The sequence below is a fragment of the Planctomyces sp. SH-PL14 genome (genome assembly GCF_001610835.1).
GTDB lineage: Bacteria > Planctomycetota > Planctomycetia > Planctomycetales > Planctomycetaceae > Planctomyces_A.
Map to the genome: position 1 here is coordinate 5,789,472 of NZ_CP011270.1, position 57,671 is coordinate 5,847,142.

The window sequence follows — 57,671 nt, forward strand, 5'->3', positions numbered from 1 at the left end:
CGACACGACGCGGATCCGGCACGGCTCGCTCGTCTCGATCGTCAGCATCTCTTCCCGCAGGCGAACCGCATCGAAGCGGACCTTCCCCTCCAGGACACAGTAGAACCGTCCGTCCCGATACGCCTTCAGGCACGCATGCGGCAACTCGGCCGCGGGGACATTGGGATCGATCAGCAGGACGTTGTAGCCCAGGAACCCCGGATCGGTGCTCTGCACATGATCCGAGACGGAGAATCCATAACACCGCCGGCCGGTGGCGAGCACCTGGTCCCACATCTCCAGGGCCCAGCCTTTGCCATTGAGCTGCTCGCAGGTGTGGTTCCAGATCTCGAGACCAAGGACCCGCGGGTCATGGTCCAGCATCGCCAGGACGCTCTCGAGCTTCTGACCGCTCCAGACCGGATGGTTGATCGTGATCCCGCCGCCGTCCGGATAGACCAGCCGGCCAAGGATCCGGTCGAACGCTTCCTTCCAGGGAATGCCGAGTCCAAGGAGATAACCGTGGTCCGCCAGCTTGTGCTTGCTGCGGACGTCAAAGTTGCCGCTGGCGAAGGTCGATCCGACGCTGTTGAAGTGACCGGACTGATCGGTCGTCGAATGATGCTCCGCGTTCGGGCAGATGATCACGTCGTCGGGAATCGCGTGAAAGATCGGCCCTCCCACCTGGAACGGCATCTTCTCCCGCAGCTCCGGCGGCAGCGTCTCCGCCCAGCCGGTCGACGGATCGGCGAGGATCTCGTTCCAGCGGAACGTCTCCTCGACATACCCTTTCCCCTTGATCGTGCAGAAGGGCTGCTCGACGAAGAACTGCCGCTCCCGCTCCTCGCGGGTGCACGGGGCGGAGGGGTAATAGTTCGAGATCGCCAGGTGCCGCATCCCCCGGCGGTACATGATCTCCAGCTCCCGCTGCGAACGGCAGTGGATGTGGGTCCCCGAGCCGACGTGCTTCGCCGCCGACCAGTCGAGGCCCTGATAGGGATCGGCAACCGCCTCCCGCGGCCCCGGCTCCGATCCGGACCAGCCGGTGCCGGCCGTCAGCAGCTGCGTCGCGCCGAGTGCCAGGACTTCCAGGGCCTGCCGCCTGCCGAACGCGCTCTCCTGACGACCAGACATACTTTGTTCCTGAGACCAGTCGCTGCCGGCATCCACCGAAGACGGACGACGCACACATCACTCGCAGCGGCTAAGAACGAACTGGAGGGAACATAAGGGGCCGATATGAAGAACGATCGAAGGAACGGCGAAACATTTCAGAGGGTCGATGGAATGTCGCTGATCGTGGCGGAGATTAAGCAACCCGGTCGACTAACTATGATGAGATCGACGTCGCGCTCATAGAAATACATATCGTTGTGGCGAGTGATGATGAATTTCGATCTCAGGACCGCGTCGCCCCTCATCGTGTCTTGAGAAATGGCCGCGTCGCAGTCATCGGCCTCGGACACCGCCGCAGGCAATTCGGGGCAAGGCGAGATGGAATGTCTGTCTCTCGCCGGGGTCCGCAAGTCAGAGGACCACGTCGCCGTTCGGGGATGATAAAGAGGAGTGCCAACTCCGCAGGAGAGCGGAGAGGGTGACGTGCCTGTTGCTGTATAACAACAGGCACGAAAGAGTTCGTCGTCCATCCCGACTTCTTTGCCGAACAAGTAATAAGAGAATCGAATCGGTCGGCGAAGTATAGAGTCGCCGCGCACAATCTAAGCGGGGTTAAAGAAGGAACGTGCAAGTGTGAAATCCGCGATCGAGGCCGGTGACCTGACGCAGCCTCGTCGTCGATTCGCGCGCGACCGCCGCCCCGCCACGACATCCACCCTCGACCCCGTTGCGGTCAGCTCTTCAGGTCGAACTGAATCGCCGAGTTGCCGTCCTTCGAGATCTCGACCTTCAGGCCCGACTGCCCCGGATTTCCGTACTTCTCCGGAATCAGCGACTTCTGAAGCACCGGCCGTCCGTTCGCGTCCTCGCCCGTCGCGGAGTTGTCCATCTTCATGATGGTCACCGAGTAAGCCCCCGGCACCGCACCCCCCTCCGGCGGGAAGGCCTTCAGCTCGAACTTCCCCTCGGCGTCCGTCAGGGCCGACGCGCCGATCCCATCCTTCTCGCCCGGCTGAATCACCACGATCGCCCCCGCGAGCGGCTGGTCCTTGTAGGTCACTACCCCCTTCGCCGGGACCGTCGCCGGCCGGTTCGACTTCCATTGAGTGTCGCCACCCCCGCAACCGGAAACGATCGCGACAGCGGCCAGCGAGAGGAACAGGGAAACGCGCTTCATGGAATGACTCTGCCGATCCGGCCGTGCTGAAGAACCAAGAGACCTGCTGTCCGCACCGACCCCGTCCCGCCTCCCGGCATCATCAATCGCCGGAGAGGACCGCCCAACGGAAACGGCGGAAACAGCACCACGCTCAACGCCGCGGCCCGCTCTCACGAGCCGGTCGCGGCGTCACACCAGAGAGATTGCCCCGCCTTAGAAGTCGGTGACCAGCTCGTTCCCGCCGCGGGTGCCGAGCGCACCCCAGATGCCGTACGGGCTGCGGGACTGTCCGCCGACGGCCGGGAGGATCGCGGCCTGGTTGCCGGTGTCAATGTTTTCGCTGACGAACCGGACCGCACCGTCCGCCATCACGACGCCGACCCCGCCCACGTGGCGGCTCTCCGCGCTGTAGAGGCCGTCGCAGTACGAGCTCGTCGAGGCGCCGGAGTAGCAGCTCCCGGCGTTCGGCGGAGAGGCGGTCGAGAAGGCCGAGTACGAGCCGACGCCGTCCGCCCAGCGATAGGCCCGGGCCGGTTCGCCGGTCCAGGCTCCGCTCGGGTAGGTCTTGAGGCTGGCGTTCCACAGCGCGGCACACGCGGCCGGGCTGGCGCTCGCTCCCGAGAGGGCGGTCTGGGCGATCATGCCGCGGCCGTTGGCGGCGTCCGCCCCGACGATCTCCGACATGGCGATCGTGTTGCTCGTGCCGTCCGTGTTTTCCGCGATGCTGTAGCAGGTCATGGCGGCAAACAGGCCGCGGCTCTGGGCGACGATCGGATAGGTCGGCCGCGCGCAGCCGTTGCCGGCGTGGCTGTCGCCGGCACAGAACACGTAGTTCTTCTTGCCGCGGCTGTTGCCGGCGTTGTTCGGATCGGTCTGCCCGGCGTCGCTGGGGCACACAAGCACCGGGATCACGCGGGTCCAGGGGAGGTTGTTGTTGTACGGGGGATTGTCGCCGGTGAGGGCGTCAATCTCCTGGTAGACCGCGGTCTGGTCGATGAACGGCAGAAGGAACGCGACGCCGCTGAGGCGGGTCCGCTGTCCGCCGCTGCTGAGGTTGCCCCGTCCGCCGCCGAAGGGGGGGAAGCGGCTGTGGTTGTCGTGGTAGTTGTGGAGGGCGAGTCCGAACTGCTTGAGGTTGTTCTGGCACTGGGACCGCCGCGCGGCCTCGCGGGCCTGCTGAACGGCGGGGAGCAGGATGGCGACAAGGACCGCGATGATGGCGATGACGACCAGCAGTTCAATCAGCGTAAAGCCGCGATGAAGACGATTCGACACGAACAGGACTCCGTGGCCAACGGCGGGATTCGCGACGGATGGATCCGGACCGCGAGTGGTTCCGTGGGGCGAGTTCTTTGCCAGAGGCAGGTGGGGGAGAGCCGCACCGGTCCTTCCGGATGGGAGGGGGACCTGGCGGCACCGGTGTATGTCGCGGGGACGCGCACGGCGTTACATGCAAATTCCCGCATTCACACAAAGTTCACCGTGCGCCCAGCTCCGTTGATGTCAGCGCGTCCACGGCGGCAGTCCTGGCACGGCCAGGGGGCCTGTGTTGTGATTGCTGGCCCCCTGCCCGCCGGCAGCCGTCCCGTCGAGGACCCTCGAACGCAGTCCGCACCCAACCCCTGCAGGACATCCTACTCGTCGTACTTGAGCAGGAACCTGGGGTTGATGACCTTGAAGCTCAGCCGCCCGCCGATCTCCTCGTCGTACTCCTCCGCGAGCGGGCGAAGCACGATCCCCTCCCGCTGAACCTGCGGATGGAGTGTGCTGGTCCCTTCGGACAGGGCAACGAGCTGATCGACGGTGTGATCCAGGACGATCGTCCCGAGCTGAGGGACGGACTCCAGGCCGATCTCGGCCAGCACCGCCACCTTGGCGGGCTGGTCGACCAGCCGGTAGGCGTCGACGTTCAGGACGCTGAACACCCGGAGCGTCACCTCTTTCAGGGCGTACTTGTTCTTCTGGATCCCGGGGCCGATGACCTCCGCCTGAATCGCGAGATCGAAGCCGAGCCGTTCGCGGGCCGTCCGCAGCTTCTCTTCGAGACGCAGGGCCTTGGCGACGCGGGCCAGCACGTTCGACTCGTCGGCCTCGTCCATCCACAGGTTGCGGCTGCAGATGCCGAACTCCCCCTGCCGGAGGAAAGCGGTGAACGAAGATCCGTCCAGCTTCTCCGTCATGTAGAACGTCTTGCCGCGGTTCCGCATGAGGACCGATTCCAGAACCTGGACCCGGGTCTCATCGGTCTTCGGCAGGAATCCCGGGAACGGTCCCTTGATCCTGCCCCCCATGCCGACCGGAAGCGGAGGTTCCCATTTGAGGACTCCGAGGAGGTCGGTGACGTCGGTCCCCTCTTCGATGGGAGCATCGACTGGCAGGATCGAGAGCGGAAAGCAGATCCCTTGCGAGACCTGTCCGCGGAGCCGGACCGTCTTGATGCGGAAGCCGGCGGGAAGCGTCACGGTCCCGCCGGCTTCCGTCTGGGCCGCCTTGTAGCTGTTCCCGCGGAGGAACTCGAATTCCGGCCGCTCGGGCAGGAGCGAGTCGATCTCGCAGTAGACGATCCTGTCGCCGGGCTTGTGTTCCCCCTTCTTGGCGACGACCCACCAGCCGAGGACGCGGATTTTCTCGATGGCGTCGGCGCCCGGAATGGGCTCAACCCCGTTGACGATCTGAATACTGGCCAGCTTTCGCATGATGGCTCCTTTCGTGCGATGGCGGATCGACACCGGTTCCGACGGTTGGGTTCAGGAGCGCCTGCTCCGACGAGCATGTCGCCGTTCCGCGCCTGCAGGTGGCGATATCCTTGAAGCGGCGAACGTCAGCCATGGAGCGTCGTCGTCCAAGCGGCTCGACGGCTTCAGGACAGGAACCACACGATGGAACTCGGGCAGGGTTTCATGCCGCCGGCCGGCCCTCGTCGGGGTGAAGGGAGATGCTGGTGGCAACGCGTCTCAGATCGTCCCGGTCTGGATCTGCTCGGCCCAGTCGGCGACGGCCCGATGAAACTCCTGCGACTCGAAGGACCGTTCAAACGCGGCATCGGCACGCCGACAGAGGGGCCGGATGACCCGGAGCTGTTCGAAGCCCTGGGCCTCCGGACGGTCACGCGGACCGAACGCGATTTCCAACTCCCGAATGCAGGCCTCCAGTTCCGTCGAGAGCGGCGCCAGCCCGCAACGGGTCAGGGCCGTGACGGTGCGGCGCCAGTCCGCGCCGCTGGGATTGCAGTACCAGTGGGCGATGCCGCCGCGCGCCAGCGCTTCCAGGATCTGAAGAGAGGAGAGCTGCAGGAGCCGCTCGTGTTCGTCGTCCGAACTGCTCTCCAGGCGTTCCAGCGCGCGGTCAATCGCTGTCGTGAATCGCTCTTCGTGGTCCACCGTGATCGGTCTCCCGGCTGCGTAAGCGGTTTCCGGCCAAAGGTCAGCAGGGACAGTTTAGGAGACGCTGTGGAGAAGGTCCTTCGTCTTGGGACTTCGCTCTTGTGGGGGTTGGAGCGCGGCCGGCACTCGACCCCGTTCCCAGATCAGTCGGGCGACCATCACGCATCGCGGGCCGGGATGCGATCAGAGCGCGATCGGAGCCCACCCATGGGGCGGAGAATCGACCGCACGGCTCCGGTGAAGGTTCAAAAAATGTCCACAGAGAATCTTCAGGATTCTGATTCGGGCACAGATCTTCATTGTTGTTTCAGTTTTGAGGCGGGTGTAGTTTCCGAGGGAGGAGCTCTGCGGAAGTCGATGGTGACGTTCTGTCCGTCGGCCCCCGCAATCATGTCCGGTCGCACATCAATCTGTTTTCACTGCCTTTTTGTGGAGGGGGTAATGAGGACGTCTGTGAGCCGCCGCGCGCGGGGCTTTACGTTGATTGAGCTTCTGGTGGTGATAGCGATCATCGCAGTGCTGGTGGCGATCCTGCTGCCGGCTGTGCAGCAGGCTCGGGAGGCCGCCCGGGCGAGCCAGTGCCGGAGCAATCTCAAGCAGATCGGCATCGCGCTCCACAATTACGAGTCCACGTTCGGGGTCTTCCCCCCCGGCGCCGTCATCGGGACGGGGGCCAACGGTGCCTCGACGCACACGCAGCTTCTCCCGTACTTCGATCAGGCTGCCGCCTTCCATCTGTTCAACTTCAGCACCGACCTGAACGTGGCCGCGGTCAATCAGCTCCCGCGCGAGCAGAAACAGCCGCTCCTCAACTGCCCCTCGCAGTTCACGAGTCCCGCGTTCCTCCTCCCGGGGACGCAGTGCCCCAACGGCTGCGGAACGACGAACTACGTCCAGAGTCTCGGGAACAACGCCAACTACGCCACCGGGGACGGGCCCTTCGGCCGGAACGTCGGAGCCAAGATTTCGCACTTCACGGACGGCACGAGCAACACGGCCGTCTTCGCGGAGATCGTGCTGGGACCCTCCTCCGGAACGGCCACCGGAGTGATTCCCGCCTCAAATGGAGAGTTCTACCGGGTCGCCACGAATCTCCCGTTCGCGACCTGGGACGCCAGTCCCACCGGCGACACCATTGCCGTCCCCGAGTGCGACAATGCGGCGACGGCGGCGTACCTGTACCGCGGCAAACAGTACTACCGCGGGAACGTCGTCTCGACGTTCTACTCCCACACGCTGACTCCCAACTCTCGCCGCCGCGACTGCATTCGCGGGACCGGCCTCGACCGGGGCCACCTGGCGTCGCGCAGCTATCACCCGGGGGGAAGCCAGTTCCTCCTTGGCGACGGCGCCGTGAAGTTCGCCAGCGAGAACATCGACGAGGCACTCTGGCGGGCGATCGGAAGCAAGGCGGGCGGCGAGCGGGTCGGCGAGTTCTGACCGACCGGCGCGTCGTTCCGACCGGGATCCGGCCCTCCCTCGCAAGGAAGCGCCGTCCTCCGGTGTTCTTGTTCTCTCGAAGGGTGCCGTGTTCTCGAACGGGTGTTCGCGGTCGAACGCCCCTGGCCGAAAGAGGCAGCGACGAAGCTATGGAACGCTGGTCACGTGAGACGCGGGCTCTTGTTGCCGGACTCCTTCTCGCGGCTCCGGCCGCGGGACTGGCCGGTTGCGGCAGTGGCTCCGGGGCGAAGATCGAAAAGGTCGTGCCGGTCTCCGGGACGCTGACCTTCAAGGGGCAGCCGCTGGAACACCATCAGGTGACGCTGCAACCGGAGGACGGCCGGCGAGCCGCGGTGGGGGTCTCGGACGCCAACGGGAAATTCACCCTCGGGACGAACGACGTTGCCGACGGGGCGCCTCCGGGCCGATCCCGCGTCGCGGTGGTCTTCGCGCCGCCGACCGTCGACACGTCGCTGACGGCCGGCGGGGCCGACAACGCCTCCCTGCCGAAGCCAAAGGTCAAGATCCCCGCGAAGTACAACAACGCTCAGACCTCGAAGCTGACGCGAGACATCGCGGAGGCGGGCGAGTCCGATCTGAAAATCGACCTCGAGTGAGGCTCGCGCCGCGGACGCAGGACGGCCGTCGCCCGGCGGGCTACGAGCCGGGCGACAGCTTGGCGTAGCGCTCCCGGAGTCCGCTCTGCTCGCCCGCCGGGGCGAGGGCCAGGACTGTCTTCCAGAGCGTCTCCGCATCGGCCTTGCGGTTGGCCGCCACGTACGCCTCGACCAGGAAGTACCCGAGCCGCCAAGACCGTCCGCCCGACTCGGTCCACATCGCTTCCAGCGTCTGGGTGCCCGCCGCGACGTCCCGGACCGTCTCCTTCTTCGCCGTTGTCTGGAGCCGGGCCAGCCAGACGGTCGCGCACGGGTTCTTCGGCTTCACTTTCAGCGACCGTTCCAGCTCGACCTTGGCCCGCGTCGCGTCGGTCTCCCGTTCGGCATACGACCGGCCCATCACAAAGTTGGTGAACCAGCTCGGCTCCTTGTTGGAGAGCCGAAGCGCCTTGGAGAAGCGGTCCTTGGCCCGCGCGGCGTACTTGCCCCCCATCTTCATGTGGACGAGGGCCAGGACCGCTTCCGATTCCGAAACCGGATCGGTCATCCCGAGCTCCTTCGTCCGGAGATCCTCCGCCTTGTTGGCGTGCGTCTCCGCCTCGGTGATGTCTCCGAGCTCGTAGGCGCACAGCGCCTTCCAGTGGTATCCGCCGGGCCAGAGGAGGTCGGTCTGCTGCCAGTCGTCGACCGCCTCGAAGACCGCTTCGTAGTCGCCGCGGGCGAACTTCTCGGCGGGCTCCCGGAGGTCGGTCCAGCCCTCGCGGACCTCCTCGATGTCGGTCCAGAGCCGGGCCAGCTCCTTGTCGAGCGGGGCGATCTGGTTGTCGAGGGTCTTGAGATCCGCGATCCCGACGTCGATCAGGTCGTTGTTGGCCCGCATCTGAAGCTCCAGGTTCTCGATCTCTCCCTGCACGGCGCGGAGCTGTCGGCGGAGGGGGAACACGTCGTTCCCCTGCGCGTTCTGGAGGTTGTTGTTGACCATCTGCGCGTGCCGGTTGAGCTTCGCGAGGGTGGCGACCATTTCCCGGCCGAGTCCCTGGAGCTTGGTGATTCGGATCGCCAGCGGGTCGCGCTCCAGGGCCAGCGGCCGCCGCTGGGCGTCGACCGAATCCCGCCGGCGATAGACGTCGCGGGCCCGCTGGACGAGGTCGCCGAGCCGGGCCTGCCCCGCGGAAGTCGTATCCCGGTCTTCGCCGCGGCCGGCCGAACCCTCCGCCCGGACTCCGGCCTGTGGCAGGGAGAGAGAGACGCAGGTCATGAGAAGCCATGCGACGGCCAACCGTCGTGGAATGGGCGCAGCGGAAGCCATGGAACCAACCTCGTGAGTCAAGAAATTCCGGCCTGGGCAGAGCCGCCCGAGCAACCCGCGACTTCTTCGAACGCGGAGTGCAAAGGCCCTGAAGGGTCAACCTGGCCAAGGTTGACTGATGTTCAGTCGAGTATGGCTCATGAGTGGACAGGTGTCAACATGGAATTCAAAAGACGTCTCCCTGACGTCGGGCCGGGAGGCCGAGGGTTAAGGAGACTGAGCTCCGCGATGCCTGGCTCCTCTCCCTCTCTTCGATGACTCTCGATCAGACCGCGGTTCCTGGCCGACGGCCAGTCGCTTCGGTCGAGCGTTCCTCACCGAGAGTCCTGAGTCTCGCCGGGGCGGACGGCACCGGGAGCAAGGGCTGCGTCAGTCGCGGGCCACGGCATCGAGCGCTCCGCGGGCGGCGGCAGCGAGAGACTCCGCGTCGCCCGTGATCGGACCGTAGAGGTTCCGGCGGATGGGATCGGCGTGCTCGATGTAGAGCTCGCGGCCGCCCGGAAGGATGTGGGCGTCGAGGGTGGGTGTCAGTTCCACGGTCCGGATGCCGTCGCGGAGGCGGTAGAACTGGCCGACTTCCCCCGGGGCGGGGTCGCGCGGGACGTAGACCGCCGTGACGGAACTCCACTTCCCGGTGACCGGGACGCCCGCGAGCGGGATCCCCGGGATCACGGGGGGGCGTTCGAGGTGGCGACGGTCGCCGTTGCGTTCGACGGAGAGGAGATTGGGAGGGCCGGCCCCGGGGAGCGGAATCTCGATGTCGGCCCGGACCTCCTCACGCACGTCCCCCTCGGTCCGCTCGCGACGGAACGTAAGGACCCGGCTTCCGGTCGCCTCGAGGGCTTCGGCGGCCATGAAGTCCGAGGCCGTGAACGGGGCGACCTGGGGGAACTCGCGGAGGAGTCCTTCGTTGACGGCCGGAAGGGTCTCTTCGATCGCGGCCTTTCCACCGGCCCGGACGAACGAGACGGTCCGGGCGAGGCGATCGACCGCTCCCAGGTAGTTCCGGATCGACTCGTCCGGATGCGACCATCCGCCGGTGCGGCTGAGGTCGACCGATCGTCCCTCCCTGGTGACCTCGATCCGTTCAACTCCCGTTTCCCAGAGGTTGGGGGGCTGGTTGAACGCGTCGCCGGAGATGCTCGCGAGACTGTAGTCCTCCAGCAGGGACAGGATGAACTCTTTCAGCTCGGCTTCGGAGAACTGGAGCGTCGCGTCGCGGTTTCGATAGTCCTTCGGGACTTTCGCTTCACCGGTCGTGGAGATCGTCATCCGGACCTGAGTTTCGGGGCTCCCTTCGCGGACCGAGGGGCGGCGGGTCCATCGCAGGGTGAGGCCGGCGGACTTCAGGTCCTTCGTGATGTGGTCCAGGGACGCTGGCGGCGCGGCCGCGCGAGTTGTCTTGCCCGGCTCCTTGAGGAAGTTGACCGTGATCGTCCGTTCTTCTCCTTCCTGGAGCTGAATCGTCTGTGTCCAGTCCTGGTAATCGCGCAGCGTCAGCTTCAGCAGGAGGTCGGCTCCCGGATGCAGGTTCAGCGTCATGGGGGAGTTGATCGAGACGTAGCCCGAGTGGAACGGCGCGGAGGAGACCAGGGGATCGTTCCTGCGGGCCGGATCGACGAACGTCGGCCAGTAGACCGTGGCCAGCTTTCGCGTCCGATCGTCGACCTCCCGGCCGTCCACGAGGAACTTGAGCGTGAGGCGGGCTTCCTGGACCCGCCGGATGACGAGCGAGTCGTCATCCCCGTCGAGCGAGGGAATGGAGGCGGGTCCCTCGGAACCATCGGGGAGCCGCCGAAAGAGGCGATCGACTCGGGACGGAGGCCCCGACGTTCTGTCGAAGGCGACCGATCCGGAACTGGCGTCGATCCGGACATCCCGGAGTCCTTTGGGGACAGTCGCGACGTAGACTTCGTCGGGACCCGGCTGGAGCCAAAGTCCGCCGAACCAACCTTCCCTATCCCGGCCCGGTGCCGTTCCCGCAATCTGGTATTGCCCAGCGGGATGAACTCGTGGGGTCTGCAGCGGCTGGTCCTTCGAATCGACCGCGCGGACAGTGATGCGAACGGACTCCACGCCGCGAAGGTCGACGGTCTCATCAGCAGGTGGGTTGTCGCGGGGAAGTGAGAGCGTTTGTCCCAGGAAGGCGACGGGTAAGAGGGCCTTCGCCTGCAGAGCGGCATGTGGAAGCGTCGGATGAGCCTCGACCGGTCGGATGTCGTACTCGCCCGCTGGAACGGGCGGGAGTGCGTAGTGGCCATCGGCGTCGGTCCGGGCGAAGCGGTAGGGGGTTCGTGTGTCCCCCTTGGCCCGGACCAGGATCGCGGTGAGCGGACGTCCCTGGTCGTCGACGACCCGCCCCGAGATGCGCGTCCCCTGCCGCAGGCGGAAGACCGCTTGTTCGACCGAGTTCAGGTCGATGGCCCGCGAGACCGCCGCGGCATTCTCCGGAAGGACGTAGAGCCGCTTCGAGAGCCGCGGGACCCGGACCTGGTAGCGGCCCTCGGAGTCCGTCACGGCGTCCGGTTTGCCGTGGATGACTTCGTCCGTCCGTGATCCGCCGAGGATCGGGACGTTGGCGGCCGGCATGCCGTCGATGCCCAGGACCTGGCCCGAGACGGGAATTCCGGGATCAACCAGATCGACGAGCATGTTCTGCGATGCAGGACCGGCGACGAGTTGGTTGGCCAGCGTGTGGAACCTCTGCTCTTTGCTCTGGCGGTATTCGGGATGCCGCACATCGAAGTGCACAAAGACGAGGTGTGCGGGGGGAAGGCCTGTTGGGACCGTGACTTCGATTCGTCCGTCCTTGTCGGACCGATAGGTCGCCGTTGCGATAGGGTTTCGGTTCCACTGCTCCGCCTCCCGAACCTTCAGAGCTTTGGCGTCCGGTTGCCGGAAGAATTGGACCGTCACCTCGGCGTTGGGGATCGGGGCGCGCGTCTCCTGGTTTTGAAACTGGACCCGGAAAGTGTCGGTCGTCGACTCGTGGGGGGCCGCAGCCGCGGTCTCGCCCGTCGGCCGGGGCCGCGAATCGAACTGGCAGCCCGGGAGGGCGGCTCGCAGGCGATCGAGACTCGCCGGCGAGATCGGGACCGACGGCGACCAGAAGCGGACCGACTTGAGCCGCTTGAGCTGCGCGAGCTCGTCGAGGGCTGCCTCGGTCCAGGGGGCCCAGCCGATGTCGAGCTCTTCGAGATCGGGACAGTTCCGGATCGTCCGCAGGCCCTCTTCGGTCAGGAACGCGCCGCTGACCTTCAGCGAGACGAGCCCTTTCCGGCTGGTGATGTGGCGGAAGCCGACGTCCGTCAGATAGGCGTTGGAAAGCTCCAGTCGCTTGAAATTCGGCAGGGACTCGAGCGTCTCGAGAGCCCGGTCATTCAGGAAGGCGTCGTAACAGCATTTTTCGGATGTTCGCGACTTGCCGCGGTTGTCCAGAACGGCTTGCTCGGCGGGGGTGAGCTCCGGCACCTGCTTGCGGTACCACTCGATGCCGTGCGCGAGCTGCATGTGCGTGTTCGCTTCCAGGACTTCCAGTCGGGTCAGCCCCCGGAGGAAAGCGAAGTCGCTGGCCTGGAACTCCGCACTTCCCGTCCGCAGTTCTCTGAGCTGCTTGAGGCTGGCGAGCGCCGCGAGACCGTCCTCGCACCCGCCGCCGATGAAGTCCAGCTTCTCCAGAGCGATGAGCCGTCCGATCAGCTTCAGCCTCTGGCAATTCACGGTTCCCACGCTGCATTCCGTGATCGGCAGCGGCCGCTTGGCCAACTGCGCCGGCACGCGTTCTTTCCCATCGGCCGCAATCGCGACCAGGAACCCCGATTGCGAGAGAGCAACCAGCACCTCCCGCTGCTCCTCCACCGTCGCCAGGGCCGGGATGTAGCGGGCCAGGACTTCGGTCTCGACCTTGAGTTGCGTCGGGTGGTCGGGGGAGAGCGAGACGTTCCGGAACGTGACCCAGTGGGTGTAGGGACGGAGCCGGTAGCCGAACGACTGCAGGCGGTCGGGAGCGAGTTTGAAGAGGAAGCTGCTGGACTCTGGCTTTCCCGCCGAGCTGTGGGGGCGGGTCTCCTTCCCATCCGCGTCGAGGGCGAAGAACTCGAACGAGGCGTCGTCCCAGAGGGTGCCGAGGGAGTCGAGAACGAGCTCGACGGTGTCGGCCGTCTCTTCGACCTTCTGGAAACGGATCCGGTTGTCGAGGAGGCGGACCGCCGGGAGCGTGTCGCCGGGGAGGGTCTTCCGGCCCTGCGGATCGATCAGCCGGGGGGGGAGATCGTCGCTGACCGCGAAGCCGATCCGGACGGTCGTCGACTTGCGGTCTTTGACCGGGCCGCCGGCGCGGTACAGGACGCACTTCTTCTCCTTGCAGCTGCGGCCGCCGGCGGCGCCGAGCGTCTCCCCTTCGACGATCACCCGCTCCTGCAGGAACGGCGTCGGGAGCTTGCGGAACTCGAAGGCCCACTCGCGGCAGAGCTCCGCCTCTTCCGGGGTCTGGGCGAAGACCTTGCTGCCGCTCTCCTCATAGGGACGCTGCTCCAGCGGCGTGCCGTCGGGCTTCCACCAGGGGCGGCCAGCCGAGGGGTGGAAGCTGAGGCCGAGGAACTCGACTTCGAGGCCGTTGTCGAACTCGACGAGCGGGGCATCGGAGGGCCCTTTCGGACGCTCGGCGGCGGCGAGCCAGGCCATCGAGACCGCCGCCGTGACCGTGACGGCGCCGAGGACGGTGGCGAGTCCGCCCCGCGTCAGCCGGACCGCGGGATCGGGCGAGAGGCCGAGGACCCGCATGATCCGCCGCCGCAGTTCCGAGGGGCGGGTTCCCGCCATCGAGAGGCCGGTGAGGGCCGCGGTCGGACCGAGTCGGAGCTCCGCCACCCGCAGGAGCGACTGGGCGTAGGCGATGGCGTCGCCGCCGTGGGAGAGCACGAGGTCGTCGCAGCACTCTTCCCGCGTGCGGCTCATGGCGCGGCTCAGGAGCCACACCGCCGGATGGAAGAAGAGGACCGCTTCGATGAGCCGCTGGAAGAGGAGGACGATGTGGTCGTACCGCCGCAGGTGGGCCAGCTCATGGAGCAGGATGCCGGCGATGTCGCCTGGCGGGAGCTCCGCGAGCATGGCGGCGGGGAACAGGATCACCGGCCGGAAGAGGCCGACGACGACCGGGATCGTCGTCCGCTCGCAGGCCCGGAGCGCCGGAAGGACCGCGAGGCCGAGGCGGCGGGCCTGGGTCTCCAGCAGGCGGCGGAGTTCCGGATCGAGGACCGCGTGGCCGCCGGACTTGAGCCGCTCGCCGCCGTAGAGGCCGAGCGTGAGGCGGGCCAGCATCAGCAGGACCCCGGCCAGGTAAACGACCGTCACCCCTTGGGCGATCCGGTCCCACGGGACTGGCGCTGGAGGGGGATCGAGTTTCGCATTGAGCGATTCGACCGCGGTGGTCCAGTCGGTTCGTTGCCGCGGGCCGGGGACGGTCGGCGTGGCGTCGATGGCGTGAGCGGGGAGGACCGCGGGGCTCGGCGGAGCGTTGCTTCCGATCGCAGTCCCGTTTGCCGGCTGCGGGGCAGTCGCTGCCGGGGTCCGGGGGAGTGGCCGGGGCGAGCCCCATTCGCGAACCGTCCAGAGGGGGACGAGCAGGACGATCGCCAGGAGGGCCGCGGACTGGAGGAGGTAGCGGGCGGAGGGCTGACGGGCGAGGAGGCGGGACGTCGCGAGCGCCGCGGCGGCGACGAGGGTTCCGGACCAGGTGACTCCCCAGAGGACGCGGACGATCAGGAGCGAGAGATCCGAATCGAGCCAGAGGGTCGGAAACATGGGAGCCTCGCGGAGGGAGACGGGTTGGGCGGCCCGAGGACGTCGTGTCGATACTTGGCCGGATTGCGGCGCGGGTTACTCGGTCTTCTTCGTCGCTTTCTGGATCAGTCGGCGGATCTCGGCGAGCTCGTCGGGGTCGACGTCGCCCGCTTCGAGGAGGCGGAGCATGAGCGTGGTGGCCGAGCCGTCGAAGACGCGGTGGACGAGGTCGGAGACCATGCCGCGGCCGACTTCGTCTTCAGCGATCAGGGGGCGGAATTCGAAGGCCCGGCCGTTCTTGGTGCGGTCGAGGTATCCCTTGCGGACCATGATGTTCATCATGGTGATGACGGAGCTATGGGCGAGTTCCCGGCCCGATTCCGCGAGGGCGTCGCGGACCTCTTCCACGGTCCGGGGGGAACTGGTCCAGAGCACCTTGAGGATCGTGAGCTCAAGGTCGGTCGGATGCTCGGAGGGGGGCCGGGGCATGGTGTGGTCCGAACGGCAGGAGAAGGCCGGAGCCGCGAAGGGACAGATCGTCCGGCGGCGGAGCGTTCGTTTAACGAATTAGAAAATAGCCCCCGGCGAGCGAATCTGTCAACGACATTCTAAAGAATTCGATTGTCGGGCAGGGAGTCGGTCGAAGGAGCATTCAGAGCACGGGGTCCAGGGCAGGGGCCCTGGTGGGAGTGCAGTGGGGCAGCCCCCTTGCCCGCCGGGTGCCGGGCCCGTCGAGAACCCTGGGAGGGAGTCGGTGTGCGAACCCGGCGTGAGCAGTGCCGTGGTTCCCTGCCAGTCATGTATTGGCCACGCCGGACCAGGCGAAGAGTGTCACCCCATTCGCTTCTTCCCTCCCGGACGGGACTCGTTCGAACGGAGGCCGGGGTTCCCCCCGTTGAAACGGAGGTCTATTCCCTGCCGTCCCTGACGGGACACAGAGCGATTTGAAGGAGTCGTTCACTTCGCGTCGCCTCTCGCGGGTGACTGCCGATGTCATCACACAGCTCGATCAGCATGTTGTCGTACTCGGCGGTTCACTCATCCTCTTGAGGCGCGTCCACCGTCCAGCACTCCTCATTCGCGTCCTCGCGGCACTCCTCGATGAGCCAATCGGGGGCTTGCTGACTGTCTGCCAGCAATCGCGCGGCCCAGTAGCGGCATTTTGAGCAGGGAGTCTGGAAGTAGGCGATCAGGCCCAGCCTGAGACAGTCGGCGGTCTCGTTCTCTTCCAGAACGTGGACGATGTCGAGTAGCGCGCAGTGCCGATCCCATGGGTCGTCCGAAACCTCCAACTCGTCGAGCAATCGCTGCTCGTCTCCGGGTTCGAAGTTCTTGATGAACAGGTCGACGTCCAGCGGACTGAGAGTCCCTTCTCGCAGCGCATTGAGGGCGAAGTCTCGAACGAGCGGGTGGGCGTTCTGCTTGAGAGCACTCAATGCCCGACGAGTCACTTCCTCATTCGGGTGGCGGCAGAGATCAATGAGACGCGCGTCAAACTGGGGAAGCGGTCGATTCGAGAAAACGGTCAGCAGCCGCGCCAGAACTTCCGGATCCTGTTCTTTCCAGATCCGGTCCAGCACTGCCGTCAGTTCGGTCTCTGGAGCGTCCGCTCCCCATCCCCGATACCTTCGAAAGCTCGAGTCGGCGACGGCCTTCTGGATGAGATCCGCGGCGGAAATCGCTCGCATTTCTTGGAGGTACGATTTCTGCCGCTCATCCGGATCGACGGGGGTCCGGCGGTGCTTCTGCCACTCCGCTGCGAAGCGGGCGAGGTCCGGGTCGGCGGGATCTGCCAGGATCTCCCGAACAGGGATCTCACCACAGTGGTCGATGGCTCGATCGACCATCGCGTCGTCGTTCCACTCCCACTCGCCCCCTTCCAGACGCTGGCCGTGGACCTTGCTGAGGAAGCGGAACGCATCGAGACCATCCAGAGCCAATAGCACCCCTTCACCGATGTTGGGGTGCTCCGGCACCGGCCGCTTCTGGACGAACTCGTGAAGGGCTGTGCGAAACGCCCCGTCGCCGTTTTTCGCGAAGTGATATCCCAGGTCGGCGAACTGGTAGGCGTTGGCCGCCTCGGAGACTGTTCGCAAAGCGGAGAGGACCGGATCACGCAGTTCGTCCTTTCGGTCGGACAGGACGATCAGTTTCCAGAGCCATTCCCCACGTGTGTCTTCGCACTGTTTGTCATACCGCAGGTCATCAAGGCACGCCTCCCGCAGAAGGCCGCCATCGAGCACGCCCGCCCGGGCCCACTGCACGGCCCGCCCCAACCCCTTCTGCAAGGCGTCCCGCTGCTCTTCGTGCGTGGGGGCCGCCGGGGGGGAGAAGTCGGTGAATTTCAAACTCGTTTCCTGACGAATCGCTGATCCTGGGCCGCCTGACCGCTCTCGGACACCGGCCGTGGCAACTGGTTCGACGAAGAAGAGGCTTCCGGCGGGCAGAGGGCCGCACCTGTGACTGGAGGCGGCACCGTAGGTCCGTCTACTCCGCGGCCTCGCTTACCGAATGCCGCAGGAAATGCTTCCACTGCATCCGCAAACGCGGGAGCTCGTCTTCGCGGCGGGGAAACGTGACCACGGGAGGAGACTCCTTGTCCGGCCGATCGAACCTGACCGTCAGCCCGTTGATCACCACGAATTCGCTGGTGCCTCGAAAGAACCAGTGCACGCTGCTGAGGGCGTAAATTCGGGAGAGGGCGAGGTGCAGTTTCAACAGACATTCGTCGTTCTTGAAGAGCCGGGACAGACGCGTGATTCCGGCGGCGTCCGGGCGGAGGGCGACTTTCATGACTTCCGGAGAGTCCACCGGTCGCCATCCGACAAAGCATGTCGCCTGCCATTCGGTTTCCGAACTCCGGATGGCCGCGCTGACCTCCTCGAAGTCTCGCTGATCATCATCCAGTCCATAGATCTCCGTCAGCTCATTCCGACGCCGTCGAGCGTCCATCCACGGCAAGATGGTCTCCGGCGCTCCCGGCGAGGTCCACGACTCCGCTTGCCGGGCCCACTGCTCAATGAGGTGCCGCTGCTGCTCCCTCTCCTTCGGAATCGAGACTCGCTTTTCCAGGACGCCGCCGCCGAGTCGGTGGTCGACGATCACCTCCAGACCGGCGAGCTCCATGTGGGTTCCGTCGTCCTCCGTCCAGGAGCAGCCTCCGTAGACCTCAATCAGCGGAAGCGTGAGGATCAGATGGCCGGCGATGAACCGCTCCGGATCGAGAAGCAGCTCCCGGGCTTCGGCGACATCTCGCTGGGACAGCCGCTTCGGGAGGGCAGCGCGGAACTCCGGAGAGAGGGACGGGGCCAGACTCCCCCAGGGAGACAACTCCCAGTCGATCGACTCGTTCGTCAGCCCGGCGAAGCGTTTGGCGACAGCCTCTTCGCCACGGGCTGCGGGGGAATGCAGAAACGCGAGGCAGGAGAGAACGACAGCGGCGGGGACCGCGATCGCGAGGCCGTACTTCACGACAACCCTTCTGGTCTGCATGTGGCACCTGGCTTGGACCGTTCTTCACGAACGTGCCTCCGGCGGGCAAGGCTCCGCCCTGCACCCGCCAGGGGTGACCCCCTGGACCCCGGTGGCCGTGGCACGTCGGGTTGGAGCGAACAGAGTCGTGCCGGCAAGGACGGTGTTCGAGCCAAAGACAAGGACGACCGCCGCTTCCCTACGCCAGCACGTCCGTGACGACACGCGCCGGACGCTTGTTCGTGATGATCTGCTCCTGCCCATTGTGCGGGTACGTCAGCTCCTCATACCGCAGCCCGAACTGGTGCAGGAGCGTCGCTTGAAAATCGTTCGGCGTCACCACGTTCTCGACGGCGCGGTGGCCGAACTCGTCCGTCTTGCCGTACGCCATTCCCCCCTTGATCCCGCCTCCCGCCAGCCAGATGCTGAACCCCTGGCCGTTGTGATCCCGACCCGCCTTCTCCGGACCCCCCGCGCTCTGCGTCACCGGCAACCGGCCGATCTCGCCCCCCCAGTGGACGATCGTGCTTTCGAGAAGACCCCGCTGCTTGAGGTCCTTGACCAGCGCCGCCGCGGGCTGGTCGGTCTTGCGGCAGATCGACGGGAGGCCGGTTTTGATCTCGCTGTGATTGTCCCACGGCTGGCCCGCGTGGAAGAGCTGCACGAACCGCACACCGCGCTCGACCAGCCGCCGCGCGATCAGACACCGCGTTCCGTATTCCCGCGTCTCGTCCCGGTCGAGTCCGTAGAGCTTTTGTGTGGCTTCGGTTTCTTGAGAGAGATCGAGGGCCTCGGTCGCCGCGGTCTGCATTCGCGCGGCGAGCTCGTAACTGGCGATCCGGGCTTCGAGCTCCGCTTCGCCCGGGTGCGCGTCGAGGTGTTTCGCGTTGAGCGACTGGAGCAGGTCGAGGTTCTGCCGCTGGAGCGAGCCGGCGAGGTGCGCGGGGGGCTGGAGATTCAGGATCCGCGGCTCGCGCGGGCGGAGGACCGTCCCCTGAAACATCGCCGGCATGAAGCCGTTGGCCCAGTTCGTCACGCCGTCGACCGGCAGCCCCCCCGGATCGGAGAGGACCATATAGGCCGGGAGGTTCTGCGACTCCGAGCCGAGTCCGTAGACCAGCCACGACCCGAGCGTCGGCCGGCCCAGGACGCCGGGGATGCCGCCGTGGAAGTAGCGGATCGAGACCTCGTGGCCGTTGGCCCCGGTGTGCATGCTGCGGATCAGGCAGATATCGTCCACGATCTCCGATGTATGCGGCAGCAGCTCCGAGAGCTCGGTCCCGCACTCGCCGTGCTTCCGGAAAGTCCACGGGCTGCCGAGGAGCTTCTTGCTGGCGTCGTTGACGAAGCTGAACTGGACCTCGCCCGGGTAGTCGGTCCCGCTCAGCCGCTGGAGCTCCGGCTTGGGATCGGTGAGGTCCATGTGCGACGGACCGCCGTGCTGGAACAGCGAGATCATCGCCCGGGCCTGGCCGGGGAAGTGCGTCTCCCGCGGCAGCAGGTCGTTGTGCGGCTTGGCGGTGACGGACTTCGGCTTGGCGTAGGCCCGCTCCTGCTGGAGCATCCACGCCAGCGCGACGGAACCGACCCCCATGCCGCTCTGGGCCAGGAAGCTGCGACGGGAGAGTGGGAGGGAGGAGCTCATTGTCGAAATCACCCAGGGTGCGGTCGGTGTGGAAACGTCGGGCGTTTCCAGTCGGTCCGAAAGGTCTTCTCTACTCCGAAGGAGTTGTGCCTGATAGCCCAGGGTTGGCCGCGAAGCGGACTACCCTGGGTCTTCGTGCTTCATTCTCAAGAACCCCAACGGGGTTCCGTCAACGAGCCGTTTTGGCGCAACCCCGTTGGGGTAGTCTCTCTCCTTTGGATTCCATTCCCAGGGTAGCCCGCGTGGCGGGCAACCCTGGGCTATTGGACGCAACCCCTTCGGGGTAGACGCCTCACGGACCACGAACGTGAAACGGCGGAACTGACAACGGAAAACTGACGACTGACAACTTCTTCAATCGATATACAGGAACTCGTTCGAGTTCATCAGCATCTGGCACAGGTTCACCAGGACCTGACGGCCGGCGGAGCGGCCGGCCGCGGCGGCGCGGGGGTCGCGGTGGATCTCGCGGAGCTGCTGGCCCGCGAAGGTCATGGCCAGGGTAAATTCTTCCGGCTGCGGGGCGCGGCAGAGGATGAGCTGCCAGGCGCGGTGGATCTCCTGCGGCGTCAGCGATTCCGTGGCGAGCGGGCCGTGAAACTGACCGACCGAGTCGTATTCGCGACGGGTGCCGTCGGCTGCGGCGAGCGTCACCTTAACCGGCCAGCCGAAGGAGTCGGAGTTCTCGTTCGTGATGCAGTCGGCGATGAAGTCGATCGTCTCCCCTTCCTGGACACTGACGTCGGCGGCGTGGATCTCCGCTTTGCCGTTGGCCGCGGTCCCGGTCGCGAGGAGGCCCCGCGAGGAGGAGACGATCCGGCCCCGGACGCCGTCGCCACTCGGGCTGCCGTGGCTGAGGGTGCCGCTGATCGTGAGCGTGCCGTTGGCGGGGGCGGTCCAGCGGCGGATGGCCGCGAACTCCGTGTTGCCGGGATGGCCGCCGCTCGGGTGAAGCAGGGGCCAGCCGATCGTGGGGTCGGGAAGTTTCTCACCACCCTGCCACTGGCTGCCGGTCCAGTGCGCGAGCAGCGCGAACCGGGCGGTCCGCTGGGCCGCTTCGTCGAAGACGCCGTGGCCGTAGGTCCAGGTCGGGGGCGGTGTCGGCGGGAGGGCGGGCAGAGCGGAAACGATCTCGGGGGGGAGCGGCGGGGCGGTGGCCGCTTCGGCGCTGGCGCGGTCGGCGACGCGGCCCGCCTGCTCCAGCGTGAACTCGCCGTTGAGGAGCATCAGCGACTGCGTGGCAACGGTCGAGACCGGGCGGGCTTCGCAGTTGATCTCCATCACCGGAGCGTCGAAGGTCTGGAGCATGGCGACCGGCTGCGTCCGGCGGACCCGGATGTAGAGGCTTCGCCGGGTCTGCGAGCCGTCGACGGTCACCTGTCCCGTCTCGTCCTCCTTGATCGCGACCGGTGGTCCGAAGAGGTCGCGGGCGAGGCCGCCGGAGGCGGTCAGCATCCGGTCGCGGATGATCTCGGCGTCGAGCCGCTGGAGGGGCTTACGGCCGTAGTAGCGGTTGTCGGGATCGATCGCGGTCCGCTGCGGTTCGCGGACGGAGGACTGCCGCCACGTCGTGGAGAGGAGGATCGTCCGGTGCAGGGCCTTGAGGCTCCAGCCGCTCGCCATGAACTCCGAGGCGAGCCAGTCGAGGAGCTGCGGGTGCGTCGGCTCGGAGCCGAGCTTTCCGAACTCGCCCGGCGTGGAGACGATCCCCTGGCCGAAATGGTGCATCCAGATCCGGTTCACGAGGACGCGGGGGACGATCGGGTTCTGTCCGCCGGTCAGCCAGCGGGCGAAGGCGAGGCGGCGGCCGGTTGTCGGGAGTTGTTCGCTCTTGGCCGGGATTTCGAACCGCGATCCTTCGGGGGCCAGGACCGTCAGGCCGGCCGGGGCGACCTCTTCCCGCGGCTGCTGGAAGTCGCCGCGGTGGAACAGTTTCGTCGTCGGGTTGTGGCCAGCCGGCTCGACGAGGGCCCGGACGAACTCTTCGACCGGTTTTCCCTTGCGGGTCTCTTCGATGCGGGCGTCGAACTTCTTGAGGTCTTCGGCGGCGTCCGGCAGATACTGATAAAGCACCCCCGGCGAGATATTGACGCTGGGGTTCTTGGCGAGGAGCTCCTTCTGCTCCGGCGTGCGGTCTTTCTCGGCCGCCTGATACGCCGCCTTGAGCTGGCCCCGCAGCGGCTCCTCGTACTTCATGAGCTCCTTCTCGAGAGCCTGGGCCATGTACTCCGTCTGCTTGGTATTCTTCTCGGCGGCGATCTTCTGGACTTCGGCTTCGACCGCGGCCGCTTTCGCGCGGTCCGCTTCGGTGTAGAGCGAAACCTCGCGCTCTCCGGGGACCCGCCACTGCTGCCAGTCGAGGGCCGGCTCGAACACCGCCCGGACGGCGAAGTAATCGGTGTGCGAGATCGGGTCGTAGCGATGGTCGTGACACTGGGCACAGGCGAGGCTCGACCCCAGGAGCGAACTGCCGACGATCTTGAGCGTGTCGGCCATGACCTTGTTGCGGGCTTCGGGGCTGTTGTCGCCGCTCCCCGTGCCGTCGGCCGCCATGCGGAGGAAGCCGGTGGCGGTCAGGAGCTCGATCTGCTGCGGGGTCCAGTCGCCGGTCTTGGGCCCCGCGAGTTCGTCCCCGGCGAGCTGCTCGGTGATGAAGCGGTCGAACGGCTTGTCGGCGTTGAGCGAGCGGATGACATAGTCGCGGAACTTCCAGGCGGAGGCCCGCTCGGCATCGGCGATCGTGTACCCCTCGGAGTCGGCGTAGCCCGCGACGTCGAGCCAGTGCCGCCCCCACCGCTCGCCGTAGTGGGGGGACTGCAGCAGGGTGTCGATCAGTTCTTCATACCAGTTCGATCCGGCGGCGGTCTGCCAGCGGATCAGTTCATCGGCGGTCGGCGGCAGACCCAGCAGGTCGAAGTACACCCGCTTGATCAGAGTGGTCCGGTCGGCGTCGGGCGAGAACGTCAGTCCTGCCGGCATCGCCTGACGGACGAGGGCGTCGATGGGGTTGCGGACCCGCTCGGCTTCGGGGAACGCGGGGATCTCCGGCCGCTGGATCGGCTGGTAGGCCCAGTAGCTGCGGTCTTCGACGCTGATCGGGATCCCGGGGCCGATCGTCTCGGGTTCGGGCCGCAGCGTCGGGGCGCCGGCGGCGACCCACTTCTCCAGGATCGCGAGCTGGGCCGGCGGGAGGTGGGCTTCGCCGGGGGGCATCTCGCCGCTCTTGACGCGGTCGAGGAGGTAGCTGCCGTCGACATCGCCGGGGACCAGCGCGGGACCGGAGTCGCCCCCCTTCTGGAGGAAGCGGACGAGGCGGAGGTCGAGGCCGCCGTCCGGCTTGGGGCCGGCGCCGTGACAGTCGAAACAGAACTCCCGGAAGATCGGCCGGACGTCGCGTTCGAACGAGAGGGGCCTCTCCTCAGCGGTCACGCGCGTCGGGACGGCAGCAAGCAGTGCGGCCGCGAGCGGGGCGAGGAGAATCAGCGGCGACGAGGCCATCCAACGCATCAGGAATGCTCGAATGGGGGTGAGGCGGGCGGGGAGGTTGGCGGTGAGGCCGGTGGGGGGCAGGGAGGTGAATCCGTGCCGGGTTTCGATTGTCGCCATGGACTCCGGGAGGGGCAATACCATCCATCAAAAACTTCTGGTGCGATCGGTTCAGACCGGAGCGCGGGCGATGAAGGCTTGTTTGCCGTGGCGGTCGAAGCCGGCCGATTCGTAGAAGCGGAGGACCGACTCCTCTTTGCGGCTGGTCAGGAGCATGACCTTGTAGCACCGCTGCGACCAGGCGTAGCGGAGGGCGTGGGCCAGGATCTGTTTGCCGTGGCCGCGGTTCTGCCAGTCGGGGTGCGTGACGACGTTCTCGATCAGCGCGTAGGGGCGGCAGCCGCGGGTCAGGTTGGGGATGATCATCAGGGCGCAGGTCGTGATCAGCGTGCCGTCGTCATAGCCGCCGAAGTAGCGGCAGCCGGGCTGGGCCAGGGCTGCGCGCCAGGTGGCTTCGACCTCGGGACGCGGGGGGAGCGGGACGTCGTCCGGGTTGAGGTGGCGATACAGGGCCAGCAGCGCGTCGAGCTCACGGGGCTCGATCTCGCGGATCTCCATCGGCGCGGTTCCTGAAGGGAGGGGTGTCCCATTCTGCCGCGTGCGTCGAGACTTTGCGAAACGTCAGCCGAGGTTTCGCGCCGATGCCGGGCCCGGTTCGATATCGGGCCGCGGTGTTACCGGAGGAGAACGGGCGGGTCGTCGCCGACGGGCCTTCAATGCGGCAGCGGAGTCGCCCGGGATCTGGTGCTGCCGATGGGGACGTCCGGGATGTCCTGGATGTCGTGCACCGCGCTCAACTTCTCCAGGCGTCGTTCCGCGTGGCCCCGGCTGAGCTGCGACCGTTCACGCAGCCGATCCCGGACGACCAGCGACCGGTGAACGTAGAACACGAGCCCGAGCATCGCCGCGATCCCGGTCAGCAGCCGGACTTCGTCGGAGAGGGTGTAGCCCAGCGTCATCCCGGTCAGCAGGCTCGAGAGGATCGCGATCGTGAACCGGGAGATCAGCGGCGAGGTCTCTTCCGCGTGATCGAGTTCATCCAGGGTCCACATCCGCATAGTCATTGATCCTTGTCCGCTGGCTGCAGGCGGTCGCCGGGCGGGGGGCGCGCGGTGGATGCCGCGGGCCGCCCGATCGGGAACCGGACAGAAGTTGCCTGGTCAGGCCGTCGCCAGCCAGCGGTGGGGCGAGCGTCGGACCGCCGCGCGCTGCGCGTTGCGAAGGACCGTCCGGCTCAGACGGTCCGAGAGGACGCGGCGCCGGACTTCGCGGCGATAGACCTGGCACGCTCCAACGAGCGCGACACCGCAGGCGGCCGCCAGGAGCGAGCCGTGCAGGCCCGCCACGAACGACGAGGAGGCCGAGATCCCGAGGGCCAGGCAGGAGACAAAACAGAGACCGGCCCGAATCATCCAGAACGCGTTGACCACGTGACGTCCTTTCATGCCCCACCTCAGCGGGGGGAAGCTGCCTCCTGCTCTTCCTCGGCCATCGACCTGATGACCGGCGACTCGACCGGACTCTCCAGCAGAGTCCCGACGTTGGGCGTTGCGGGCCGACCGACACGAGGAGTGTCGGGTGGCTGCACCGCCGACATGGGGACGGCCAAGCTGGCTCGGATCGCCTCGATAGACCGACATGGTCCTGAGTTCCTTAAGGGCGCGATCTCGCTGGGCGCTGGCTCCGGGGGATGGCGTCGTCCTGCACTCTTCTTGCCGATAGACGGCCCCCTCGCGCGGCGCCGATCCGTTCGGTGGGGTCGAGAAATTTGCTCGGGCAGTCTGTGACGATCGTGACGGTGGTGACGACTCCCGTCGGCATTCGGACCGCAGCGTCTTGCTGCATCGCCAAGAGCGTCTGATCTCGGTTCATGAACGGTTCAGGGAGAGGGTTGGTCGCTGGACGGTCATGGTGGTAGCTGCTCGTTCAGGCTGGTCGGTTGGCACTTCTGACTGTTGCGTCCGGTCGACGTGAGGGTCCGGTAGACTGCGTCACGACATCGCCCACTTCACTATGGAGTCCCTCATGCCTCGCGCTCGCCTCGCACTCCTGGCCGTGCTGTCCTTCTTCGTATTCGATTGCCCAGTCGGGACCGCCGCCGATCCGGACGCGGCGCCAGCCGGTAGCGGGACGGAGCTCATTGTGCGGAACCGCGTGCGGCTTCAGCTTGCCGGGGCGGAAGTGGTCGTGGCCGCGGCTCGGAAGAAGGCGGCCGCCATGGGGCTGGCGGTCAACATCGCGGTTGTTGATGACGGCGGGCATCTCGTCGCCTTCGTCCGCATGGACAAGGCTCGACCGGCGAGCGGTTCCACCGCCATGACCAAGGCCGTGACCGCCGCCACGTTCCGCCAGCCGACCGGGCCGCTTCCCGCCAACGGAGAGCCGGACGTTCTTCTCAACATCAGCCTGCAGAACGCCGCGGCCGCGAGCGGGGGAAAGCTCACCACTCTCAAGGGGGGCGTGCCGATCGTTGTGGATGGCGAGGTGATCGGCGCGGTCGGCGTGGGGGGCGGATCGGGCGAGCAGGATGCCGAGGTAGCCCGCGCCGGGATCGAGGCCTTTGCGGCGGAACTGCAGAAGACGGCCGCTTCCCGCGACTGAGGAGGCGTGACGGGAGGCGCCGTCAGTTGGCCGTGGGGACGGCGGCACTCATCCAGCCGTTGACGTAGCCGTCGCGGACCGCGGGCGGGTCGGCTTCCGTTTGGGTCCAGACGGACTTTCCGTCGAGCTCCGCGATCACTTCCGCGCCGCTCATCTGGACGAGGGCGTAGTGCCAGCCCGCGGGGGATTTGTCGCCGGTCCGGGCTTCGAGGATCAGGAGGACTTCGGGATTGGTGCCGTTGGCGAAGGCGAGGATCGCGCCGTCGAGGACTCCCGCGGCGGGGTCGGTGTAGCGGACGAGGGGGCTGGCGAGGGGGCGGAGTTCGATCCGGCCTTCGGTGACCGCCTTCTCGTGGGCGGTGAAGCGGCGGTGGAGTTCCTTGAACTGTGTCATCCGCCGCACCGGTTTCTCGGCGGGGGCGGGGGCGTCTTCGAGCGGGTGGAACGCGAGGCCGCCTGCACGGGCGGTCCAGTCGAGGTCGGTGGCGTGGCGGGCGGCGATCCGCTCCGTGGAGAGGGAGGCGATTTCAAAGAGCCAGCGGGGGCCGCGGGGTTTTTCCGGGTAGAGCTCGATGGCGAGGAGGGCGGTGGGTCGGCCGCCGTTGGACCAGATCCAGAGGGAGGAGTCGTGGGACTCGCGCGTTTCGTCGTTGTAGCGGAGGATGGGGGTTTCGATGAGCGGGACGGCGGAGTCGGGTTTAGCGGGGTCGGAGAGGAGGCGGAAGCTGGAGGCGAGTTCGCGCATGCGGCGGAGGCGGTCGGCGCGTTCGGCATCGGTGGAGGGGGTTGGAGCGGGCTGTGCGAGCAGGAGCGCAGCGAGGGTGCAGAGCGAGGCGAGAGATTTCATGGCCACTCCAGCAGAGACAAGTTGTCTATAGGAGGAGAGTATTCGAACCTGAGTTGGCGTCGCAAGTGGAGGGGTCCAAAGAGCCGGGTCCAGGGTCCCCCTGGTGGGGAGTGCAGAGGGGCAACGCCCCTTTGCCCGCCGGAGGCCCTCTCGTCGGGAGATGTCTGAAGGAGGGCGTGTCCAAGCGCGGATGACGTGGCGTATGCCCCCTCACCGACCCACTGGGATTCCAGGGCGAGCGGTGAGTCCTCAACGCCGGTACCACAAAGGGGACGTCCGTTGTGTCCCACGGTTCCGCGATGGAAGTGCCTCCGGCGGCAAGGGGGTGAGACCCCCTTGACCCCAGGCTGCCGTCGCACGTTGGGTTTGAGCTATGGGTGTCGTGCCGGCAAGGACATGGTGCGACCCAGCGGACAAGCATCTTCCGTCCTTCGCCTTACGACTGTCGCATCAGTCTGTGCCGATGTGTAAGATCCCGAAAACGCCGAACACGGAGGCCGCGCTTGTCCACGTCGTTCACAAGGCGAAAGGCAATCGGATACGGGCTCGGCTCCTGCATCCCGCTGGCATTCTCATCCATGGCCCCGGCCGCAACCGGCCACGCCAGAGCCAGGGCGTGCCTGGTCCTCTTCATGGATGGCGGGGTGAGTCACGTCGATACCTTCGACATGAAGCCCGACGCGCCCGACGAGATCCGCGGGCCGTTCGGCTCCATCGAGACCTCGGTCCCCGGCACCCGCGTCTGCGAACACCTGCCCCTGCTCGCACAACAGATGCACCGCGTCTGGCAGATCCGCTCCGTCCGGCACGAGGAGATGGTGCATGACCCCGCGGTCTATCAGATGCTCACCGGCTACAAGCACGTCAGCTCCGCCGGCGGACTGAAGGTGGAAGAGACCGACCTCCCGCACATCGGGAGCGCGTTCGCGCGGGCCGCGCCATCGTTGCTGGAGATCCCGCCGTTCCTCGAGATCCCCGGCCGGATGACGATGGAGGGCCGGGTGCTGCCCGGACAGTCGGCCGGCGTCCTGGGGGTCTCATGGGACCCGTTTCCAGTTCCGGTCTCGCGGGAGGGGCTGGTGACTCCCCCGCCGTTCGAGCGGATGGCGGAACTCGATGAACGCCGCTGGCGGCTGCGGCATGCGCTCCTCGATCCCGCGGCCCTGGCCGACGCCGTCGAAGCGGAGCCGGCCGTCCGGTTCGAGGGATTCCAGCGGCAGGCCATGTCGATCCTCGACCGGACGGCGATCTCGGCGGCGTTCCAGCTCGATCGGGAATCGGCGGCGACGCGGGACCGCTACGGGCGGCATCGGCATGGGGCCTCGGTCCTGCTCGCGCGGCGGCTCGTGGAAGCAGGGGCCCGGTTCATCTCCGTCTACTGGGGCAACGAAGACCAGGACTGGGCCGATGGCCGCGGCTTGCGGCCGGCGAACAACCCCTGGGACACGCACCGCAACCACTTTCCACTCGTCCGCGACAGTCTGCTGCCCCGGGCGGACCAGGCACTCTCCGCGCTCCTCGAAGACCTCTCCGTGCGCGGCCTGCTGGACGACACGCTCGTCTTCTGGATCGGCGACTTCGGACGGACGCCGCGGATCAGCCGGCCGTGGGCCAGCCGGGATCACTGGCCGCACGCCTTCACCGTTCTGGCGGCGGGGGCCGGGCTGCCGATGGGAAGCGTCTACGGAAAGACGGACCGCCTGGGGGAGATGGTCGTCGACGATCCAGTCAGCCCGGCGGACCTGACCGCTTCGATGCTGCACATGCTCGGCGTGGCTCCGGATGTCCCGCTGCCGACGTCCCGTCGTCAGACACACCTCGCGTCGACCGGTCGGCCGCTCGCTCCCTGTTTAAACTGAGTCGGCTTTGGCAATCGTCCCCCGCTCAAGCGCTTCGGCCGCCTCAGGAGACCGCCCGTTCCGGGCGATCATTGACTCCGCGGCGCGGCGGTGGTTTGATCCACCAGGGTTTCAGGGTCATTGAGGCAGCGGAGCGTTCCCGCTGTCACTGCTTTTTCAGAACAGGACCGGGATGCACGGGTGACGTATGGAAAAGAAGGACAGCGGCTGGGTCGACATCTTCTGGGGATGCGTCTGTCTGGCCCTGGCGGTCGGCAGTTACGTCATCTTTACGAAGCTGGAGAACGATGGCGGGAACGTCCGGATGCCGGCGGTGATCATTCTGGCGTACAAGACGCTCGGCAAGACCGGCACCGCGGCGGTCTTCGGCGGCCTGGGGGGCCTGCTGATGATCTACGGCGGATCGAAGCTGATCTCGAAGAAGCCGGATGAGGACCCGGAAACGACGCCGGCCGCCGCGACTCAGGAAGATCCGTGATCCATGGCCGCCAGACTCGTAGCGGAGCAGGAAATTCGCGTCGGCGAACCGATCGTCCTGGAAGGGGCGTCGCCGACGCCCCCCTTCGCCGTGGTCTTTGAGGACGACGGCGACACGGGGTACTTCTATGCCCTCGATACGTCGCGCGAGGGGAACCCGATCGTCGACGCGCTGCACATCTACAACGTCGCCGGCGTGACCGACCGCCATCTGCCGTCCACGGTGCAGATCGTCTGGTCGGCGGATGACCGCAAGGCGGCCCTCCTCATCAACGGATACCCGCACGCCGTTTTCGACTTTGCGGCACAGCGCGGGTACTGCCGCGGCGGCTTCCCGCCGCCGGCTCCCAACGGCTGGACGAAGCACGGCCATGAGTGGGATGACGGCGTGCAGGAACTGTTCCGGTGACCGCCTGGGTACGCGGATGCTACCTTGGCGGGATGGCCACCTCTCACTCACGCCTCTTTCGTCTGCTCGTCGATTCGATCGTGACCTCGCGATTCCGCCAGGCCCGGGGCTCTCTCGCAGTCCTGCTCCTGGCGGGGCTTGGAGGCTCGACAGCAGGCCGTGCCGTTGCCGAGCCCCCGACCGCGGAGGCCATTCAGGGGGGACACAAGGAACTTGAAGCGGCGGCCCTGCGCGTTCAGGGCCGCATCCGCGGCTTCCGGATCGAGACTCCCAGGCCGGCCGCACTCGAAAGCGCGGAGACGCCCGACGACATCCCGCTCGTCCTCATCGGCTCGCTGTGGCGCAGCCCCGAGCGGTTCCGCGCGAACTACAGGACGGTCTCGCCGCAGAAGGGCGCGTCCGAGCTCCGGAACGCCGTGGCGCTCGACGGGGACCGGGGTTTCGAGCTCAGTCCCGGGCTCGCCTCAACCGCCGGGATGCTGCGCGTCTACGAACCGGGGGCCGCCGAGGGCGCGGCGTCCAGACTATTCATCTCGTCGCAGTTCTATGAATCGATCGATTCGCTGTGGTTCAAGCAGGTCGCGGGGCTGTTGCAGGCCAGGGGAACGTCCGTGGAAGCGTCCCCGCGGCTGGCGGAGGGGACGCTGGTCAAGGGCTTGTCCGAAGGGACTCTCGCTCAGCTCCACGTGCGGGATGCGGCGCCACACCCGCTGGTGTTCGTCTCCGCGTCGGCCGGCTCCGGGGACCAGCAGATCAAGATCGAAAGGCGGATCGACTCGAAGCGACACGCGGGGAAGTGGACTCCCGTCCGGGTCGTGGCCGTAGTGTCGATCGGCAAGATCGCGGGCTACACCGAGATCACCGAGCTGACCCTGACGCCCCTGGAAACGGGCTCGCCGATCGACGGGCCGATCACGGCGGCATCGTTTCGCGACATGGGCTACGACTATCAGGTTTACCTGCTGGAAGGGAACAAGCCCGAGCAGCTGAAGGAACGGTACCGGGCTTTGGGCGATCCGCCCGGCGAGTGACGAACGCTGACGAGCGTGGTCTCGACCAGGAGGGAGGGTCTACCAGAGGCGTGGCCGACCCGACTCGGGAAGTCGGCCTCAGGAAACGTAGCCTCCGCCCTGCAGCGGGGGGCGTGTTTGGGCGCGCTGCTCTTCGGCATGCCAGCCTGCCGCGTCCGCGGAGAACAGGTAAGGGACGTTCAGCAGGTCGCCGAGCGCCTGCATCAATCGGGCCGCTCCGACATAGTCGCCCGTCAGCAGGATCGGCACCCGGCAGCACGGCCCGTCCGGGGAGCGCTGCAGGACCAGCAGTCCCTGCACGACCGCGTAGGTCGAGCGGTGATTTGCCCGTCCCATCGTGAACTTCCAGGGACAGAGTTGCACCCCCCGAACGAGTTCCGCGGCGATCCTCGTGTGGACTCTCGGGGGTTCTCCCAGGAGCCACTTCAGGGCCAGGGCCAGATTCGGGGCCTGGTTGCCGGAAGGAGCGGGGATCTCGGCGGAATCGAGCTCCAGATCGTCGCCCCTGCGGGGAATGGTCAAACGGCTCAGGCGCTGCCAGCTTCGCCGAATCATCAGGCCGATGAGCACGAAGGTGGTTCCCCCGCACAGGGCGGTGACGAATGTGGCCGCCACGATGGCGAGCGGCCAGCTGTTGCGGATGACGTCCGAATGGAAAACCCAGCTCAGCAGCCCGGTGAAGCCGATCAGGAAGGGAACGCCGAAGCCGACGAGAAAGGCCTTGGTGCCGCGCCAGAGTTTCGGATTGGGACGGAATTCCCACGCGGACGGACCTTCGACCAGCTCATGCGTGAGCCGTCCGTGGGCCGTCGAAAACTCCTGCAGGACAGGCTCCTGAGGGATGCCGCTCAAGACGTCCGGAGCCGCATGACGGATCGAAACGGAGCGCATCAGCGTCGGAACGGCCGACAGAGCCAGACCAGCGGCAAAAGCCGCCAGGACGGCGGCCCCGACCCATGCTGCCCAAGGCGGAAAATTGGGGGCCGGAGCCAGCGCGAGCGCGGTCGCGCCGATCGCTGCGATTCCAAAGAGAACAATCAGAATCAGGGACACGGTCCAGCGACCGGGAAAGTGAACCTCCGACTCGACTTCTCTCCAGGCTGGGGCGTCCGTCATGGAAGGACTGTCTTGAGGGGAGGCAGGGGACCGAACTCACCACAGCGCGACGAAGGGGACCCACCCGAGTGGCGGGCATCCTGATAACCCCCAGAGTCGGAGATCCGTTGCTTCTTGTGGTTCGCTCGACGGACCTGCCTCCATTCCTACACCTTCACCGCCGGGCCCTTTCTGTGCTCGCGGTCCATCTGCGGGGCATGGCTCTGGCACTCGTGGTGCGACCCGAGGAGCAGCCGCGCGACGAGCGCCGTCCAGCCGGTCTGGTGCGTGGCCCCCAGGCCGCGGCCGTTGTCCCCGTGGAAATATTCGTGGAACAGGACTAGGTCCTTCCAGTGCGGGTCCGAGGCGTACCGCGGATCTCCCGCATGGCATGGCCGGCCTCCGTCGGCCTCCGGCAGGAACAGGGCGGAGAGTCGGCGGCTGAGCTCTTTGGCCACCTCGCTCAGGTTCATCCACTGGCCGGAACCGGTCGGGCACTCCACCTTGAACGAGTCGCCGTAGAAGTGGTGGTATCGTTCGAGAGCCTCGATCAGGAGATAGTTCACGGGGAACCACACGGGGCCGCGCCAGTTTGAGTTCCCGCCGAAGATCGACGTCGACGACTCCGCCGGGTCGTACTTCACGACGTGCTTCTCGCCCCCCACCCAGAACTCGTACGGCTCGTCGAGATGGACCCGCGAGAGAGCCCGCACGCCGTAGGGGGAGAGGAACTCGTTCTCGTCGAGGATGTACTTCAGCATCCGCTCCAGCCGTTCCTGGCAGGGGATCGCCAGGAGCCGCTTGCCGCAGCGGTTGCCCTTGCCGTCGTCATGCTCCATGTAGGAGATCTGCTCCGCCAGATCGCCGCGGTTCTCCAGGAACCACTCCATCCGGCGGCGGAAGGGGGGCAGGGCATCGAGCAGATCGTCGTCGAGGATTTCCACGGCGAACATCGGGATGATCCCCACGATCGAGCGGATCCGCATCGAGTGCGAGGCGTCGTCGAGCCGCAGGAGGTCGTAGTAGAAGCCGTCCTGCTCGTCCCACAGCCCGGTTCCGCCCAGGGTGTTCATGGCGTCGGCGATGGCGACGAAGTGCTCGAAGAACTTCGAGGCAACATCGTCATAGGTCGAGTCGTGCCGCGCGAGCTCCAAGGCCATGGAGAGCATGGTGGCGCTGTAGAACGCCATCCAGGCGGTCCCGTCCGCCTGCTCGAGCTGGCCGCCGGTCGGCAGCGGGCGCGAGCGGTCGAAGACCCCGATGTTGTCGAGACCGAGGAAGCCCCCGGCGAAAAGGTGCCGGCCGTTGACGTCCTTGCGGTTGACCCACCAGGTGAAGTTGATGATCAGCTTCTGGAAGGCCCGCGCCAGGAAGCCGACGTCCCGCTGGCCACGGGGGCCGGACATCTTGTAGACCCGCCAGCAGGCCCAGGCGTGGACCGGCGGGTTGACGTCGCTGAAGGACCACTCGTAGGCCGGGATCTGGCCGTTGGGGTGCATGTACCATTCGCGGAGCATGAGCAGCAGCTGCTGCTTGGCGAAGCTGGGGTCGACGTCCGCCATCGGGAGCATGTGGAAGGCGAGGTCCCACGCGGCGTACCACGGGTACTCCCACTTGTCCGGCATCGAGATGACGTCGCGGTTGAAGAGCTGCTGCCAGTCGTTGTTCCGCCCCTTCCACCGCTCGGCGGGGGGCGTCGGCTCGGCCGGGTCCCCTTCGAGCCAGTCCTTCACCGAGTAGTGATAGAACTGCTTGCTCCACAGGAGGCCGGCATAGGCCTGCCGGGCGACGTTCCGCTTCTCCGGCTCGCTCTCGTCCGGGAGCCGCGACTCATAGAAGACGTCCGCTTCGGCGATCCGCTGCTCGAAGGTCCGGTGGAAATCCGCGCCGAACGGTTTAGCGGGAGCGGCGCTCTCCGCGACCAGCCGGAGCCGGACGGTCACCTCAGCCCCCGCCGGGATCTGGAGCTTCCAGTAGGCGGCCGCCTTGGTCCCGCCGTTGTGGCCGGCGACGGCGGCCGGATTCTTCTCGATGACGTAGTCGTGGAAGGCATCCTTGGAGGGATGCTCCCCGTTCTCCATGCCGAAGAGGCGGGTGACGTTCGTCTCGTTCTCCGTGAAGAGAACCTTGTGCGGGACGCCCGTCGTCTCGATGAAGAACCGGAAGCGGCCGAGGGTGGCGTGGTCGCAGAGGATCGAGCCGTCCGCCAGGAGTTCCATCCAGGGCTTCCGCTCGCACCCTTCGTGCTTGCAGCCCCAGGACCAGCTGTTGCGGAACCAGAGGGTCGGCAGGAGGTGCAGCGGAGCGGGGGCGTCGCCGCGGTTGGCGACGGTGAGGCGGATCAGGATGTCGTCCGGGGAGGCCTTGGCGTACTCGGCGGTGACATCGAAGTAGCGGTTGTCGCTGAAGACGCCGGTGTCTTCGAGTTCGAACTCCGGCTGGGTGCGGTCGCGAGCGCCGTTCTCGTCGACGAGCTGCTGGTAGGGGTACTCGGCCTGGGGGTACTTGTAGAGGGCCTTGAGGTAGGAGTGGGTGGGGGTGGAGTCGAGGTAGAAGTAGGTCTCTTTGACGTCCTCGCCGTGGTTCCCTTCGGGGCCCGTCAGTCCAAAGAGCCGTTCCTTAAGGATGGGGTCCTTCTCGTTCCAGAGCGCGAGGGCGAAGCAGAGGCGGCATTCGCGGTCGCAGATGCCGAGGAGGCCGTCTTCTCCCCAGCGGTAGGCGCGGCTGCGGGCGTGGTCATGCGGGAAGTAGTTCCAGGCATCTCCGTTCTCCGAGTAGTCCTCACGGACGGTGCCCCACTGGCGTTCGGAGAGGTAGGGCCCCCAGCGGTGCCAGTTGGCGGATCGTTCGTAGGATTGTCGGAGGCGAAGTTCTTCGCTGAGCACAGGCGGCCTCTGGGGGATGGTGAGTTCTTGATCATAGGTTAAGTTTGGTGATCGTGCTGCTGGGGAGAGGGAGGAAGGCGGAAGGTCGAGAGGAAGAGGCCCGCAGTTCTTGTTTCACCGGGTCCAGGGTCACCCTGGTGGGGAGTGCAGCCATCTCGGCGTTCTGCAGGTTCCTGATGAGAAGAGGTGGGAAACACAGAGACGCAGAGGGCACGGAGAGGGACGGCAGGAGAGCCGACGTTCGCAAGGTTCTTCGGGAGAGAGTGGGAGCGGCCGATCAATACAGATGGGCAAGGATCAAGGCCGGGAAGCCGATTCCCACGGCCTCTGCCTCCTTCCTCTCCGTGCCCTCTGTGCCTCTGTGTTTCAAAATCCCGACGGCTTGTGAAACACAACAACCTCGGCGCCGCTGAGCGACGGACCTGCCTCCGAGAAGCGATGCACGCTGTTTCCCGCAACGCGCACCGTTCAATCTTTGGCTCAATAAGATCACTGTGCCGGCAAGGACGGTCGTCCGGCGTTATGACTCTTCGGCTTGGCCTTCGACGAAGCGGCGCAGACAAGCCGCGAAGTTCTCCGCGAAACGCTGAAACGTCGCGGTCTCATGATCGTACATGAACGACTGACCTTGGCGAGATCTCGACGCTGCGCATGTCGGAGGTCCTCGGAGAGAGGGGAGCCCGGAAGAGGCTCGAAGCTACCGCCGCCGAAAGCGAGCGTCAGTTGCGGGGCAATGATGGGCGACGGCGTGGTTCTGGAGCGGTACTCCTGCGTCCGTCGTTGTTCTTCCGGCCGACGATCGCCGCCCGTTCGAGTCGATGCCCGAATCGTGCGGCGGCTGACGCGCTCGGGAAGGCGGCTTTACGATGCCTCGGACCAGTGGTGACCGGGCCGTCCGGGAGGCCATGGCCCAGGTTCCGACCCACTGCCGTTCCGTGGAATTCAACGGGTGAAAGTGCCATACCATCGGCGCGCTGAACAGGAGCAGGGCTGTGACAAGAATCCGCCAAGGCCAAGGGCGAATCAGTCTCTTCCCGGACATGCCACCTCTTGCGGAAGCCCGCGATGCGGGAAATGTCAGGGGCATCGCAATGCCTCCTTCTCCGGGCCACCCTACCGGGCAATCTCCGGGGCGGGGATCGTTCCGGCCTTGATGGCCCGGTAGTAGCACCACAGCAGGTGGGCGGCGATGCCTCGGTCGGGCTGCCAGCGACGGGCTCGTTCGGAGAGTTCTTTCTCCGTGGGACGAGCCGGGGTTCGGGCGGCCCAGCGGTAGCTCTCCTGGAGGGCGAGGTCCTTCGCGGGAAACAGATCGGTGCGTCCCTCGCAGAACATCAGATAGACCTCGGCCGTCCATCGGCCGATCCCCTTGAGCGCCGTCAACGCTTCGATCGCCGCCTCGTCATCCAAGTCTCTTAACCGCCCGAAGTCGATCGCGCCTGACGACTCCGCGTCCGCGAGGGCTCGTACGTAGACCGCCTTCGGCCTGGAGAGGCCGAACGTCCGCAACGTCTCGACATCAAAGGTGCTGACATTCTCCGCCGTGACGGTCCCGACCCCCTGTTGGAGTCGCTTCCAGATCGCGGCCGCCGAGGCGACGGAGACCTGCTGTTCGCAGATCAGCTGCACGAGGCCGATGAACCCGGCATCCCGGATACGCCACTCGAACGGTGCCACCTCTGCATGGGCGATCGCCAGGACCGGATCGGCCGCGCTCAGCCGTTGCCGCGCGGCCTCGATCTCCGCGGCGGACAGGACATGGACGGCAGTCGTTCGAGACTTGGCGTTCACTGGGTTTCCACGCACGAAGAAGTTTGCCCGGGCTTGTTGCCTCAGCCTCCAGTCACCGGAACCGAACTGCCGGCGTTCACCTCAAAGAGAACCCGCTGACTTGAACTGCGCGACGGTGGCAGACGTTCTTCCAGCGCGAGGAGCTGCCGTTTGCGTTCGAGGCCGCCACCGTAGCCCGTCAGGACTCCCGACGTGGCGATGACGCGGTGGCAGGGGATGATGATGGAGATCGGGTTCCTTCCGTTCGCCGCGCCGACCGCCCGGGTGGCCGCCGGGTTTCCGACTCGCCGCGCGAGCTCGGCATAGCTCTGGGTTTCGCCGAAAGGGATGCGGAGCAGTTCGTCCCAGACACGTTGCTGAAACGGGGTGCCCGTCGGTCGGAGCGGAAGGTCGAAGCTCTGCCGGGTCCCCTGGAAGTACTCGGACAGTTGTCGCCGGGCTTCGTGGAAGAGATCGTCCGATCGTTGTGAGCCCTCCGGCACGCCGCGCCAATGCCGGTGGGAGGGGAAGTGGAGGCCGGTGAGGTGCGTGCCGTCTCCCTGGAGAGTGATCGGTCCGACGGGGCTGTCGAACTCGGTGTGAAAGAGAGGGGTGGCCATGGACTGTCCTTTGGCGGCCGCAGAAGGACGTTTTCGTCTGCGGGGATCGGGAACGGGGAAGGGATTGTACGCGCCGAAGGGAATGAAGCCGTTCCCGGCCGCGATTCCTCATGTGCCCAGGAACGAGACGGCACTTCGACAGTTAACGAGTCGCTTCAGGCACCGCACCGGTCCAGGGTGGTCCCAGACGGAACCGTGCCGGCCAGTGCACGGTTGGAGCGGTGAGACGAAGTCGAGACAGCCTCTTCGCAATTGGTTAAAACCTGCTCACGCGGATTGCCGCCGCCGCGTCACGACATGTCCCAGCCACCGAAGGATCGCTCTGTGAATACGTCGTTCGCGTTCAACCCCCGATCCGCGACGGACAGCTCGAGCGGATGCCCGCAGGCCAGCCTGGGGCGGGTTTGCGGTTGGCAGTTCCTGTGCCTGCTGGTCCTGGCCGTCTTCTCCGCCTCGGCCCGGGCTGACACGTACGTCGTCCCGCCCGGGCCGGACGTGCAGTACGAGCTCCAGAACCGGCTCATCGAATCGACGCCGGGGGACGTCATTCAGCTCGAAGCGGGCCGGTATGAGTTTCGAGGCGAACTCAATCTGAACTGCGGGCATGTCACGCTGAAGGGCCGCGGTCCGGAGAAGACGATCCTCTCCTTCCGGGATCAGCAGGCGGGGAGCGACGGCATCCTGGCGACGGGCGACGGGATCGTGATGGAGGACCTCGCCGTTGAGAACACCGTCGGCAATGCGATCAAGGTCCTGGGGGCCAAAGGGATCACGTTTCGCCGCGTCCGGACCGAATGGACCGATGGGCCGAAGTCCACGAACGGGGCCTATGGCCTGTACCCGGTTCAGTGCTCCGATGTGCTGATCGACAGCTGCATCGCCATCGGGGCGGCGGATGCCGGGATCTATGTCGGGCAGTGCGACCGCGTGGTTGTCCGCGGCTGCCGGACCGAGCGGAACGTGATCGGCATCGAGATCGAGAACACGCACCATGCGGATGTGTTCGACAATCTCTCGACGGACAATGCCGGCGGGGTGCTTGTGGTCGATCTGCCGGGGCTGCCGGTCGTCAACGGGGAGTTCACGCGGGTCTTTCAGAACAAGATCGTGCGGAACAACCTGAAGAACTTTGCCCCCCAGGGGAACACCGCGGCGGACGTGCCCGACGGGACGGGGGTCATGGTCCTGGCTGCCAACAACGTGGAGGTGTTCTCGAACGAGATCGTCGATCACGGGACCGCGAATGTTCTGATCGTCAGTTACCTCGTGGCGGGGCGGCCGCTGCCGAAAACGAAGTATGACCCGTATCCGGAAGGGATCGCGATCTTCGACAACACGATTTCCGGGGGAGGCCGGCGGCCGGCGGGGAAGCTGGGGGCCCTGGTCACGCCGTTTGTCGGCGGGCGGTTCGCCGACATCGTGATGGACGGAGCCCAGGACGAGGCCAAGTTCGTCGACGGCAAGCTGCCCGAGCAGTTGGGGATTCGCATCGCGGGGAACGATGGAGCGACGTTTGTGAACTTCAACCTCGCCCGTCTGAGTCCCGCCGCCGTGCTGAGCGGGCAGTACCGCGTCGATCGTGAACTGGGCGCGTACGCCGGACGGTTACCGAAGCTGGCAGCGGTCACCCTGCAGCCGCCCCCGCCGGTGATGGGGGAGAATGCGGCAGTCGCGGTCTATCGTGCGGCGCCGCGGCGACTCTCCGAGTGGGGGTTGTTCGGCGGACGGATGGCGGAGCAGCGGCCGGTGGCGGGGGTGATTCCTTATGAGCTCAACACGACGCTGTTCTCTGACGAGACGTCGAAGCACCGCTTCTTCCGGTTGCCGGCGGGGACGCAGGTCCGGTACCGGCCCGAGGGGGCGTTGGAGTTTCCGGAAGGGACAGTGATCTCGAAGACCTTCGCGATGCCGCGGGCGACCGGTGTGGCGGAGGGGGCGGAGCGGATGCTCGAGACGCGGATCCAGATTCGGAAGGAGTCCGGCTGGTACGGGTTCAGTTACCAGTGGGATGACGAGCAGACGGATGCGACGCTGGTGCTGGGGGGCGGTGTGCAGGATCTGGAGTGGCGGGGGCATGGTGCCGAGGTTCATTCCAACCGATATGAGATTCCGAACGCCAACCAGTGCCTGAGCTGTCATGGCGAGAACGGGCGGTTTGTTCCGCTGGGACCGACGGCGGGGAATCTGAACCGGGAGGTGGAGACGCCGAAGGGGGCTGTCAATCAGTTGGCGTCTTGGCAGGCGATGGGAGTCCTGGCAGAGCTGCCGGGGCTGGCGGGGGTGCCGAAGTTGCCGAGGTCGGAGGATCCGCAGTCGGGGACGGTGACGGATCGCGCGCGGGCGTGGCTGGATGTGAACTGCGCGCATTGTCATCGGCCGGAGGGTTCGGCGCGGACGACGGGGCTGGACCTGCGGATGTTGCAGGGGGATGCGGCGCGGTATGGGGTGTTGAAGGCGCCTGTGGCGGCGGGGCGGGGGACGGGGGGGAGGAAGTACGACATTGTTCCGGGCGAGCCGGACGAGTCGATTCTGGTGTATCGGCTGGAGTCGACGGAGCCGGGTGTGCGGATGCCGAATCTGTCGCGGAATCTGGTGCCGACGCACGGGGTGGAGCTGGTGCGGGAATGGATCCGTTTGATGCCAAAGACAGAGAAGAAGTGAATCTCTTTCACCGGGTCCAGGGGCACCCTGGTCAGGGAGTGCAGAGGGGCAACGCCCCTTTGCCCGCCGGAGGCCTGGCCGTCGAGAGATGTCTGAAGGAGTGAGTGTCCAAACGCGGACACCGTGCCGGATGCCCCCTCATCAACCCGCGAGGATTGCAAAAGCCAGCGGTGTGATGTGAGGGAGTCCTCAACGCTGGTACCACAAAGCGGCCGCCCATTTTGTCCCACGGTTCCTCACAGGAATGCCTCCGGCGGCAAGGGGTGACCCCCTTGACCCCGGCTGCCGTGGCACGTTGGGTTTGAGCTATGGGAGTCTTGCCGGCGAGGACGCTGTCGAAATGATCATCAGCTGCCGCGCGTGATCGCCGCGCCGCGGAAACGCTCTCCACAGTAGAGACACGCATTCCGCCTCGCGTTGGACTTCCGGCCGCACTGCGGACAGGCGAGCGGCTGGCGCGTGATCTTCCCGTCGGCGACGCCGTCGCGGAGATCGATCTCCTCCAGCTTGGCGACAAACTCCTCCTCCGAGACGCCCAACTGATCGCGAAGAGTCTCGCACAACGCCTGGCAGGTGATCGTGAGCGTGTCGACCTGCTGGCGGAGCTGGTCCACTTCGTGCCGGGTCTGCTCGGAGTGGCTGCGGGCGTTCATCGCTTCCGCGCTCGCCTCGGCAATGCGGAACCGGTCGAAGAGATTGAAGAACCGCGTCATGTCGGTGTCTCGCCGTCGGGACGTTCAGGGGATAGGGCCCTGAACGCAGCCGCGGCGTCGGCGGATCACGGAATCCCGCGGCGGTTCGGGCTGAACGCCATCTATTCGTGCGGCAGTGGCTCCGAATGATGCTCATGCACAATGACCCATTGCCCGTCGCGCTTCTCAAAGCCGATCGTCAGCCGGAGCGTAAACTCGACGCGCTGGCCGTGCTCCGTCCCGGCGCAGTCGATGAGGCCCGTGGCGAAGGCGACATCGGCACCCGGCGTGATCGCGATGTCGCGGAGTTCAAATCGCCCGTCGGAGCCGGCCCATGGAAAAAACTGTTCGGTCCACGAGGTGCGATAGGCGTCGATCCCCTGCGAACGCAGCGGGCCGACGACGTCGTACATGAGAAGGTCGGGGGCGTGACAGGCGACGACCCGGTCGATGTCCTTCGCCCGCACGGCGGCGGCCCAGTCTCGAATGACGGCGTTGAGCGCGGCGATGTCGTCGAAGCGGGACATGGAGTTCCTGGGTGGGCAGCGACCGATGAACTTGATCGTGTCAGCGGTTGAGAGGTGAAGGCTCGGACGGGGCCGGTCGAGGCGATACGAGGCGGCACGCGATCAGGTACAGGACACAGAGGGTCGTGTATCCGAAGAGGACGATGAGCACGACAGCCGAAAAGAGTCCCCCGTTCATGGATTCGTAGGCGAGACGGATCTGAGGATCCGCAAGACCCTTGATGTGTTCCCACAGGAAACGGACGTTGGCGAAGAGCCATGCCGCCCGCAGAACCACGTGGACATTTCTGTTCCGCAGTGACAACTCGTCGAGAACGGTGGCCGAGTCTCTCCGTTCGTCCGGACGCCGAAGGCACACAAACAGTCCCGGCGCCAGGATCACGAGGACGGCCAAAATCGTCGACCAGCTAGCCATGTGGTTCCTCGCGGGGTGATTTGAGCTCGCAATCGATCGTCAGGTCGCTCGGCCGGACTCGGCGGCTAGACGCAGGCGCGGATAACGCCTCCGTCGACGCGGAGGGCGGCGCCGTTCGTCGCCGAGGCGAGTGGACTGCAGACGTAGGTGACGAGACTGGCGACTTCGTCCGTGGTGGCGAAACGCTTGAGGAGCGAGCTGGGGCGGATCGTCTCGAAGAACTCCTTCTCGAACTGTTCGAACGGCTTGCCGCCGCTGAGCTGGGAGACGAACTCGTCGACGCCGGCGGACTTCGTGGGGCCGGGGAGGACGGAGTTCACCGTGACGCCGGTCCCGGCGCAGGATTCCGCGAGGCCGCGGGCGACGGCGATCTGGGCCGTCTTGGTCATGCCGTAGTGGATCATCTCGACGGGGATCTGGACGCCGCTTTCGCTGCTGATGAAGACGATCCGGCCCCAGTCGCGGGACTTCATCCCCGGCAGGTAGAGACGGCTGAGGCGGACGCCGCTGAGGACGTTGACGTCAAAGAACCGTCGCCAGTCTTCGTCCGGGATCTCTTCGAACGGCTTCGGTTCGAAGATCCCGAGGTTGTTGATGAGGATGTCGAGGGCGGGGTACTTCTTCTGGAGGGCCTCGGCGGATTCGGCGGTGGAGAGGTCCCCGGGAAAACCTTCGCAGCGGGCGGTGGGGAGCTCGGCCCGGACTTCGGCGAGGGCCGCTTCGACCGACTTCTCCGTGCGGCCGTTCAGGATGACGCGGGCTCCCTCCCGGGCGAGCGAGCGGGCGATGGCGAGCCCGATCCCCTTCGTGGAGCCGGTGACGAGGGCGGTCTTGTCGGTGAGTTTGAGATCCATGATGGCGCGGGTTCGCGGAGGGTGGGGCGGAGTGTGGGGGCGGCGCGGGGGGGACAGGGAAAGGATATGCGGGGGTGTAAGCGGGCGGAAAGCGCGCGGTGGGAAGTGCAGATGTCCGAGCGCGAGGCGATTGAGCGGTGCGCGGTGCGGCCTCCAGCGCTCCCCAGAGCCGGGGCCGCGGTTCAGCCGCACCCATGATGTTGCGCTTCATCAGCGTTCGGATTTTTGAAACACAGAGGCACAGAGAGCACGGAGAGGAAGGACACAGAGGCAGGATGAGGGGCTATGGGAATCGCCTCTCTGCTTTGATCTGTGTCCATCCGTGTTCATCTGTGGCTTCTACCTTGTCCCGAAAACCATGCGAACATCGGCTCTCTTGCCATCCCTCTCCGCGTCCTCTGTGCCTCTGTGTTTCAAACCTCTTCTCCTCAGGAGCCCACAGAAAGCGAGGAGGTGCGGGCGCCGGTTGGGGCACGCTGGCTGACAACTGACGACTGAAAACTTCTTCCTACCCGTAATAGTTCCCGTGGAAGCCGAACGGGATCGCGTGCGGAGCTTCGGCTCGGGCGAGTTCCGTGAACGTGGCGGCGTCCAGAACTAAGAGGAACGAGGTTTCCTTCTTTGTGTCGAGGACCACCGAGAGGACGACGCCTTCGTCTTCTCCGCTTCCCTCGGGGGCGGCGACGAAGACCGGTTCGCCGGGGTACTGGCCCTCTTGGTGCCAAGTTTTGAATTCGTTCTGGTCGAGGTCGAGCTTCACGAGGCTGTCGAGGAAGTCGCCGGACGGTTCCTGAGCGGCGCCGTAGACGTAGCGGTACCGCTGGCCGGCGCGGCGGGCGTAGTCGAAACGGGGGAGCTCGATCGAAACCGGCGAGAGGGTTTCGCTCGTCGCCTTTCCGGTGGGATCGATACGGAAGCGGGTGAGGCGGCCGGAGGCGGTGACCGGGGACGTGGAGCGGAGGCGGTCGAGGTAGAGCTGGTCGATGACCGTGGCGTCGGGGTGGACGATGATGTCGAGCAGGACATCGTCCCCCTCTTCGAAGGCGTTGGCGTGGTGGAAGGCGAAGAAGGAAGGGGTCTCCGCGGTGCGGACAACTCGGCCCGTCTCCTTCTCCACGACGTGGAAGCGGACGCCGCGGTCGGGGCGCCAGCGGTAGTTGCGGATGAACGGCTGGCCTCGGAAGAGGAGGCGGAACGGGTTCACGAGAAACGGGGACTCGGCCAGGATGAGGTACCGCTCCGTCATGCCGAAGGAGTGCATGTAGGCAGGGCGGTCGGTGGGAAGGGAGGCGATGACGGTCTGCCGGCCGGACTCGTCGATGGAGAAGAGGTGGTACTGGCTGCGCCAGCCGAACTCGAGGGAGTAGGCGTAGCCGCAGCGGCGCGCGCGGTCGTAGTGAGGGTGGGCGGTCGCGACGGGGCCTTTGATGTGCGGGGCGTACTCGCGGACGCCGAGCGTTTCGAGCGTCGCGGGGTCGAACTGGACGGGGAGGCGGGTTTCGGTGAGGGCGACCATCTCCTGGTCCTGGCGGGAGACGTTGACGCAGCCGTTGTCCGTGAGCACCGGGAAGAACCAGGAGGCGACGCGCTGGAAGAGGGTGCGGCAGGGGTCGGTGGCGAACTCGCTGCGGCTGATGGTCCCTTTGGCCATCGCTTCGCGGTAGGCCTGGCTCTGGAGGTAGCGGTTGGCGTAGCGGACCTGGCCGGAGGCGAACTCGAAGCGGTGGAGCATGGCGAGGCCGTCGAACCAGTGGTTGTACGGGGTGTCGCCGACTTCGAAGCGGGCAGGGCCGGTTCTGAGGAGAGAGCCTTGGAGCCAGGGGGGGAGCGTGCCGTGGATGGGAAGGTTGGTGCTTGCGACCTCGGTGTTCAGGGTGGTGAAGCCGAGGTGGTAGGGCGATTGGCTCATGGTGTGGCGTGTGTCCCCTCGCGGCATGGGTGCACGCACCAGTATGCAGATTGTATTCCCGTTCCGCCGCGTCGCTGACCCTTCGGCGATGGTCGAACGCTTGGCTTGGCGGACGGGGGTTGATCCCTTCGGAGTTTTGAAACACAGAGGCACGGTGAGCGCAGAGGAGGGAGAGAGTGGGAGCCACAGATGAACACAGATCAACACAGAACGGCGGTCCCCTGCATTGATCTGTGTCTATCTGTGTTCATCTGTGGCTCAATTCTTCCCCTTCTCCATCTGCGTTGAGGCGACGACGCGCGTTAACCGCCGTATCGTTGTGCGGTCCGATGGGGGTCCTTTCGTTCTTCAGCAGGCTGATCAATGAACGCCTCGTCGCTTCGTTCCGCGTCTCAGGTTGCCGAGGCGCCGCCATCCCTCGACGGCCGGCTGGCGGCGCGGACGCGGCCGGTGGGGCGGCCGGCGATGTATCAGACGTGGCAGAAGCTCCTGTTCCTGCACTGGCGGTTTGATCCCGAGATCGTGCAGCGGACACTGCCGGCGGGGCTGACGGTCGACACCTGGGACGGAGCGGCCTGGATGGGGGTCGTGCCGTTCTTCATGCGGAACATCCGGCCGTGGTGGTTCCGGACGGTCCCCGGCGTGTCGAACTTTCTGGAGATCAACCTGCGGACCTACGTGTATGACCGCCACGGGACGCCGGGGGTATGGTTCTACTCGCTCGATGCGAACCAGGGACTGGCGGTACGGTGGGGCCGGGGGCTGTTCCGGCTGCCGTACTTCGCGAGCCGGATGTCGGCGGCGGTGAATGTCGAGGGGGAGGTGGACTACCGTGCGCACCGGATCGGGACGGAGCCGGGACGGGCAAGTCATTTTCGTTATGCCGCAGCGAGTCCGTTCCGGCAGGCCGCGCCGGGGTCGTTCGAGTTCTTCCTGGTCGAGCGGTACATCCTGTTCGCGCGGGGCCGCGGCGATCGGCTGTATTCCGGGCAGGTGCATCATCCGCCGTATGAGATCGCGGAGGCCCGGGTGTCCGCGTCCGATGACCGGTTGTTCTCGCTCAGCCCCGAAGGGTTTGCGGCACCGGGGCGACCGTTTGAGCACGCGCTGTATGCGCCGGGAGTCGATGTGGAAGTCTTCCCGCTGCGGCCCGTGACCTGAATAGGATCGCGCCGCAGGCAAGGGGGTATCGGCTGGCGACAACAGGAGGGGGCCGATCTACCCCAAAGGGGTTTCGTCATACAGCCCAGGGTTGCCCGCAACGCGGGCTACCCTGGGTTCCGAGCGTCGACGTACACCAACCCCATCGGGGTTGCGCCAAAACAGCGACGGTCTGGCGGAACCCCGTTGGGGGCAGTTTTTCTCGTATCGTCACGCTTGGTTGCCGCGCTTCCCCTTTGCGCTGGTCCGGTTTCGGACGGACGCTACTTCGTCAGCGTCATCAGGGTTCGCTTCAGATCCGCCTTATTGGCGCGAACGTAGACCGCCATCTGCCGCTTGACCTCTTCCAGCGCGTCAAAGAATCGATGATCGACCGCGTCGCGAGTCGCTTCGGGGAGAGACTCATAGATCCGAAGACGCTCGTCCACATCCAGGGGGAGCTGGCCGTTCGGGAACAACGCGAATGCCTCCTGAAATGCCGCGGCCGCGTTGGGGGCAACAATCCGCTCGTAGGCGGCAGCCGTAATCCGATAGCCGGGATCGCCGTTGAAGTTCCCTTCGAAGAGGTACTTGAATCCGCCGTTCTCGATCAGGCCGGCGGAGTGCCAGACCAGCGTCACCGTCCGGGAGGGTTCGGGTTCGTTGGCCGCGTCGATCCGGTTGCCCCAGACGTCTGCGAGGGCGCAGAACACGCCGTCGCAGAGCTCGAACGAATCGGTCCTGTCCAGCAGCCGATCGATCCTCGCTTCGGTCCAGACCGGCTTGCGGTTCACGGGTTCGCATCCTGGGAGAAGGGCGACCAGCAGCCACAGGCACAGGGGGAAGAATGGCCGCATCGTCGCCCTCGATGGATCGACTCAGGGCGTGTGCTGGAGCGGCTGGCCGGCGAGCGGGGGACTGGAACGGTCGTTTCCGGTCAGCAGCCGGCGGAGCCAGCCCGAAGTCCTCCGCAACGTAACATAGAACGCGGGCGTCAGGAACAGGCCGAAGATCGTGACGCCGAGCATTCCGCTGAAGACCGTGGTCCCCAGCACCTGCCGCATCTCAAAGCCGGGGCCGACCGCGCGGGCCAGCGGGATCACTCCCAGGATGAAGGCGAACGAGGTCATCACGATCGGCCGCAGCCGCATCCGGCTCGCTTCGACCGCCGCCTCGAACGGCGTGTGCCCCTCGTCCTCCTGCTGCTTCGCGAACTCGACGATGAGGACCGCGTTCTTGGCCGCCAGACCGATCAGGACCACGAAGCTGATCTGCGTGATGAGGTTGTTATCCATCCCCCGGGCCCAGACGCCGCCGAGGGCGAACGGCAGGCAGATGGGGGCGATGAGGATGATCGCCAGCGGGAGCGACCAGCTCTCGTACTCCGCGGCGTGGACGAGGAACACAAACAGCACGCACAGCGGGAAGATGTAGAGCGCGGTGTTGCCGGCGAGCTGCTCCTGATAGGCGATGTCGGTCCAGGCGATCGTCATCCCCTTCGGCAGCACTTCGCGGGCGACCCGTTCGAGCGTCGCGATCGCCTGGCCGGAGCTGTAGCCGGGAGCGGTGTCCCCCTGGACCTCGGCCGAGGGGTACATATTGTAGCGGACCACGCGGTCGGGACCGGTGTCCCACCGCACGTCGACGACCGAGCCGAGCGGGATCATGTCCCCCCCGGCGGTACGGGTCTTGAGCTGCAGGATGTCGTCCGCCTTGTCGCGGAACGATTCCTCCGCCTGGGCCCGCACCTGGAAGGTCCGGCCGTAGAGGTTGAAGTCGTTGACGTAAGCGGAGCCAAGGTTGACCTGCAGGGCGTCGAAGATGTTGCCGAGCGGGACGTCGAGCATCTGGGCCTTCGTCCGGTCGACATCGGCGAAGAGCTGCGGCGTCGAGGCGCCGTAGATCGTGAACAGCCCCTGCAGCGCCGGCTCCTTCTGGGCGGCGGCGATCAGCTGCTGGGTCGCTTCCTGGAGGGCGCGGGGGCCGTGGCCGGTCCGGTCCTGGACGAGGAACTTGTAGCCGCCGGAGTTGCCGAGCCCCTGCACCGGCGGGGCCGGGATCACGAAGATGTTGGCGTCCGGGATCTCCATCAGGGCGGCCTGGATCTTCGGCAGTTCCTTGAGGATGTTCGGCTGGTCGGCGTGGCTCTTCCGCTCATGCGGGAGGAGCGGCCCGAAGAAGATCACGGCCGCGGCCGGATTGTTGGAGCGGGCCGCCCCCGAAAAGCCGACGAACTCGACCGTGTGGCCGACGACCGGGTTCCGGCGGATGATCTCGCTCGCCTGGCGGACGACTTCGTTGGTGCGGGCCAGCGAGGCGCCGTCGGGAAGCTGGATGACGGTGATGAGATAGCCCTTGTCCTGCCTCGGGATGAAGCCGCTCGGGACGGTGTCGAAGCCGTAGCCGGTGAGGGCGATCAGGGCGACGTAGAGCACCGCCGGGAGGGCCAGCCGGCGGAGGAGCCACCCGACGCTCGCCGCGTAGCCGAAGCTGACGGCGTCGAAGACCCGGTTGAAGCCGCGGAAGAACCAGCCGAAGAGCCGGTCCCACAGGCGGCCGATGATGTCCTTGGGAGCGCCGTGGGCTGGGAGCAGGATGGCGGCGAGGGCGGGACTGAGGGTCAGCGAGACGAAGGCCGAGAGGAGCGTCGAGACCGCGATCGTGAGGGCAAACTGCCGGTAGAACTGACCGCTGATTCCGCCGATGAACGCCGTCGGGACGAAGACCGCCGAGAGGCCGACCGCGATGGCGATGACGGCGCCGGTCACCTCGTCCATCGCCTTGTGGGCGGCATCGCGGGGGGAGAGGCCGGCGGCGATGTGCCGTTCGACGTTCTCGACCACCACGATCGCGTCGTCGACGACGATCCCGATCGCCAGGACGAGGCCGAACAGCGAGAGCATATTGAGCGAGAAGCCGAAGGCGGCCATCGCGGCGAACGTCCCGACGAGCGAGACCGGGATCGCGAGGAGCGGAATGAGCGTCGCCCGCCAGTTCTGGAGGAAGGCCAGGACCACGATGACGACGAGGATCGCCGCTTCGAACAGCGTGTGGACCACGGAGTCGATCGATTCGCGGACGAAGACGGTCGGGTTGTAGGCGATCCGGTACGTGAGTCCTTCGGGGAAGTCGCGGGCGAGGCGCTCCATCGTCCGCTGCAGCTCGGCGGCGGTGGCGAGGGCGTTCGAGCCGGGGAGCTGTGCGATCACGAGTCCGACGCCGACTTCGCCGTCGACGTAGCTGTTGATCGTGTAGTCGCGGGCCCCCAGCTCGATTTTAGCGACGTCGCGGACCCGGACGACGCGGCGGTCGTCGCCGGTGCGGACCACCATGTCGGCGAACTGCTCGGGATCGGTCAGGCGGCCGAGGGTCTTGACGGTGAGCTGGAACTCGCCGCGGGTCTGCTGCGGCGGCTGGCCGATGACTCCCGAGGCGACCTGGACGTTCTGAGACTGCATGGCCCGCACGACATCCGATGGCGTGAGGGAGAGGTGCGACAGCTTCTCCGGGTCGAGCCAGACCCGCATGCTGTACTCCCGCAGCCCCGGCGAGTTGATGCTCCCGACCCCTTCCACGCGGGAGAGGGCGTCGCGGACCTGGATCAGAGCGTAGTTGCTGAGATAGAGCTGGTCGTAGCGTTTGTCCGGCGAGACGAGGTGGATCACCATCAGGATGTCCGGCGAGGACTTGATGGTGGTCACGCCGAGGCGGCGGACCTCTTCCGGGAGCCGCGGCTCGGCGACGGCGACGCGGTTCTGGACGAGGACCTGGGCGTCGTCGAGGTTGGTCCCCAGCTTGAAGGTGACGGTCAGCTCCATCTGGCCGTCGGTCGTGCACTGCGACGACATGTAGAGCATGTTCTCGACGCCGTTGACTTCCTGCTCGATCGGAGTCGCGACGGTGTCGGCGATGACCTCGGGGGAAGCGCCCGGGTAAGTGGCCCGGACGACGACCGTCGGGGGGACGATGTCGGGGTACTGGGCGGCCGGGAGCGACCAGTAGGCGATGGCTCCGAAGAGCGTGATCACGACCGAGACGACCGTGGCGAAGATCGGCCGGTCGATGAAGAAGTGGGCGATTTTCACGGCAGCCTCTGGACGAGTGGGGGGAGAAGAGTGGTGTGGCATTCCTGAGCCACAGAGTGTGTTTTGAGTGGGAGGCGTGGTCGGTGAACGTGGGGCAGAAAGGTTTGTCCGAACGACGCTCTAGCCGGCACGACGTTGTTGGCTCAAACCCATCGTGCGACGGCCGCTGGGGTCAAGGGGGCGCCCCCTTGCCGCCGGAGGCGCTTCCATGAGGAACCGTGGGGCACAACGGATGTCCCCTTTGTGGTACCGGCGTTCAGCACTCGCCGCTCGCCTTGCAACGCCCGCGGGGTGATGAGGGGGGCATCCGGCACGTTGTCCGCGCTTGGACACGCGCTCCTTCAGAGAGATCGATCCAGGCCAGGCCTCCGGCGGGCAAGAGGGGCGTTGCCCCCCTTGCATCCCCCCACCAGGGTGACCCCTGGACCCGGTGGACTGGCCAGGCTGGTTCTGAAGACGTTCCGCTGATTGGCGTTCACGGCAGACGGTCTGTCTCGGTCCTGTGCAGGCCTTCGGCGATGTCGCTCATCTGTTGCAGGTCGACCGCCGTCGGGACCGGCCGAGCGCTTCGCCAGTCGATGTTCCGCGCTGGGTCTTCGCCGCGGCGGACGTAGGACTGGAGCCACTTCTCGCGAGGGAGCGGCGTGGCGTCGTCCGGGAGGCCGTCGTCGGCGGCGAGGGTCTCTTCGATCGTCGCTTCGACCTGGGCTCCCGGGGTGGCGCGCTGCATGCCGCGGATCACGACCGGCTCGTCGCCGGTGAGTCCTTCGCGGACGATTCGAAGGCCGCGGGCAGTGCGGCCGAGTTCGACCCGCTGGCGGCGGATCTTTCCGCTGGCGTCGACGACGAGGACGAACTTCTCCGACTGGTCGGTGGCGATGGCGGAGTCCGGGATGAGGGTCGCTTCGCGGCGGCCGCTGCCGGGGATGCGGACCTTGGCGAAGAGGCCCGGCGTGAGCGCGAGGTCCGGGTTCGGAAGGATGGCCCGGGTCCGCATGGTGGCGGTCTTGCGGTCGAGGCGGTTGTCGAGGAAGTCGAGGTGGCCGTGGTGCGGGAATCCGGTCCGCTCGTCGGCGAGGCGGACGAAGACCGGGAGCTTGGTGGCCCGCAGATCCGAGAGTTCGCCGGCCCGCGAGAGACGCTCGTACTTGAGATAGGACTGCTCGTCGGCGTCGAAGTCGCAGTAGATCGGGTCGAGGGAGACGATTGTGGTCAGGAGAGTCGACTGCTCCGAGCCGCCGCTGATGAGATTGCCATCGGTCACGATCCGGCGGCCGACGCGGCCGGTGACCGGGGCCCGGACTTCCGTGTATTCGAGGTTGAGGCGGGCGGCGGCGAGGCGGGACTCGGCGGCGCGGTGGTCCGCTTCGGCGGTGACGACGGCCGCTTTGGCGAGGAGGACCCGGGCGCGGCGGACGTCGACGTCGGCGGTCGCCTGTTTGAAGGTCGACTCGCGGATGTCGAGGCCCTCCTGGGTCTGGGCGTTGTTGGAGAGGAGCCGCTTCGTCCGTTCGAGCTGCTGGCCGGCGAGGACGAGCAGTGACTCCGCGGAGCGGACTTCCGCTTCGGACTGGACGAGTTGGGCTTTGGCTTCCTGGACGCGGGCGGAGGTGCCGGAGAGATCCGCTTCGGCCTGTTCGGCGGCGATCCGGAAGGGACGCTGGTCGAGGATGCAGAGGAGGTCGCCCGCCTGGACGAGCTGGCCTTCTTCGAAGTGGGTCGACTCGAGGTGTCCGCTGACGCGGGCCCGCACGTCGACCTGCTCGATCGGCTCGATGCGGCCGACGTACTCGTCCCATTCGACGATGGGCATCTTCAGGGGGTGGGTGGCGACGACTTTGGCCGGGGCCGGAGCGGGGGGAGCGGCCGGGCGGGCGCAGCCGGCGAGGGCGACGAGGAGCAGGACGGGCCAGCGACGCAGGGCGACGGGGTTCGGTCGCGGGAGGAGTCTGCGGGGGATCATGGTCGGGTCTCCTGAACAGGGGGCCGGCTGGCGGCCGATGTGGTGTATATACAACTCGTGGTGTGTCAGGTGGTCGGGATCGGGCTTGGAAACTGGGGACGTCAGTCGGTGTCGTCGAGGGAGAGAGTGGCGTCGACGACGCGGCAGAGTTCGGTGCTGAGAGCGGGGCCGAGGAGCTTCTGGACTTCGGCCTGGGCGATCTTCCAGGCGGGCTGGACGCGGCGGATGAGGGCCCGGCCTTCGGTGGTCAGTTCGAGGTTGCGGCGGCGGCCGCCTGCTTCGGTGGCGCGGATCCAGCCGTTTTCGATGAGTCGTTCGAGGTCGCGGCTGAGGGTCGACTTTTCGAGGCAGAGGCGGCCGCAGACTTCGGTGGCGGTCGTGGGTCCGTGGAGGCCGACGACGATGAGGATGCTGATCTGGCTGGAGCGGACGCCGTGGGGTCGGAACTGGCGGTCGAAGATGGAGTTGACGACGCGGCCGAGTTTGCGAATGCGCCCGGAGAGGCATTCGGCGGCCATGGCGGATTCGATTTTGTGTTCGGTGGTGGCGGCCATGTTGGTGTCCTGGTGGAGTGAATTGTATATGCAACTCGCCGCCTGTCAAGAGGGAGGTTGTCCGTTCACTCGGCCCGCGTTCTTGCCGGCACGGCTATGCTCGCTCAAACCCAACGTGCTACGGCAGCCGGGGTCAAGGGGGCAACCCCTTGCCGCCGGAGGCACTTCCATGAGGAACCGTGGGACACAACGGATGTCCCCTTTGTGGTACCAGCGTTGAGGACTCCCACAACCTATACCGCTCGCTTTGTACTCCCCGCGGGTTGGTGAGGGGGCATACGGCACGTCGTCCGCGTTTGGACACGATCTCCTTCAGACATCTCTCGACGGCCAGGCCTCCGGCGGGCATGAGGGCTTCGCCCCCCTGCACCCCCCACCAGGGTAGCCCCTGGACCCGGTCAGGCCATCGCGCTGGGAAGCCAACAGCACCAGCCCTCTACCTTCCGCCCTCCGCCTTAAGCCTTCCGCCCCCCCGCTCCACCACAAAATGCGGACCCCGCGGAACCACCACCGGAATCGGAATCCGAACCACCGGCCGACGCGGTGACTCCAACGGCTGACGGGCCGCCGTCAGCCCGAGCGCCGTCGGACGAAACCCCTCCCCGTTCTGCTCCACCAGACCAAACTCAGCCAGATGCTCCAGAATCAGCTCCTCGCTGATCGTCTGCGGATGCGGCACCTCCGCCGGGCCATGCGCAATCCGCCGCAGATACTCGAATTCGTCGCGCAGCAGGACGATTCCGTCCATGTGTCAAACTCCTCCAGCCCACATCAACCCTATCGTTGCCCCCGGTGTCGGGCAAGGACGGCAGCAGATGGAGAAATCGTCAGCGGCTGATGGAATGCGCGGCTCCGAAGACTGGGCGGATCGGCGATCATCAGAATGCGGAGTCAGATCGCTCGTCGGCAGGAACCCGAGGACGAATCGGCACCGCAGAATCCTTCGATCGCTCTCCGCATAAATGAGACACCGACCACGAGGAGCCATCGCGCCGACGCTTCCCGATCAGTCGATCTCGCCGTCCCTCAGACCGCCACGCGGATCGAACCGGACCGTGAGTTGATCGTGTTCATCTGTGTACGAGTTTGCCAGCACGCGATCGATCCGCCTCTCGGAGCGATGGACACGTCGACCACCCGGATTCCGGAATTTTTCAGAAATCGTCCGTGACATTCAGGCGACGGCGACGCCACTGAAGGGCAAGGGATGTCGCGGGACTCGCTGTTTGCGGGCAGCGATCGTCTCAGGCCGGAGGCGCGCTGTGCGGAAAGGCAATCGCAGATCGACATTCGGACGGTTCCTGCTGCGGCTCTCCACGGTCCTGCTGGGGGCGTTTCTGGGGGGTGTGGTCTGGGTTCTACTGGCAGGCGCGGCGGGGATGGTTTCCGTGGCGGCGAATCCGCGGGACCCCAGTGCCGGAGCCTGGGTGATCGTGCTGCATCTGGCGACGCCGCTGGGGTGTGTCCTGGGGGGAGCTCTCGCGGAGAAGATGGTTGCCCGTTCGGCAGCCGGCGACGCCGACCATCCCGGCCCCGGCCAATCCGAGGAGGATGTCCCGGCGTCGTGAGAGCGGGGGGCGGAGGGAGTCGTCGGGGGAGTTGAGGACGGGCCGACGTTGAAAGGAGAGGAGCGATGTGGAGTCGCGTGCGGGTGGATATCGCGTGGGGGGACCTGATCGGCGGGGTCGTTCGTGGACTGTTGGGGGGCGATCCGGTTGCGGCTCGGGAGGAACTGGAGAGAGGTTGGTCCGCGGGACAGGGGGATGCGCTGGCGGCGCTGTCGGTCCGGAGCGGGTTCGACCTGCTGCTGCAGGCGCTCCCCCTGAGCCCCGGGGATGAAGTCCTGATGAGCGCGGTCACGATCCCCGCCATGCCGGCGATTGCGGCCGCGCACGGGCTCGTCCCGGTGCCCGTGGATGTTGTGGGAAGCGACTTTCGAGTGGACCTGGCGGCGCTGCGGCGGGCGGTGAGACCGCGGTCGCGGGTGCTCGTCGTGGCGCATCTCTTTGGGGCACGGCCGCAGATGGGGGAGGTGTGCGCCGTGGCTCGCGAGCATGGACTGTTTGTCGTGGAAGATTGTGCCCAGGCGTGGTGCGGGACCGCTTGGCGGGGGACTCCGGAGGCGGATGCGAGCCTGTTCAGCTTCGGAACGATCAAGACCGCGACCGCCGCGGGCGGGGCGCTCTGTCGCGTTCGCGACGCGGAACTGCTGGCGCGGATGCGATCGATCCAATCACGGCAGCCTCTGCAGCCTCGGCGGGCGTTCCTACTGAAATTGCTGAAATGCGGGGCGCTGAAGGGGCTGTCGGCGCGGCCCGTGTATGGTCTCCTGGCCGCATGGGCGCGGCGGACGGGCCGGCGCATCGATGACGTTCTGGGCCCGCTGGCCCGCGGTTTTCCGGGGCCGGTCCGCCTGGAGCCGTTGCGGCGGAGACCGTGCGCGGGGCTGCTGCGGCTGATGGCGCGGCGGTTGGAGACGTACGATCCCCGGCGGATCGAGGCCCGCATCGAGACCGCGCGGCGGTACATCGACTGGCTGGGACTGGCGGAGACGCACCCGGAGCTTCTCACGACGCCGCACAGCTTCTGGCTGTTTCCGCTGGTGGACGATCGTCCCGAGGAGCGGACGGCGGAGTTCGCGAGACGCGGCATCGACGCGGCGCAGCGCGGGCGGCTGGAGGTGATTCCCGCACCGCCGGGGCGGTCGGAACTGAAGTGCCCGTCGGCGAAGGATCTGCTGCAGCGGACGGTTCTGCTCCCCTGCTACGGGGGTGTGCCGGTGCCGTCGCCCCGGTTGCGGCCGAAGGTGGTGGCCAGGGCGTAACATCGCGCGATCGTTGAACACCCTGCCCGCCGGAAGTGCTCCCTATGAGAAACGGTCCAAGCCGGAGGACTCGCGAGGACATCCAGGCCACGAACTCCTCGTCCGCCGCCGCCGCGGGATAGAATGCCCACCGGATGTCGAGCTCCGCGTCTTCAGGGCGATCCGAGGCCGGCCATGAACTCTCCACAAGGCGACGCCGCGACCCGTTCCGCGCCAGCAGTGACGCGATGCTTATCGCTCGCCATGCGACGTCATGACGATTCCTATCGTTATGCCCTCCCGTACCGCTTTGGCGAACGGTACGAGGTCAGCCAGGGATATCACGGCGCGAAGTCCCATACAGTGGAGAGCCGGTACTCCATCGACTTTGCGATGCCGGAACGAACGGTGATCTGCGCGGCGCGCGACGGGAAGGTTATCGAGGTCATCGATCACTACGATCGGGGAGGGTGGTACACGTCGCTGAAGTCCCAATGCAACTTTGTCGAGATCGCCCATGCGGATGGGACGGTCGCCGTCTATGCGCACCTCGTGTGTCAGGGGAGCCGGGTCGCCGAGGGGGACGTCGTTCATCGAGGCCAACCGATCGCGCTGTCGGGCAATACGGGATGGTCGGACAGGCCGCACCTGCATTTTCACGTGCTCGGCCCGGACGGCGTTCAATTGCCGACGGTCTTTTCCACGCGGGACGCGGCTCGAGAGACTTTGGTCGAGGGCGAGGTCTACGCCCATCCCGGCGACGAGTCCTGGCTGGAGTGGTGCTGGTGCCGTCTCTGCGGCCTCGTGGTGGGCTGACGGTGGAGGATAAGACGTGCCTCCGGCGGCCCGGGTTGCCCCTGGACCCGGTGACTCGAGCGGATGCGCAGGGGGAGCTGATCAGGGGACTGTGTCGAACTGAATGTCGCCCAGGTCGTGGACTTTTCCCGCTTCCGCCACGAACTCCCGTTCGACCTTCGGATGCTCGTCTTTGGTGAACGAGTTGATTCGATAGGTTCCGCCGGGGACCAGGTGAGAATAGAGCACTCGGCCCTCCGCATCGGTCTGGCTCGACCGTGGCGTCTCTTGGTCGAAGTTGTCGCTGAAGTCTTCGTCCGCCTCGAGGTCTGGACCACGCGTGAACCGCGTTGCCCCCGGCGTGACGACCAGATGGATCCCCAGGTTGGCTCCCTTCTTGACGGGGGTGCCGTCGGGATTGAGATAGCGGACCCGGGCCGAAGCGCATGGCTGGAGCTGGACCGTCGGCCGGGGATTGTCGAGCGAAACCGTCGCCACTGTTCCGAGGCCGCGCTCGGGGTCCAGGAACCAGACCGGAACCGACTGGCCCGCGACGAGCCCGTGGATCTCCACCGGGCCGGGGGCGGGCTTTTGGCCGTAGCAGCGCCAGACACTATGCAGCGGATGGATATCGAGACGCGAGGTTTGGATCGATTGCTTGATCGGCCTTCCTTCAGGATCGATCAACCGGACTTCGCCGCTGCCGGCCGGTTCCAGTTGGACCGCGAGGGGCTCAGGCGGCGTGAGCTCTTCCGGCGGCTTGAGCGACGTGGCCGGAGCGATGGGAAGGAACGCGTGGGCGTACGTCCGTGTCCCTCCGGCGGTGCCATGCACCAACTCGCGGGAGCCCTTTTCGTGCAGGACGTAGCTGGATCCGACGGGGGCATGGACGAGGAGCGTTCCCGGTCCCATTCCGACGACGATCTGGAATCGACCCTGCGCATCGGTGGGCACCATCGTCGACCAGCCCGACGGTTCATCCTCCGGCGGACGCTGCATTCCTCGCTGGAGCTGATACTGGACCGTAGCCTCCGCGATCGGTTTTCCGGTCGTGGCGTCGGTGACGATGCCGCGGAAGAGACGCCCCGGCCTCAAACGGATCTCGAGAGCCTGTCCCTTCTGCCCCGGCCCGCCGTCGAGTTCGTGCAACCAGCGGGAAAAGTAGCCGGTCCCCTCAGGGGCTTCGGCGTGAATCGAGAACTGAATGCCGGCATAGGGCGTGACGCGGAAGCGGCCTTCGGCATCGGTCCGGGCTTCGTACCCGATTGATGACCCGAAGCGTTGTTCGCTGGACATCACCGTGAGCCGCACCGCGGCCGCCGGCTTCTGGGTCTCGCCGAGCAGGATCACGCCCGCGATCGTCTTGGCCGGCATGAGGGGGATCCTGGCCGTCTCTCCGCGAGCGACGTTCCGGACCGTGCCGCGGTAGGTGGAGTCGTGCGGCCCCCGCTCCTCCTCAAGGCCAGTGTTGACGGAGAGGTGGTGCCGGAAGAATCCATCCGTTCCGCCCGCCCGGAGAAAGACGCCGTGGTCCGGCGGGATGATGGGGATCGTGATGCGGCCCTCGGCGTCGGTGGTCCACTGAAGCGGGATGTTCCGCAGCAGGGGCTCGGTCTCCAGCGACTTCAGTCCGTCGAGCCGGGTCGGGAACTCATCTTTTCGCGTGCGTGTGATTCCCGTGAGTGTCACGGGAATATTGGGCGTGGGGTTGCCCTGGCCATTCACGAACTGGATCGTCAGTGGCTCCGCGGGGCCAAGAGTGAGGTGGCAATCCATCTTGGACGTCTGTGGGTCGATGGCTTGCCATGTAATGGCGAAACCGGAAGCCCACGCGACCAGTTGGAGTTCCCGGTGCGTGCGCGGGGAGGCGGTCGGGATGTCGAGGTGGAACCGGCCTTCGGCGTCGGCCGTCGTTTCGGCGAAGAGGCGGCGGGTGGAGCCGCGGTTGCCCCCTAGGATACCGAGGATCGCCACGCTGGCGACGGCCGGGCGGCCGTTGGCGTCGACGACGCGTCCTTCCCAGGTGGCGTGCGGGAGTCCCGGATCGGGGGCCTGGCCGACCGGGGGTGTCGTCGGTGCGGGGATCGGCTCCTTCGGCGCGGCGGGGGATGAGGGCTGATTGGGAGAGGGTGTTGTCATGGGAGCGCCTCCGCTGGCCTTCGGTGATGGGATGGGACGGGGGGCGGTCGGGGTGTCGGGAGACGGTTCGGCGGCGGCGCGGTTGAGCGTGGCG

The 57,671-nt window shown here is 66.5% G+C and carries 43 protein-coding genes (2 of these 43 cut by a window edge); 12 read left to right on the top strand and 31 right to left on the bottom strand.

All coding sequences use genetic code 11. The features are described 5' to 3' along the window. From VT03_RS22255 to VT03_RS34345, 5 genes are all read right to left on the bottom strand, one after another. A protein-coding gene (locus tag VT03_RS22255) for a hypothetical protein (protein ID WP_075095039.1) crosses the window boundary here: on the bottom strand, nt 1-1,113 show its 5' portion. The gene continues 150 nt to the left of window position 1, outside the view; 1,113 of the gene's 1,263 nt are visible here — the first part of the coding sequence; its start codon is at nt 1,111-1,113; the stop codon falls past the left edge of the window. A 715-nt stretch (nt 1,114-1,828) separates the two neighbouring features. Continuing rightward, entirely contained in the window at nt 1,829-2,272 is a 444-nt protein-coding gene (locus VT03_RS22265; protein WP_075095041.1) for a carboxypeptidase-like regulatory domain-containing protein, read from the bottom strand. Nucleotides 2,273-2,467: 195 nt separating this feature from the next. Next, the gene (locus VT03_RS22270; RefSeq protein ID WP_075095042.1) at nt 2,468-3,529 is read right to left on the bottom strand and encodes a DUF1559 domain-containing protein; all 1,062 of its coding nucleotides are present in this window, start codon (nt 3,527-3,529) and stop codon (nt 2,468-2,470) included. A 359-nt stretch (nt 3,530-3,888) separates the two neighbouring features. Beyond that, nucleotides 3,889-4,950: an RNA ligase (ATP) gene (locus VT03_RS22275; protein WP_082846431.1), complete on the bottom strand. Its 1,062-nt coding sequence runs from the start codon at nt 4,948-4,950 to the stop codon at nt 3,889-3,891. A gap of 258 nt (nt 4,951-5,208) precedes the next feature. Then, nucleotides 5,209-5,634, bottom strand: a complete 426-nt coding sequence (locus VT03_RS34345; RefSeq protein ID WP_075095043.1) for a hypothetical protein — start codon at nt 5,632-5,634, stop codon at nt 5,209-5,211. A 444-nt stretch (nt 5,635-6,078) separates the two neighbouring features. Between VT03_RS34345 and VT03_RS34350 the strand changes: the two genes are divergently transcribed. Together VT03_RS34350 and VT03_RS22290 are read left to right on the top strand one after the other, a co-directional pair. Beyond that, nucleotides 6,079-7,077: a DUF1559 domain-containing protein gene (locus tag VT03_RS34350; RefSeq protein ID WP_075095044.1), complete on the top strand. Its 999-nt coding sequence runs from the start codon at nt 6,079-6,081 to the stop codon at nt 7,075-7,077. 149 nt (nt 7,078-7,226) lie between these two features. Further along, nucleotides 7,227-7,694 (top strand): hypothetical protein, encoded by a 468-nt coding sequence (locus VT03_RS22290; protein ID WP_075095045.1) that lies wholly within the window; start codon nt 7,227-7,229, stop codon nt 7,692-7,694. 40 nt (nt 7,695-7,734) lie between these two features. Here VT03_RS22290 and VT03_RS22295 read toward each other — a convergent pair whose 3' ends face one another. The 10 genes from VT03_RS22295 to VT03_RS22340 all read right to left on the bottom strand — a co-directional run bounded on the left by VT03_RS22295 (nt 7,735) and on the right by VT03_RS22340 (nt 24,891). After that, nucleotides 7,735-8,952 (bottom strand): hypothetical protein, encoded by a 1,218-nt coding sequence (locus VT03_RS22295; RefSeq protein WP_075095046.1) that lies wholly within the window; start codon nt 8,950-8,952, stop codon nt 7,735-7,737. 420 nt (nt 8,953-9,372) lie between these two features. Then, nucleotides 9,373-14,805 carry a M56 family metallopeptidase gene (locus tag VT03_RS22300; protein WP_075095047.1) on the bottom strand — a complete coding sequence of 1,811 codons (5,433 nt, stop codon included), beginning with the start codon at nt 14,803-14,805 and terminating at the stop codon, nt 9,373-9,375. A gap of 75 nt (nt 14,806-14,880) precedes the next feature. Beyond that, nucleotides 14,881-15,273: a BlaI/MecI/CopY family transcriptional regulator gene (locus tag VT03_RS22305; protein WP_075095048.1), complete on the bottom strand. Its 393-nt coding sequence runs from the start codon at nt 15,271-15,273 to the stop codon at nt 14,881-14,883. 545 nt (nt 15,274-15,818) lie between these two features. Further along, nucleotides 15,819-17,132 carry a hypothetical protein gene (locus VT03_RS22310; RefSeq protein ID WP_075095049.1) on the bottom strand — a complete coding sequence of 438 codons (1,314 nt, stop codon included), beginning with the start codon at nt 17,130-17,132 and terminating at the stop codon, nt 15,819-15,821. A gap of 139 nt (nt 17,133-17,271) precedes the next feature. Continuing rightward, nucleotides 17,272-18,276 carry a hypothetical protein gene (locus VT03_RS22315; protein WP_075095050.1) on the bottom strand — a complete coding sequence of 335 codons (1,005 nt, stop codon included), beginning with the start codon at nt 18,274-18,276 and terminating at the stop codon, nt 17,272-17,274. Nucleotides 18,277-18,454: 178 nt separating this feature from the next. Further along, nucleotides 18,455-19,900: a DUF1501 domain-containing protein gene (locus VT03_RS22320; protein ID WP_075095051.1), complete on the bottom strand. Its 1,446-nt coding sequence runs from the start codon at nt 19,898-19,900 to the stop codon at nt 18,455-18,457. Nucleotides 19,901-20,254: 354 nt separating this feature from the next. Then, on the bottom strand, nt 20,255-23,506 hold the full coding sequence (locus VT03_RS22325; RefSeq protein ID WP_075095052.1) for a PSD1 and planctomycete cytochrome C domain-containing protein: 3,252 nt from the start codon (nt 23,504-23,506) through the stop codon (nt 20,255-20,257). 51 nt (nt 23,507-23,557) lie between these two features. Beyond that, nucleotides 23,558-24,004 (bottom strand): GNAT family N-acetyltransferase, encoded by a 447-nt coding sequence (locus VT03_RS22330; protein ID WP_075095053.1) that lies wholly within the window; start codon nt 24,002-24,004, stop codon nt 23,558-23,560. 155 nt (nt 24,005-24,159) lie between these two features. Further along, nucleotides 24,160-24,504, bottom strand: coding sequence for a hypothetical protein (locus tag VT03_RS22335; protein ID WP_075095054.1), 345 nt, complete (start codon nt 24,502-24,504; stop codon nt 24,160-24,162). 102 nt (nt 24,505-24,606) lie between these two features. Further along, nucleotides 24,607-24,891, bottom strand: a complete 285-nt coding sequence (locus VT03_RS22340; protein WP_075095055.1) for a hypothetical protein — start codon at nt 24,889-24,891, stop codon at nt 24,607-24,609. Nucleotides 24,892-25,471: 580 nt separating this feature from the next. Here VT03_RS22340 and VT03_RS22345 point away from each other — a divergent pair. Further along, entirely contained in the window at nt 25,472-26,047 is a 576-nt protein-coding gene (locus tag VT03_RS22345; RefSeq protein WP_197489045.1) for a GlcG/HbpS family heme-binding protein, read from the top strand. Nucleotides 26,048-26,069: 22 nt separating this feature from the next. Here VT03_RS22345 and VT03_RS22350 read toward each other — a convergent pair whose 3' ends face one another. Beyond that, nucleotides 26,070-26,894 carry a hypothetical protein gene (locus tag VT03_RS22350; protein ID WP_075095056.1) on the bottom strand — a complete coding sequence of 275 codons (825 nt, stop codon included), beginning with the start codon at nt 26,892-26,894 and terminating at the stop codon, nt 26,070-26,072. A gap of 578 nt (nt 26,895-27,472) precedes the next feature. On the opposite strand from VT03_RS22350, the gene VT03_RS22360 reads away from it, so the two are divergent. From VT03_RS22360 to VT03_RS22375, 4 genes are all read left to right on the top strand, one after another. Continuing rightward, a complete protein-coding gene (locus VT03_RS22360) occupies nt 27,473-28,753 on the top strand; it encodes a DUF1501 domain-containing protein (RefSeq protein ID WP_082846434.1) in 1,281 nt (426 codons plus the stop codon). Nucleotides 28,754-28,940: 187 nt separating this feature from the next. Next, nucleotides 28,941-29,231 (top strand): hypothetical protein, encoded by a 291-nt coding sequence (locus tag VT03_RS22365; protein ID WP_075095059.1) that lies wholly within the window; start codon nt 28,941-28,943, stop codon nt 29,229-29,231. 3 nt (nt 29,232-29,234) lie between these two features. Then, complete coding sequence (locus tag VT03_RS22370; protein ID WP_075095060.1) at nt 29,235-29,639, top strand: DUF2251 domain-containing protein; 405 nt, start codon at nt 29,235-29,237, stop codon at nt 29,637-29,639. 32 nt (nt 29,640-29,671) lie between these two features. Beyond that, nucleotides 29,672-30,670: a hypothetical protein gene (locus tag VT03_RS22375; protein ID WP_075095061.1), complete on the top strand. Its 999-nt coding sequence runs from the start codon at nt 29,672-29,674 to the stop codon at nt 30,668-30,670. A 78-nt stretch (nt 30,671-30,748) separates the two neighbouring features. On the opposite strand, the gene VT03_RS22380 is transcribed toward VT03_RS22375, so the two are convergent. The 4 genes from VT03_RS22380 to VT03_RS22395 form a co-directional block, all read right to left on the bottom strand. Continuing rightward, nucleotides 30,749-31,786, bottom strand: coding sequence for a hypothetical protein (locus tag VT03_RS22380; protein ID WP_075095062.1), 1,038 nt, complete (start codon nt 31,784-31,786; stop codon nt 30,749-30,751). A gap of 146 nt (nt 31,787-31,932) precedes the next feature. Then, the gene (locus tag VT03_RS22385) at nt 31,933-34,650 is read right to left on the bottom strand and encodes an MGH1-like glycoside hydrolase domain-containing protein (protein ID WP_075095063.1); all 2,718 of its coding nucleotides are present in this window, start codon (nt 34,648-34,650) and stop codon (nt 31,933-31,935) included. A gap of 1,113 nt (nt 34,651-35,763) precedes the next feature. Continuing rightward, entirely contained in the window at nt 35,764-36,441 is a 678-nt protein-coding gene (locus VT03_RS22390) for a DNA-3-methyladenine glycosylase family protein (protein ID WP_197489047.1), read from the bottom strand. A 41-nt stretch (nt 36,442-36,482) separates the two neighbouring features. After that, complete coding sequence (locus VT03_RS22395) at nt 36,483-37,040, bottom strand: methylated-DNA--[protein]-cysteine S-methyltransferase (RefSeq protein WP_075095064.1); 558 nt, start codon at nt 37,038-37,040, stop codon at nt 36,483-36,485. 324 nt (nt 37,041-37,364) lie between these two features. On the opposite strand from VT03_RS22395, the gene VT03_RS22400 reads away from it, so the two are divergent. Further along, nucleotides 37,365-39,701: an SO2930 family diheme c-type cytochrome gene (locus VT03_RS22400; RefSeq protein ID WP_197489048.1), complete on the top strand. Its 2,337-nt coding sequence runs from the start codon at nt 37,365-37,367 to the stop codon at nt 39,699-39,701. Between the two features lie 347 nt (nt 39,702-40,048). On the opposite strand, the gene VT03_RS22405 is transcribed toward VT03_RS22400, so the two are convergent. The 5 genes from VT03_RS22405 to VT03_RS22425 form a co-directional block, all read right to left on the bottom strand. Next, complete coding sequence (locus VT03_RS22405) at nt 40,049-40,414, bottom strand: hypothetical protein (RefSeq protein WP_075095065.1); 366 nt, start codon at nt 40,412-40,414, stop codon at nt 40,049-40,051. Between the two features lie 101 nt (nt 40,415-40,515). After that, nucleotides 40,516-40,920 carry a YybH family protein gene (locus tag VT03_RS22410; RefSeq protein WP_075095066.1) on the bottom strand — a complete coding sequence of 135 codons (405 nt, stop codon included), beginning with the start codon at nt 40,918-40,920 and terminating at the stop codon, nt 40,516-40,518. 40 nt (nt 40,921-40,960) lie between these two features. Beyond that, nucleotides 40,961-41,335, bottom strand: coding sequence for a hypothetical protein (locus tag VT03_RS22415; RefSeq protein WP_156514695.1), 375 nt, complete (start codon nt 41,333-41,335; stop codon nt 40,961-40,963). Nucleotides 41,336-41,400: 65 nt separating this feature from the next. Continuing rightward, on the bottom strand, nt 41,401-42,189 hold the full coding sequence (locus VT03_RS22420) for an SDR family NAD(P)-dependent oxidoreductase (RefSeq protein WP_075095068.1): 789 nt from the start codon (nt 42,187-42,189) through the stop codon (nt 41,401-41,403). A gap of 508 nt (nt 42,190-42,697) precedes the next feature. Beyond that, complete coding sequence (locus VT03_RS22425; RefSeq protein ID WP_082846436.1) at nt 42,698-44,098, bottom strand: carotenoid oxygenase family protein; 1,401 nt, start codon at nt 44,096-44,098, stop codon at nt 42,698-42,700. A 363-nt stretch (nt 44,099-44,461) separates the two neighbouring features. Between VT03_RS22425 and VT03_RS22430 the strand changes: the two genes are divergently transcribed. Next, entirely contained in the window at nt 44,462-45,259 is a 798-nt protein-coding gene (locus tag VT03_RS22430) for a YqjF family protein (protein ID WP_075095070.1), read from the top strand. 263 nt (nt 45,260-45,522) lie between these two features. On the opposite strand, the gene VT03_RS22435 is transcribed toward VT03_RS22430, so the two are convergent. The 5 genes from VT03_RS22435 to VT03_RS22455 all read right to left on the bottom strand — a co-directional run bounded on the left by VT03_RS22435 (nt 45,523) and on the right by VT03_RS22455 (nt 52,588). Further along, nucleotides 45,523-46,095 carry a DUF4375 domain-containing protein gene (locus VT03_RS22435; RefSeq protein ID WP_075095071.1) on the bottom strand — a complete coding sequence of 191 codons (573 nt, stop codon included), beginning with the start codon at nt 46,093-46,095 and terminating at the stop codon, nt 45,523-45,525. Between the two features lie 21 nt (nt 46,096-46,116). Continuing rightward, a complete protein-coding gene (locus VT03_RS22440) occupies nt 46,117-49,323 on the bottom strand; it encodes an efflux RND transporter permease subunit (RefSeq protein ID WP_075095072.1) in 3,207 nt (1,068 codons plus the stop codon). Nucleotides 49,324-49,798: 475 nt separating this feature from the next. Next, nucleotides 49,799-51,286, bottom strand: coding sequence for an efflux RND transporter periplasmic adaptor subunit (locus tag VT03_RS22445; protein WP_082846437.1), 1,488 nt, complete (start codon nt 51,284-51,286; stop codon nt 49,799-49,801). A gap of 101 nt (nt 51,287-51,387) precedes the next feature. Beyond that, the gene (locus VT03_RS22450) at nt 51,388-51,840 is read right to left on the bottom strand and encodes a MarR family winged helix-turn-helix transcriptional regulator (protein WP_075095073.1); all 453 of its coding nucleotides are present in this window, start codon (nt 51,838-51,840) and stop codon (nt 51,388-51,390) included. Between the two features lie 436 nt (nt 51,841-52,276). Then, nucleotides 52,277-52,588: a hypothetical protein gene (locus VT03_RS22455; RefSeq protein WP_075095074.1), complete on the bottom strand. Its 312-nt coding sequence runs from the start codon at nt 52,586-52,588 to the stop codon at nt 52,277-52,279. A gap of 514 nt (nt 52,589-53,102) precedes the next feature. On the opposite strand from VT03_RS22455, the gene VT03_RS22465 reads away from it, so the two are divergent. The 3 genes from VT03_RS22465 to VT03_RS22475 all read left to right on the top strand — a co-directional run bounded on the left by VT03_RS22465 (nt 53,103) and on the right by VT03_RS22475 (nt 55,459). Then, on the top strand, nt 53,103-53,408 hold the full coding sequence (locus tag VT03_RS22465; RefSeq protein ID WP_075095076.1) for a hypothetical protein: 306 nt from the start codon (nt 53,103-53,105) through the stop codon (nt 53,406-53,408). 65 nt (nt 53,409-53,473) lie between these two features. Next, nucleotides 53,474-54,664, top strand: a complete 1,191-nt coding sequence (locus tag VT03_RS22470) for an aminotransferase class I/II-fold pyridoxal phosphate-dependent enzyme (protein ID WP_075095077.1) — start codon at nt 53,474-53,476, stop codon at nt 54,662-54,664. Between the two features lie 174 nt (nt 54,665-54,838). Continuing rightward, nucleotides 54,839-55,459 carry a M23 family metallopeptidase gene (locus tag VT03_RS22475; RefSeq protein WP_197489049.1) on the top strand — a complete coding sequence of 207 codons (621 nt, stop codon included), beginning with the start codon at nt 54,839-54,841 and terminating at the stop codon, nt 55,457-55,459. A gap of 81 nt (nt 55,460-55,540) precedes the next feature. On the opposite strand, the gene VT03_RS22480 is transcribed toward VT03_RS22475, so the two are convergent. Then, nucleotides 55,541-57,671: the 3' portion of a M56 family metallopeptidase gene (locus tag VT03_RS22480; RefSeq protein WP_075095079.1), read on the bottom strand. The gene runs 1,169 nt beyond the window's last position; only the last 2,131 of its 3,300 coding nucleotides appear in the window; the start codon falls outside the window, past its right edge — the gene reads right to left on this strand; the stop codon is at nt 55,541-55,543.

Bases quoted from the DNA above. Each gene is read 5' to 3' on its own strand.
- VT03_RS22265 (WP_075095041.1), bottom strand. From the start codon at position 2,272: ATGAAGCGCGTTTCCCTGTTCCTCTCGCTGGCCGCTGTCGCGATCGTT.
- VT03_RS22275 (WP_082846431.1), bottom strand. From the start codon at position 4,950: ATGCGAAAGCTGGCCAGTATTCAGATCGTCAACGGGGTTGAGCCCATT.
- VT03_RS34350 (WP_075095044.1), top strand. From the start codon at position 6,079: ATGAGGACGTCTGTGAGCCGCCGCGCGCGGGGCTTTACGTTGATTGAG.
- VT03_RS22290 (WP_075095045.1), top strand. From the start codon at position 7,227: ATGGAACGCTGGTCACGTGAGACGCGGGCTCTTGTTGCCGGACTCCTT.
- VT03_RS22295 (WP_075095046.1), bottom strand. From the start codon at position 8,952: ATGACCTGCGTCTCTCTCTCCCTGCCACAGGCCGGAGTCCGGGCGGAG.
- VT03_RS22300 (WP_075095047.1), bottom strand. From the start codon at position 14,805: ATGTTTCCGACCCTCTGGCTCGATTCGGATCTCTCGCTCCTGATCGTC.
- VT03_RS22305 (WP_075095048.1), bottom strand. From the start codon at position 15,273: ATGCCCCGGCCCCCCTCCGAGCATCCGACCGACCTTGAGCTCACGATC.
- VT03_RS22315 (WP_075095050.1), bottom strand. From the start codon at position 18,276: ATGCAGACCAGAAGGGTTGTCGTGAAGTACGGCCTCGCGATCGCGGTC.
- VT03_RS22320 (WP_075095051.1), bottom strand. From the start codon at position 19,900: ATGAGCTCCTCCCTCCCACTCTCCCGTCGCAGCTTCCTGGCCCAGAGC.
- VT03_RS22325 (WP_075095052.1), bottom strand. From the start codon at position 23,506: ATGGCGACAATCGAAACCCGGCACGGATTCACCTCCCTGCCCCCCACC.
- VT03_RS22330 (WP_075095053.1), bottom strand. From the start codon at position 24,004: ATGGAGATCCGCGAGATCGAGCCCCGTGAGCTCGACGCGCTGCTGGCC.
- VT03_RS22335 (WP_075095054.1), bottom strand. From the start codon at position 24,504: ATGCGGATGTGGACCCTGGATGAACTCGATCACGCGGAAGAGACCTCG.
- VT03_RS22340 (WP_075095055.1), bottom strand. From the start codon at position 24,891: ATGAAAGGACGTCACGTGGTCAACGCGTTCTGGATGATTCGGGCCGGT.
- VT03_RS22345 (WP_197489045.1), top strand. From the start codon at position 25,472: ATGCCTCGCGCTCGCCTCGCACTCCTGGCCGTGCTGTCCTTCTTCGTA.
- VT03_RS22350 (WP_075095056.1), bottom strand. From the start codon at position 26,894: ATGAAATCTCTCGCCTCGCTCTGCACCCTCGCTGCGCTCCTGCTCGCA.
- VT03_RS22360 (WP_082846434.1), top strand. From the start codon at position 27,473: ATGGCCCCGGCCGCAACCGGCCACGCCAGAGCCAGGGCGTGCCTGGTC.
- VT03_RS22365 (WP_075095059.1), top strand. From the start codon at position 28,941: ATGGAAAAGAAGGACAGCGGCTGGGTCGACATCTTCTGGGGATGCGTC.
- VT03_RS22370 (WP_075095060.1), top strand. From the start codon at position 29,235: ATGGCCGCCAGACTCGTAGCGGAGCAGGAAATTCGCGTCGGCGAACCG.
- VT03_RS22375 (WP_075095061.1), top strand. From the start codon at position 29,672: ATGGCCACCTCTCACTCACGCCTCTTTCGTCTGCTCGTCGATTCGATC.
- VT03_RS22380 (WP_075095062.1), bottom strand. From the start codon at position 31,786: ATGACGGACGCCCCAGCCTGGAGAGAAGTCGAGTCGGAGGTTCACTTT.
- VT03_RS22395 (WP_075095064.1), bottom strand. From the start codon at position 37,040: ATGGCCACCCCTCTCTTTCACACCGAGTTCGACAGCCCCGTCGGACCG.
- VT03_RS22405 (WP_075095065.1), bottom strand. From the start codon at position 40,414: ATGACGCGGTTCTTCAATCTCTTCGACCGGTTCCGCATTGCCGAGGCG.
- VT03_RS22410 (WP_075095066.1), bottom strand. From the start codon at position 40,920: ATGTCCCGCTTCGACGACATCGCCGCGCTCAACGCCGTCATTCGAGAC.
- VT03_RS22415 (WP_156514695.1), bottom strand. From the start codon at position 41,335: ATGGCTAGCTGGTCGACGATTTTGGCCGTCCTCGTGATCCTGGCGCCG.
- VT03_RS22420 (WP_075095068.1), bottom strand. From the start codon at position 42,189: ATGGATCTCAAACTCACCGACAAGACCGCCCTCGTCACCGGCTCCACG.
- VT03_RS22425 (WP_082846436.1), bottom strand. From the start codon at position 44,098: ATGAGCCAATCGCCCTACCACCTCGGCTTCACCACCCTGAACACCGAG.
- VT03_RS22430 (WP_075095070.1), top strand. From the start codon at position 44,462: ATGAACGCCTCGTCGCTTCGTTCCGCGTCTCAGGTTGCCGAGGCGCCG.
- VT03_RS22435 (WP_075095071.1), bottom strand. From the start codon at position 46,095: ATGCGGCCATTCTTCCCCCTGTGCCTGTGGCTGCTGGTCGCCCTTCTC.
- VT03_RS22445 (WP_082846437.1), bottom strand. From the start codon at position 51,286: ATGATCCCCCGCAGACTCCTCCCGCGACCGAACCCCGTCGCCCTGCGT.
- VT03_RS22450 (WP_075095073.1), bottom strand. From the start codon at position 51,840: ATGGCCGCCACCACCGAACACAAAATCGAATCCGCCATGGCCGCCGAA.
- VT03_RS22455 (WP_075095074.1), bottom strand. From the start codon at position 52,588: ATGGACGGAATCGTCCTGCTGCGCGACGAATTCGAGTATCTGCGGCGG.
- VT03_RS22470 (WP_075095077.1), top strand. From the start codon at position 53,474: ATGTGGAGTCGCGTGCGGGTGGATATCGCGTGGGGGGACCTGATCGGC.
- VT03_RS22475 (WP_197489049.1), top strand. From the start codon at position 54,839: ATGAACTCTCCACAAGGCGACGCCGCGACCCGTTCCGCGCCAGCAGTG.